At 56.2% G+C, this 55,251-nt stretch carries 58 protein-coding genes and 1 tRNA gene (2 of these 59 running past the window's edge); 26 read left to right on the top strand and 33 right to left on the bottom strand.

Going from position 1 to position 55,251, the window contains the following annotated elements; all coding sequences use genetic code 11:
* From groL to ACR0EV_RS21005, 3 genes are all read right to left on the bottom strand, one after another.
* Positions 1 to 39 carry the start of a chaperonin GroEL gene (gene groL / locus ACR0EV_RS21015; protein ID WP_171186411.1) on the bottom strand. It extends 1,602 nt beyond the left edge of the window, so only the first 39 of its 1,641 coding nucleotides appear in the window; the start codon lies at positions 37 to 39; its stop codon lies off the left edge, out of view.
* 55 nt (positions 40 to 94) lie between these two features.
* Complete coding sequence (gene groES / locus ACR0EV_RS21010; RefSeq protein WP_170352338.1) at positions 95 to 382, bottom strand: co-chaperone GroES; 288 nt, start codon at positions 380 to 382, stop codon at positions 95 to 97.
* Positions 383 to 534: 152 nt separating this feature from the next.
* Positions 535 to 1,209 carry a DUF2161 domain-containing phosphodiesterase gene (locus ACR0EV_RS21005; RefSeq protein ID WP_480801880.1) on the bottom strand — a complete coding sequence of 225 codons (675 nt, stop codon included), beginning with the start codon at positions 1,207 to 1,209 and terminating at the stop codon, positions 535 to 537.
* Between the two features lie 124 nt (positions 1,210 to 1,333).
* Here ACR0EV_RS21005 and ACR0EV_RS21000 point away from each other — a divergent pair, with 124 nt between their 5' ends.
* From ACR0EV_RS21000 to ACR0EV_RS20980, 5 genes are all read left to right on the top strand, one after another.
* Positions 1,334 to 2,314: a TraB/GumN family protein gene (locus ACR0EV_RS21000; protein WP_480801879.1), complete on the top strand. Its 981-nt coding sequence runs from the start codon at positions 1,334 to 1,336 to the stop codon at positions 2,312 to 2,314.
* A gap of 109 nt (positions 2,315 to 2,423) precedes the next feature.
* Positions 2,424 to 3,344 (top strand): manganese-dependent inorganic pyrophosphatase, encoded by a 921-nt coding sequence (locus ACR0EV_RS20995; protein ID WP_171091705.1) that lies wholly within the window; start codon positions 2,424 to 2,426, stop codon positions 3,342 to 3,344.
* A gap of 214 nt (positions 3,345 to 3,558) precedes the next feature.
* Positions 3,559 to 4,551, top strand: coding sequence for a DUF389 domain-containing protein (locus tag ACR0EV_RS20990; protein WP_480801878.1), 993 nt, complete (start codon positions 3,559 to 3,561; stop codon positions 4,549 to 4,551).
* Positions 4,552 to 4,652: 101 nt separating this feature from the next.
* A complete protein-coding gene (locus ACR0EV_RS20985; protein WP_480801877.1) occupies positions 4,653 to 5,528 on the top strand; it encodes a TIGR01459 family HAD-type hydrolase in 876 nt (291 codons plus the stop codon).
* A gap of 101 nt (positions 5,529 to 5,629) precedes the next feature.
* Positions 5,630 to 6,073 (top strand): MaoC family dehydratase, encoded by a 444-nt coding sequence (locus ACR0EV_RS20980; RefSeq protein WP_171091711.1) that lies wholly within the window; start codon positions 5,630 to 5,632, stop codon positions 6,071 to 6,073.
* Positions 6,074 to 6,141: 68 nt separating this feature from the next.
* Here the strand turns inward: ACR0EV_RS20980 and ACR0EV_RS20975 are convergent, their stop codons facing one another.
* Both ACR0EV_RS20975 and ACR0EV_RS20970 read right to left on the bottom strand, forming a co-directional pair.
* Positions 6,142 to 7,152 (bottom strand): methylenetetrahydrofolate reductase, encoded by a 1,011-nt coding sequence (locus tag ACR0EV_RS20975; RefSeq protein WP_480801876.1) that lies wholly within the window; start codon positions 7,150 to 7,152, stop codon positions 6,142 to 6,144.
* A complete protein-coding gene (locus tag ACR0EV_RS20970; protein WP_480801875.1) occupies positions 7,149 to 7,730 on the bottom strand; it encodes a methylenetetrahydrofolate reductase C-terminal domain-containing protein in 582 nt (193 codons plus the stop codon). The genes ACR0EV_RS20975 and ACR0EV_RS20970 overlap by 4 nt, the downstream gene beginning before the upstream one ends.
* Before the next feature lie 260 nt (positions 7,731 to 7,990).
* Between ACR0EV_RS20970 and ACR0EV_RS20965 the strand changes: the two genes are divergently transcribed.
* Genes ACR0EV_RS20965 through ACR0EV_RS20955 form a run of 3 tightly spaced genes read left to right on the top strand, consistent with a single transcriptional unit; the run spans position 7,991 to position 10,427 of the window.
* Complete coding sequence (locus tag ACR0EV_RS20965; RefSeq protein WP_480801874.1) at positions 7,991 to 8,923, top strand: bifunctional riboflavin kinase/FAD synthetase; 933 nt, start codon at positions 7,991 to 7,993, stop codon at positions 8,921 to 8,923.
* A complete protein-coding gene (locus tag ACR0EV_RS20960; protein WP_171186428.1) occupies positions 8,920 to 9,393 on the top strand; it encodes a YcgN family cysteine cluster protein in 474 nt (157 codons plus the stop codon). Before ACR0EV_RS20965 ends, ACR0EV_RS20960 begins: the two co-directional genes overlap by 4 nt.
* Positions 9,393 to 10,427, top strand: coding sequence for a threonine aldolase family protein (locus tag ACR0EV_RS20955; protein ID WP_480801873.1), 1,035 nt, complete (start codon positions 9,393 to 9,395; stop codon positions 10,425 to 10,427). The genes ACR0EV_RS20960 and ACR0EV_RS20955 overlap by 1 nt, the downstream gene beginning before the upstream one ends.
* Here the strand turns inward: ACR0EV_RS20955 and ACR0EV_RS20950 are convergent.
* Positions 10,414 to 11,238 carry an alpha/beta fold hydrolase gene (locus ACR0EV_RS20950; protein WP_480801872.1) on the bottom strand — a complete coding sequence of 275 codons (825 nt, stop codon included), beginning with the start codon at positions 11,236 to 11,238 and terminating at the stop codon, positions 10,414 to 10,416. The genes ACR0EV_RS20955 and ACR0EV_RS20950 overlap by 14 nt on opposite strands.
* Positions 11,235 to 11,837 (bottom strand): DsbA family protein, encoded by a 603-nt coding sequence (locus tag ACR0EV_RS20945; RefSeq protein ID WP_480801871.1) that lies wholly within the window; start codon positions 11,835 to 11,837, stop codon positions 11,235 to 11,237. The genes ACR0EV_RS20950 and ACR0EV_RS20945 overlap by 4 nt, the downstream gene beginning before the upstream one ends.
* Positions 11,838 to 11,944: 107 nt before the next feature.
* On the opposite strand from ACR0EV_RS20945, the gene ACR0EV_RS20940 reads away from it, so the two are divergent.
* Together ACR0EV_RS20940 and rpiB are read left to right on the top strand one after the other, a co-directional pair.
* Positions 11,945 to 12,964, top strand: coding sequence for a ribose-phosphate pyrophosphokinase (locus tag ACR0EV_RS20940; protein ID WP_480801870.1), 1,020 nt, complete (start codon positions 11,945 to 11,947; stop codon positions 12,962 to 12,964).
* A 112-nt stretch (positions 12,965 to 13,076) separates the two neighbouring features.
* Positions 13,077 to 13,526, top strand: coding sequence for a ribose 5-phosphate isomerase B (gene rpiB, locus ACR0EV_RS20935; protein WP_480801869.1), 450 nt, complete (start codon positions 13,077 to 13,079; stop codon positions 13,524 to 13,526).
* Positions 13,527 to 13,565: 39 nt separating this feature from the next.
* Here the strand turns inward: rpiB and ACR0EV_RS20930 are convergent, their stop codons facing one another.
* From ACR0EV_RS20930 to ACR0EV_RS20900, 7 genes are all read right to left on the bottom strand, one after another.
* Positions 13,566 to 13,916: an H-type lectin domain-containing protein gene (locus ACR0EV_RS20930; protein ID WP_171619845.1), complete on the bottom strand. Its 351-nt coding sequence runs from the start codon at positions 13,914 to 13,916 to the stop codon at positions 13,566 to 13,568.
* Between the two features lie 114 nt (positions 13,917 to 14,030).
* On the bottom strand, positions 14,031 to 14,441 hold the full coding sequence (locus ACR0EV_RS20925) for a F0F1 ATP synthase subunit epsilon (protein ID WP_480801868.1): 411 nt from the start codon (positions 14,439 to 14,441) through the stop codon (positions 14,031 to 14,033).
* A 12-nt stretch (positions 14,442 to 14,453) separates the two neighbouring features.
* The gene (gene atpD / locus ACR0EV_RS20920) at positions 14,454 to 15,878 is read right to left on the bottom strand and encodes a F0F1 ATP synthase subunit beta (protein WP_480801867.1); all 1,425 of its coding nucleotides are present in this window, start codon (positions 15,876 to 15,878) and stop codon (positions 14,454 to 14,456) included.
* Positions 15,879 to 15,896: 18 nt separating this feature from the next.
* On the bottom strand, positions 15,897 to 16,775 hold the full coding sequence (locus tag ACR0EV_RS20915; RefSeq protein WP_480801866.1) for a F0F1 ATP synthase subunit gamma: 879 nt from the start codon (positions 16,773 to 16,775) through the stop codon (positions 15,897 to 15,899).
* Between the two features lie 12 nt (positions 16,776 to 16,787).
* Positions 16,788 to 18,326 carry a F0F1 ATP synthase subunit alpha gene (gene atpA, locus ACR0EV_RS20910; protein WP_480801865.1) on the bottom strand — a complete coding sequence of 513 codons (1,539 nt, stop codon included), beginning with the start codon at positions 18,324 to 18,326 and terminating at the stop codon, positions 16,788 to 16,790.
* Positions 18,327 to 18,887: a F0F1 ATP synthase subunit delta gene (locus ACR0EV_RS20905; RefSeq protein WP_480801864.1), complete on the bottom strand. Its 561-nt coding sequence runs from the start codon at positions 18,885 to 18,887 to the stop codon at positions 18,327 to 18,329. It abuts the gene before it with no gap.
* 302 nt (positions 18,888 to 19,189) lie between these two features.
* Positions 19,190 to 19,924, bottom strand: coding sequence for a class I SAM-dependent methyltransferase (locus ACR0EV_RS20900; protein WP_480801863.1), 735 nt, complete (start codon positions 19,922 to 19,924; stop codon positions 19,190 to 19,192).
* A 61-nt stretch (positions 19,925 to 19,985) separates the two neighbouring features.
* Between ACR0EV_RS20900 and gloB the strand changes: the two genes are divergently transcribed.
* The 3 genes from gloB to ACR0EV_RS20885 all read left to right on the top strand — a co-directional run bounded on the left by gloB (position 19,986) and on the right by ACR0EV_RS20885 (position 24,278).
* Positions 19,986 to 20,753, top strand: a complete 768-nt coding sequence (gloB, locus tag ACR0EV_RS20895) for a hydroxyacylglutathione hydrolase (protein WP_480801862.1) — start codon at positions 19,986 to 19,988, stop codon at positions 20,751 to 20,753.
* Positions 20,754 to 20,927: 174 nt separating this feature from the next.
* On the top strand, positions 20,928 to 23,252 hold the full coding sequence (clpA, locus tag ACR0EV_RS20890) for an ATP-dependent Clp protease ATP-binding subunit ClpA (protein ID WP_480801861.1): 2,325 nt from the start codon (positions 20,928 to 20,930) through the stop codon (positions 23,250 to 23,252).
* Between the two features lie 138 nt (positions 23,253 to 23,390).
* On the top strand, positions 23,391 to 24,278 hold the full coding sequence (locus tag ACR0EV_RS20885) for a YHYH protein (RefSeq protein WP_480801860.1): 888 nt from the start codon (positions 23,391 to 23,393) through the stop codon (positions 24,276 to 24,278).
* Positions 24,279 to 24,296: 18 nt separating this feature from the next.
* On the opposite strand, the gene ACR0EV_RS20880 is transcribed toward ACR0EV_RS20885, so the two are convergent.
* From ACR0EV_RS20880 to ACR0EV_RS20865, 4 genes are all read right to left on the bottom strand, one after another.
* Positions 24,297 to 24,674, bottom strand: coding sequence for a BUD32 family EKC/KEOPS complex subunit (locus tag ACR0EV_RS20880; protein ID WP_480801859.1), 378 nt, complete (start codon positions 24,672 to 24,674; stop codon positions 24,297 to 24,299).
* A 392-nt stretch (positions 24,675 to 25,066) separates the two neighbouring features.
* Positions 25,067 to 26,809 carry a peptidoglycan -binding protein gene (locus ACR0EV_RS20875; RefSeq protein ID WP_480801858.1) on the bottom strand — a complete coding sequence of 581 codons (1,743 nt, stop codon included), beginning with the start codon at positions 26,807 to 26,809 and terminating at the stop codon, positions 25,067 to 25,069.
* Positions 26,810 to 26,812: 3 nt separating this feature from the next.
* Positions 26,813 to 27,991, bottom strand: a complete 1,179-nt coding sequence (locus tag ACR0EV_RS20870; protein ID WP_480801857.1) for a biopolymer transporter ExbB — start codon at positions 27,989 to 27,991, stop codon at positions 26,813 to 26,815.
* Between the two features lie 69 nt (positions 27,992 to 28,060).
* The gene (locus ACR0EV_RS20865) at positions 28,061 to 28,591 is read right to left on the bottom strand and encodes a gamma-glutamylcyclotransferase (protein ID WP_480801856.1); all 531 of its coding nucleotides are present in this window, start codon (positions 28,589 to 28,591) and stop codon (positions 28,061 to 28,063) included.
* A 67-nt stretch (positions 28,592 to 28,658) separates the two neighbouring features.
* Here ACR0EV_RS20865 and ACR0EV_RS20860 point away from each other — a divergent pair, with 67 nt between their 5' ends.
* Positions 28,659 to 29,660, top strand: coding sequence for a DUF2125 domain-containing protein (locus ACR0EV_RS20860; protein ID WP_480801855.1), 1,002 nt, complete (start codon positions 28,659 to 28,661; stop codon positions 29,658 to 29,660).
* Here ACR0EV_RS20860 and ACR0EV_RS20855 read toward each other — a convergent pair.
* The 4 genes from ACR0EV_RS20855 to ACR0EV_RS20840 all read right to left on the bottom strand — a co-directional run bounded on the left by ACR0EV_RS20855 (position 29,657) and on the right by ACR0EV_RS20840 (position 33,939).
* Positions 29,657 to 30,460 carry an extensin-like domain-containing protein gene (locus tag ACR0EV_RS20855; protein WP_480801854.1) on the bottom strand — a complete coding sequence of 268 codons (804 nt, stop codon included), beginning with the start codon at positions 30,458 to 30,460 and terminating at the stop codon, positions 29,657 to 29,659. The two genes, ACR0EV_RS20860 and ACR0EV_RS20855, sit on opposite strands and share 4 nt — an antisense overlap.
* Entirely contained in the window at positions 30,457 to 31,377 is a 921-nt protein-coding gene (locus tag ACR0EV_RS20850) for a prephenate/arogenate dehydrogenase family protein (RefSeq protein ID WP_480801853.1), read from the bottom strand. Before ACR0EV_RS20850 ends, ACR0EV_RS20855 begins: the two co-directional genes overlap by 4 nt.
* Positions 31,374 to 32,459: a histidinol-phosphate transaminase gene (hisC, locus tag ACR0EV_RS20845; protein WP_480801852.1), complete on the bottom strand. Its 1,086-nt coding sequence runs from the start codon at positions 32,457 to 32,459 to the stop codon at positions 31,374 to 31,376. Before hisC ends, ACR0EV_RS20850 begins: the two co-directional genes overlap by 4 nt.
* A 64-nt stretch (positions 32,460 to 32,523) precedes the next feature.
* A complete protein-coding gene (locus ACR0EV_RS20840) occupies positions 32,524 to 33,939 on the bottom strand; it encodes an aminotransferase class V-fold PLP-dependent enzyme (protein ID WP_480801851.1) in 1,416 nt (471 codons plus the stop codon).
* A 102-nt stretch (positions 33,940 to 34,041) separates the two neighbouring features.
* Here ACR0EV_RS20840 and ACR0EV_RS20835 point away from each other — a divergent pair, with 102 nt between their 5' ends.
* The gene (locus ACR0EV_RS20835) at positions 34,042 to 34,503 is read left to right on the top strand and encodes an Lrp/AsnC family transcriptional regulator (protein WP_480801850.1); all 462 of its coding nucleotides are present in this window, start codon (positions 34,042 to 34,044) and stop codon (positions 34,501 to 34,503) included.
* Positions 34,504 to 34,506: 3 nt separating this feature from the next.
* On the opposite strand, the gene ACR0EV_RS20830 is transcribed toward ACR0EV_RS20835, so the two are convergent.
* Positions 34,507 to 35,331 carry an SDR family oxidoreductase gene (locus ACR0EV_RS20830; RefSeq protein ID WP_480801849.1) on the bottom strand — a complete coding sequence of 275 codons (825 nt, stop codon included), beginning with the start codon at positions 35,329 to 35,331 and terminating at the stop codon, positions 34,507 to 34,509.
* Between the two features lie 165 nt (positions 35,332 to 35,496).
* Between ACR0EV_RS20830 and ACR0EV_RS20825 the strand changes: the two genes are divergently transcribed.
* Positions 35,497 to 36,381: an AraC family transcriptional regulator gene (locus ACR0EV_RS20825; protein ID WP_480801848.1), complete on the top strand. Its 885-nt coding sequence runs from the start codon at positions 35,497 to 35,499 to the stop codon at positions 36,379 to 36,381.
* Positions 36,382 to 36,431: 50 nt separating this feature from the next.
* On the opposite strand, the gene rpsD is transcribed toward ACR0EV_RS20825, so the two are convergent.
* Complete coding sequence (gene rpsD, locus ACR0EV_RS20820) at positions 36,432 to 37,052, bottom strand: 30S ribosomal protein S4 (RefSeq protein WP_171091779.1); 621 nt, start codon at positions 37,050 to 37,052, stop codon at positions 36,432 to 36,434.
* A gap of 243 nt (positions 37,053 to 37,295) precedes the next feature.
* Positions 37,296 to 37,760, bottom strand: a complete 465-nt coding sequence (locus ACR0EV_RS20815; RefSeq protein WP_480801847.1) for a hypothetical protein — start codon at positions 37,758 to 37,760, stop codon at positions 37,296 to 37,298.
* Positions 37,761 to 38,113: 353 nt separating this feature from the next.
* Here ACR0EV_RS20815 and ACR0EV_RS20810 point away from each other — a divergent pair, with 353 nt between their 5' ends.
* Positions 38,114 to 38,878 (top strand): DUF3299 domain-containing protein, encoded by a 765-nt coding sequence (locus ACR0EV_RS20810; RefSeq protein WP_480801846.1) that lies wholly within the window; start codon positions 38,114 to 38,116, stop codon positions 38,876 to 38,878.
* A 124-nt stretch (positions 38,879 to 39,002) separates the two neighbouring features.
* Here ACR0EV_RS20810 and ACR0EV_RS20805 read toward each other — a convergent pair whose 3' ends face one another.
* Positions 39,003 to 39,836, bottom strand: a complete 834-nt coding sequence (locus tag ACR0EV_RS20805; RefSeq protein ID WP_480801845.1) for an AraC family transcriptional regulator — start codon at positions 39,834 to 39,836, stop codon at positions 39,003 to 39,005.
* Between the two features lie 121 nt (positions 39,837 to 39,957).
* On the opposite strand from ACR0EV_RS20805, the gene ACR0EV_RS20800 reads away from it, so the two are divergent.
* A complete protein-coding gene (locus ACR0EV_RS20800) occupies positions 39,958 to 40,920 on the top strand; it encodes an acetyl-CoA carboxylase carboxyltransferase subunit alpha (protein ID WP_480801844.1) in 963 nt (320 codons plus the stop codon).
* 3 nt (positions 40,921 to 40,923) lie between these two features.
* On the opposite strand, the gene ACR0EV_RS20795 is transcribed toward ACR0EV_RS20800, so the two are convergent.
* The 3 genes from ACR0EV_RS20795 to ACR0EV_RS20785 form a co-directional block, all read right to left on the bottom strand.
* Positions 40,924 to 42,054: a lytic murein transglycosylase gene (locus ACR0EV_RS20795; protein ID WP_480801843.1), complete on the bottom strand. Its 1,131-nt coding sequence runs from the start codon at positions 42,052 to 42,054 to the stop codon at positions 40,924 to 40,926.
* A gap of 113 nt (positions 42,055 to 42,167) precedes the next feature.
* Positions 42,168 to 42,815 (bottom strand): GntR family transcriptional regulator, encoded by a 648-nt coding sequence (locus tag ACR0EV_RS20790; protein ID WP_480801842.1) that lies wholly within the window; start codon positions 42,813 to 42,815, stop codon positions 42,168 to 42,170.
* Between the two features lie 30 nt (positions 42,816 to 42,845).
* A complete protein-coding gene (locus ACR0EV_RS20785; RefSeq protein ID WP_480801841.1) occupies positions 42,846 to 43,541 on the bottom strand; it encodes a M48 family metallopeptidase in 696 nt (231 codons plus the stop codon).
* A gap of 100 nt (positions 43,542 to 43,641) precedes the next feature.
* Between ACR0EV_RS20785 and ACR0EV_RS20780 the strand changes: the two genes are divergently transcribed.
* A complete protein-coding gene (locus ACR0EV_RS20780) occupies positions 43,642 to 43,968 on the top strand; it encodes a TIGR02300 family protein (RefSeq protein ID WP_480801840.1) in 327 nt (108 codons plus the stop codon).
* 142 nt (positions 43,969 to 44,110) lie between these two features.
* Positions 44,111 to 44,186 (top strand) — tRNA-Ala (locus ACR0EV_RS20775).
* A 215-nt stretch (positions 44,187 to 44,401) separates the two neighbouring features.
* On the opposite strand, the gene ACR0EV_RS20770 is transcribed toward ACR0EV_RS20775, so the two are convergent.
* Complete coding sequence (locus ACR0EV_RS20770; RefSeq protein ID WP_480801839.1) at positions 44,402 to 45,736, bottom strand: tetratricopeptide repeat protein; 1,335 nt, start codon at positions 45,734 to 45,736, stop codon at positions 44,402 to 44,404.
* Positions 45,737 to 45,814: 78 nt separating this feature from the next.
* On the opposite strand from ACR0EV_RS20770, the gene ACR0EV_RS20765 reads away from it, so the two are divergent.
* The 4 genes from ACR0EV_RS20765 to ACR0EV_RS20750 all read left to right on the top strand — a co-directional run bounded on the left by ACR0EV_RS20765 (position 45,815) and on the right by ACR0EV_RS20750 (position 49,564).
* Positions 45,815 to 46,054, top strand: a complete 240-nt coding sequence (locus tag ACR0EV_RS20765; protein ID WP_480801838.1) for a hypothetical protein — start codon at positions 45,815 to 45,817, stop codon at positions 46,052 to 46,054.
* Between the two features lie 25 nt (positions 46,055 to 46,079).
* Positions 46,080 to 47,546 (top strand): guanitoxin biosynthesis MBL fold metallo-hydrolase GntH, encoded by a 1,467-nt coding sequence (gene gntH, locus ACR0EV_RS20760; protein WP_480801837.1) that lies wholly within the window; start codon positions 46,080 to 46,082, stop codon positions 47,544 to 47,546.
* A 14-nt stretch (positions 47,547 to 47,560) separates the two neighbouring features.
* A complete protein-coding gene (locus ACR0EV_RS20755; protein ID WP_480801836.1) occupies positions 47,561 to 48,541 on the top strand; it encodes a CobW family GTP-binding protein in 981 nt (326 codons plus the stop codon).
* A gap of 354 nt (positions 48,542 to 48,895) precedes the next feature.
* Positions 48,896 to 49,564 (top strand): hypothetical protein, encoded by a 669-nt coding sequence (locus tag ACR0EV_RS20750; RefSeq protein WP_480801835.1) that lies wholly within the window; start codon positions 48,896 to 48,898, stop codon positions 49,562 to 49,564.
* Positions 49,565 to 49,983: 419 nt separating this feature from the next.
* On the opposite strand, the gene ACR0EV_RS20745 is transcribed toward ACR0EV_RS20750, so the two are convergent.
* The 3 genes from ACR0EV_RS20745 to ACR0EV_RS20735 all read right to left on the bottom strand — a co-directional run bounded on the left by ACR0EV_RS20745 (position 49,984) and on the right by ACR0EV_RS20735 (position 54,011).
* Positions 49,984 to 51,372: a hypothetical protein gene (locus ACR0EV_RS20745; RefSeq protein ID WP_480801834.1), complete on the bottom strand. Its 1,389-nt coding sequence runs from the start codon at positions 51,370 to 51,372 to the stop codon at positions 49,984 to 49,986.
* Position 51,373: 1 nt separating this feature from the next.
* A complete protein-coding gene (locus ACR0EV_RS20740; protein ID WP_480801833.1) occupies positions 51,374 to 52,567 on the bottom strand; it encodes a M16 family metallopeptidase in 1,194 nt (397 codons plus the stop codon).
* A 514-nt stretch (positions 52,568 to 53,081) separates the two neighbouring features.
* Positions 53,082 to 54,011, bottom strand: a complete 930-nt coding sequence (locus ACR0EV_RS20735; protein ID WP_480801832.1) for a LysR family transcriptional regulator — start codon at positions 54,009 to 54,011, stop codon at positions 53,082 to 53,084.
* 105 nt (positions 54,012 to 54,116) lie between these two features.
* Here ACR0EV_RS20735 and ACR0EV_RS20730 point away from each other — a divergent pair, with 105 nt between their 5' ends.
* Together ACR0EV_RS20730 and ACR0EV_RS20725 are read left to right on the top strand one after the other, a co-directional pair.
* Positions 54,117 to 55,178, top strand: a complete 1,062-nt coding sequence (locus tag ACR0EV_RS20730; protein WP_480801831.1) for a maleylacetate reductase — start codon at positions 54,117 to 54,119, stop codon at positions 55,176 to 55,178.
* 25 nt (positions 55,179 to 55,203) lie between these two features.
* On the top strand, positions 55,204 to 55,251 hold the 5' end (the start) of the coding sequence (locus tag ACR0EV_RS20725) for an ABC transporter substrate-binding protein (RefSeq protein ID WP_480801830.1). Its footprint extends 1,227 nt past the window's final position; the window shows 48 of its 1,275 coding nt (coding positions 1-48); the start codon lies at positions 55,204 to 55,206; its stop codon lies beyond the right edge, outside the window.

The following is a 55,251-nucleotide window of genomic DNA, read 5'->3' as shown; positions in this document are numbered from 1 at the left end:
ACGGGCATCGGTGTCGAATTTGACGTCCTTTGCAGCCATGTCGTTTCTCCTTGAGAAATAAGTTTGTAATGAAGATCAGAGAAAGCGCGCGGGCTTACTCGATGATCCCCATGATGTCGCTTTCTTTCATCATCAGCAGCTCTTCGCCGTCGACCTGAACCTCGGTGCCCGACCATTTGCCGAACAGGATCTTGTCGCCAGCTTTGACCGCCATCGCGATCAGCTCGCCGCTGTCCTTGCGCGCACCTTCGCCGGTTGCGACGACTTCGCCTTCGCTGGGCTTTTCTTTTGCGCTGTCAGGAATGATCAGGCCGCCTGCGGTTTTCTCTTCGCTTTCGGTACGGCGAACCAGCACACGGTCATGAAGCGGTTTCAATGCCATCTTTGCAGCTCCTTGGGCTCAAAGTTGTTAATCCTCCCCTCGCCTTCCGACGGGGCGTTAGCACTCGGGGTATGTGAGTGATAACGACGCATAGCTAGGGAGTCTAAAACTCCGAGTCAACAAGTTGTGAGGGATTTTTTTCGCGGAAAGGATCAGTCCGTCTGTTCCCAGCTGTAGGCCCAGTGCTTCAGCCCTTCACTTCCCTGAGAGGTAAGGCCGTAGACGCCTTTTTCAACCTTCTCAAACCATCCGTAGTGGTTTTCACGCATAAGCCGGGTCGCAGCCGGAACGCCCACCGATTTGGCAACCTCTGCGCCCTTGGTTGCGCCCTGTTCGGCCAGAAAGGCCGCGCATTTCAGCGCGTCTTGCCGATAGGCGGTCACAATACCATGCCGAGTGGCGCCGCCCGCGTTCGGGTCCCCTTCCAGCCGGTCGAATTCACGCAGCAGCCGCGTGGCCTTGGCTTTGTTCTTTCGAGGCGCGTAGGGACCAGGATCGCACTGCACCTCGACCGTGCCATCAGCGCGCACAGTGATCAGGCCCAGGCCCAAACGTCGGCACAGCGCCAGATTGTCTTTAAGTGCGCGTCGCGCGCTTCGACCCGTTGGTTTGCTGACTGCAACATAGACCTGATCCGTCAATTTCAACCGTGTGATCGCCTGGTGGAACAGCGACAGCGTGAACCGCAGTTTTAATTCAACAATTACGGGTTCCTCACCCTCGCGAACAGCAACGACGTCAGCTGCCCGGACCTCGCCCTTCACGGTGTATCCCTGGCGCTCCAGCAGCGCTTTGATCGGGGGATAGAGGTCCTGCTCGCGGGTCATGGGTTTATGCTACGCAAACTGCGGTGGATTACCAGCCAGCAGATCGGAAAACGCGATCGAACTTGCAACATCCCATCCGCCGGTACACTGTTGCAGCAACTCTGATTTCAAAGGAAATTCAACAATGCGTCTGCTTCTTTTCTTTATCAGCCTTTTGTTGCCCGCCATAGCGCAGGCTGGCTGCGAAGGGCGTGACCTGAGAGGCGATTTGTCCCCTGCGGTCCAAGCCGAGATGCAGGACGCTCTGGCGGACATTTTGTATCCCGAAGGCAATCATTGGATCGCAACCAAAGACGACACTGTGCTGCATCTTGTGGGCACTATGCACCTGAACTACCCGCAGATGGACGCAATCGTCGAACGCCTGACTCCAACGATCACGCAAGCCGATGCGGTCTATTTCGAAATCCTTCAGGACGACATGAAAGCCTGGGAGCGGAAACTTGCAGCTGACCCAAGCCCTGTCCTGATCACATCTGGTCCCACACTAGTGGATCTGATTTCTGAAGAAGACTGGGCCACCCTTTCGGCAGAGATGGCCGATCGCGGCATTCCAAGCTGGATGGGCGCCAAGATGCGTCCATGGTTCTTGAGTATGACTCTGGCTTTACCGTCTTGCATCATAAAGGATCCCAACGGAACCAACGGATTGGACGCGCGTCTGACGAAGTTGGCAAAAGAGCAGGGTATCCCGCAATACTCGCTGGAAAGTATCGAAGACCTGATGGCGATGTTCGACGCATACTCGATCGAAGAACAGGCTCAATCACTCGCTCGGATGGCCGGAACCTTCCAAAACATCGAAGACCAGATCGCCACCATGGCGAGCTTGTATTTCGACGAAAAACACGCGGAGGTCTTTGTGTTGGGCCGAATTCTGGGACAAGAACTATCAGGTTTGACAGCAGAAGAATTTGAAGCCGAGTGGGCAGAGTTCGAACAGCAGTTGGTTATTGAACGAAACGCCAACTGGATGACGCATATTCTTGAGATCAAGGATCAGACTGCGGTCATTGCAGTAGGTGCGGGCCACTTTAGTGATGAACATGGTCTGTTGAACCAGTTAGAGCAGGCAGGATACAGCCTGACACGGGCGGAATTCTGAACCGCTGGGCAGTTTTCAGACCAACGGTCGCACATTGTCGACTGTGTCGTGACAACGGCGTTTGCTCGCCCTATAAGGCGCGCAAATTTCCAATCCGCAGGACGCTGACATGACAACGCTAGTATTTGGCCACAAATCCCCCGATACCGACTCCACCGGCTCGCCGATCCTGTGGTCGTGGTATCTGAACGAGATCAAAGGAGAGCAGACCGAGCCGGTCCTGCTGGGTGAGCCCAACACCGAAGCGGCCTTTATGCTTGAAAACTGGGACCTGCCCAAGCCACGCATCATCGAAGATCTGGCCGCGGACACCCCCGTTGTCATCGTCGACACCAACAACCCGGCGGAACTGCCAGCCAGTATCAACGACGCTGATATCCGCGCCATCATCGACCACCACAAGCTGGTCGGTGGACTGGAAACCAAAGGTCCGATCGACATCACCGTGCGCCCGCTGGCTTGCACCGCGACCATCATGGTCGACCTCATGGGCGACGACGCTGCCAAGATGCCCGACGCCATCAAGGGCGCGGCTCTGACCTGCATTCTGTCGGACACGCTGGAATTCCGCTCGCCCACCACCACAGCGCATGACCGTGCGGTCGCTGAAAAGCTGGCGGCCGAGCTTGAGCTGGACATCTCGGCCTATGCCGCCGACATGTTTGCCGCGAAATCAGACGTCTCGTCTTTTTCTGACGCCGAGCTGATCCGCATGGACAGCAAGGAATACGAGGTTGACGGCACCAAGTTCCGCGTCTCAGTTCTGGAAACAACAGCCCCCGGTGTTGTGCTGGATCGCAAAGCCAGCCTGGCAGCGTCGATGGTTGACGTGGCTGCTGAAGACGGTGTGGATCAGGTTCTTCTGTTCGTCGTCGACATTCTGAACGAAGAGGCCACGCTGCTGGTTCCGAACGATCTGGTCAAATCCGTTGCCGAGAAAAGCTTTGGTGCCGCCGTTGATGGCGATGCCGTTGTCCTGCCGGGCATCATGAGCCGTAAAAAGCAGATCATTCCAAACCTGAAGGTTTGATCGGCACTTGAATTCAAAGGAAAGGCGTCCAATCGGGCGCCTTTTTCTTTCTGTTCGGCCATTTGCGGAAACGGTATCGATTGTTAGTCTGTCTTTGGGTACGGAACTCAAATTAGGTCAGGCACACACCATCGTTATTCGCAGCCTCAGCACGACCAAGGGCATCCTTCGATTTGAAGGGACGGACAAAGCCGCGTATTGGCGACGCTTTGCGATGTTGCTTACTCTGTCAGTGGTAATTGCCACCATGGGGCTATTGCGCAACTCGGGCGCTGTTGTGATCGCGGCAATGCTTGTGGCACCCCTTATGACCCCGATCTTGGGTGTGGCTGCAGCAATGGTCATGGGGTGGCTGAAACGCGCGGTCGTTCTTGCCCTTACAGTTTGTTTTGCGGCAACAATCTGCGTTTTGATGGCGTGGTTCATGGTCTATGTCGCAGACGTCCCACGCGGTATTTTGATCCCTGATCAGGTCCTTGCGCGCACGGATCCCGGCACCGAAGACCTGATCGTCGCGCTCGCCGCTGGCGTTGCCGGGGCCTATGTTCAAATCAACAAATCCGAGCTGAGCCTTTTGCCCGGCGCAGCCATTGGCGTTTCTCTTGTACCGCCGCTCTCAGCAGCAGGTATTTTGTTGTATTTTGGCGAGCCTGCCGAGGCCTACGAGGCGGGGCTACTCTTCGCAACAAACCTTGGAGCAATCATTCTTTCGGCCTGCGCCGTTTATCTGGTCTATGCGGCACGGTCCGTGGTTTTCAGCAAGGGCAAGCGTAAACTGAATTTCACAGCAAGCGTGTTTGTCGCGCTGGCATTCCTGGTCGTCGTGGTGCTGCAACTTGGGAAATCCACCTACAATCGATATCTCGAAACGCGCACCGAGGCCCAGCTGGCCGAAGCCATCAGGGAATGGGCCGATCCTGTTTCAGTTGAAATCATTCGGGTAGATGTCAACGCCCAGCGCAAACGTGTGGAGGTCTGGTTGATCGTCGACCTGCCCGTTGAAGCTCAGTTCAAAGTTTCTTCCGTTGCAGGGTTGCTGCCGGAAAACCTGCGTGACCCCCCCCTTGTTGATGTATTGCAGGAGGAGCTTGGGCCCGGATATCTGGCCGTTATTCGGTACCAGACCCGAATTGGTGCACAGATCATTTTGGGAACTGAAAACGTCCAGCAGGCCCCGGATGTTTCGGACGTTACTGAAGACGATTAATAGATTCACCATTTCCCAGCGCAAAAGGGAATGCGGGATGGTGTTTGGGTCTCAGCTTTGCCATAGCTGTCGCAACCGCTAATTTACTTACAGAGGCCCCAATGACCCAGATCGTTTCCTCGCTTGCCGAGATCTCTGACCGCTACAAGGCGCTGTTTGTCGACCTTTGGGGCTGTGTCCACAACGGCATCACCGCATTCCCCGAAGCCGTTGCGGCATTGCAGGCCTATCGTGCGAAAGGCGGGGTTGTTGTACTTGTGACGAACTCACCAAAGCCTCGGGCGGGAGTGGCTGAGCAGTTGGTTCAATTCAACGTGCCCTCCGATGCCTATGACACCATTGCGACCAGCGGGGATTCCGCACGTTCTGCGATGTTCCGGGGCGCTGTCGGGCACAAGGTGTATTTCATGGGTGAATGGCAGCGAGATGCAGGCTTTTTCGAACCTTTGAAGCTTCTGCATCACCCCATTCACATCGAACGTGTGCCGCTTAAAGAGGCTGAAGGCATCGTTTGCTGTGGCCCGTTCGATCCGATGGCCGACCCGGATGTGAACCGACCCGACTTCCTCTATGCCAAGCAGATGGAAATGAAGCTGCTTTGCGCGAATCCCGACATTGTTGTCGACCGCGGAGAAGTCCGGGAGTGGTGCGCAGGAGCCTTGGCAAAGCTCTATACCGAAATGGGTGGTGAAAGCCTGTATTTCGGCAAACCGCATCCGCCGATTTATGATCTGGCCCGCCGCAGATTGCAGGAGCTGGGGCATGATATCCCGGACGGCGACATTCTGGTGATCGGCGACGGACCCCACACAGACATTCTGGGCGGCATGGGAGAGGGCATTGATTCCCTGTTTATTTCAGGCGGTCTGGCCGCAGCCGAGACAAAAACGTCGCACCACCCACACCATGAATCGCTAACCGATTATATCAAAAGGGAAAAGATCAACCCGACCTTTACAATCGGTCGCTTGCGGTAATCAGAAAAGACTTGATTTTCTGCAGTTGCGAAGTAATAAAGTTGCCAACCTTGGCCTAAAGATGGTTTTTTCTTTCACGGCCGATTTCGAGTGAGGGCAACATGTTGGACAATCTTCCACGCGGAACGATCTGTATTGAAGACATCGAAATGGGCATGTCCCGCTACCTGCGCAAAGTGGTGACGGACGAAGACATCGAGATGTTCGCTCAGGTTTCAACCGACCGTAATCCGGTGCATCTGGATGACGATTATGCCCGCGACACGATCTTTGAGGGCCGTATCGCCCACGGGATGCTGACAGCGGGTCTGATCTCGGCGGTGATCGGCGAACAACTGCCCGGCCATGGCACTGTTTACATGGGTCAGTCGCTTAAGTTTCTGGCACCTGTACGCCCAGGCGACATGGTTTACGCCGAAGTAAAGGTTGTCGACATCGATTTTTCCAAGCGCCGGGTCAAACTGGATTGCCATTGCTCGGTCGAAGGCAAGAAGGTTCTGATCGGAGAGGCTATGGTCCTGGCCCCGTCGCGCAAGTTCGACTGACCGGCAAGCCAACTCAAGCCAAAGAAAGGCACCCGTCGGGTGCCTTTTCATTTTGCAACGCACCAAATCTAATTTTCTGCACGAAGTCCTGAAGGAGGGCGCGAACGCCTGCGCCCTTTCAATGCACCGGATTCCAGAATGATTTCCGACACCACGTGTTCGCGTCTGTAGGCCATCACATGAACGCCCGAGACGCCGGCGATCTCACGTATCTGCTGAATCAGCTCGATACAGATTTTTTTGCCTTCTTCAGCAGGTTTTTCGGCCTTCTCCATCCGCTCAATTACCTGATCGGGGATATGAATTCCGGGCACATTGCTACGCATCCAACGCGCCGCGCGTGCCGAGGCAATGGGCCCCACGCCAGCGATTATGAAGACTTTCTTGTCCAGACCGACATCCTGCACCCGAGCCATGAATTTCTCAAAAAGCGGTATGTCGTAGATATAGTTGGTCTGAATATATTCTGCCCCTGCTTCTACCTTCTTTGCCAGACGATCAGGACGCCAGTCATAAGGCGGAATGCAAGGGTTCTCTGCCGCCCCTAAAAACAGCTGAGGGGGGCGTGTGATCTTGCGGCCTGACAGAAACTTTCCCTGATCACGCATGGTTCGGATTGTTCGCAGCAAGGTCAGGGAATCAAAGTCGAAAACCGGCTTTGCCCCCGGCTGATCTCCGACGCCAACGCCATCGCCGGTCAGGCACAGAACATTGCTCACGCCCAGCGCTGCAGCCCCAAGCACATCGCCCTGAATGGCGATGCGATTCCGGTCCCGGCAGGAAATCTGATAAACCGGAGAATAGCCGGCGCGCGTCAGCAATGCGCAAATTCCAATCGACGACATATGGCAATTCGCGCCCGAAGCATCGGTTGCGTTGATCGCATCTGCTACCTCTCCAAGCGGCTGCGCGGCCTGAAAAACATCCTCGGGATCAGCGCTGTCGGGTGGGTTCAACTCGGCCGTCACGGCAAACCGACCCGAGCGCAAGACCCTTTCCAACCGGCTGTGCGATACATACCCGTCGGGAACAGTAACATAGCCGATTGGCTCTACATCGCTGCGATGTGCGTCGTTCATTTCTTCAGATCCCGGTTCATTGCGTTTGGCGGCTCAGTAGCTAAAGGCGCAGAGGACGGTTCATTCTCGCGCGCTTCCGGGAAGGCTTCAGCAAGGGTTACACGCGCGGCATCGCGGGCCTCGCGTTCCTGCGCGGCAATCTCTCGGCTGACCCGCAACCAGGATGACGATCCCTTCAACGTGTGTTCCACTGGCGGCAAAACTTCCTTTATCTTTTCGCCCCCGTGCCGCATGCGGTTGGCTCCGTCCCAGGCCAAGACCCAGACACATTTCATGTCGGGCTTCACCTCGCAGAAATCGCCGGGACGCACACCGCCACACGGGCCATTTCGCAACTGCTTTGGGCAGTTCATCGGGCAGGACATGCCGGTCGAAGACAACACGCATTGCCCGCACATCTTGCAGTCGAACAGTAAGGTTTTGACGCCCTTTTCAACCAGCGCTATGGGGCGTTCGACGCGATTGTAGCCGATCTTTGCAAAAAGCGAATCCATTGCGACCATGCCGCGTTCGACACGCTTATAAATCCACTCGAATGTGCGGGCATGGCGAATCGCGAACAGTCGCAATCGATACATGGTCTGCCTCCTGTGCTGGGTTCCATTGAACCTGGCCGGGCCTGAACCGGGTCGCAGTACAGCCTGAGATCCGGATGTTCAGTCTACACACAGGATTTTTTTTGAATCAAGCAGTTGGCTTTGCGCTAAATACCATGCGGTTGATGCGTTGGTGCGGTTGTTCAGCCTTTTCGTTGGTTTCGGGTTCGTTCAGACGGAGGCGTGCGCAGAATTCAAACTGCCGCTTGAACTCATCGCAACGCAACGCTACGCAATCGCCTATGCACATCATCCGGGATTTCCAGTTTGTCGAGCCAGAAGATCGCGGCGCCAGCGTGGCGATCGGCAACTTTGACGGCGTTCATGTGGGGCATCAGTCGGTCATCGAAATGGCCCGCCAAGCAGCTCCTGACGCGCCGCTGGGTGTCATGACCTTTGAACCGCATCCGCGTGAATACTTTGCGCCGGATTCGCCTCCGTTCCGCCTGATGCGCGGCAATGCACGAGCGCACCGGCTGGAAAAACTGGGTGTAGAAAAACTCTACGAGCTGCCCTTCAATGCGGCGCTGGCCGGGCTCTCACCCGAAGAATTCGCGCGCATTGTTATTTGTGACGGACTGGGCCTTTCGCATGTGGTGGTGGGGGCTGATTTCTGCTTTGGCAAGGGCCGCAGCGGTTCAGCCGATGATCTGGTCCGATTTGGGAAAGAGATGGGATTTGGCGTGACGATTGCCCCACTGATGGAGCGGTCCGAGAACGTGGTCTCATCAACTGCGATCCGCACTGCGTTAAGCGAAGGCCGCCCGCGTGATGCAGCGGCGATGCTGGGCCATTGGCACAGGATTGAAGGCGAAGTTGTCGGCGGCGAACAGCGGGGGCGCGAGCTGGGGTTTCCCACCGCAAACATGTCCATCGAAGGTCTTCACCTACCGAAATTTGGTGTCTACGCCGTTCTGGTCGACGTACTGGATGGCCCGCATCAGGGCAGTTACCACGGTGCGGCCTCGATCGGGGTTCGCCCAATGTTTCAAGGCGAAGTGCCCAATCTCGAAACCTTCCTTTTCGACTTTTCGGGCGACCTTTACGGCGCAACCCTGTCTGTCGGCCTGATTGATTTCCTGCGCCCGGAACTTACCTTTGATGGGCTGGACGGGCTGATTGCCCAGATGGATGCCGATTGCGAAAAAGCCCGTGGCATTCTGGCCGCCTTATGAGCACGGATCCGATCGAACGCACCGGCCTGCCCGCCCGGTTCTGGGAACGCAAACCTTTGCGGAAGATGAACCAGCGCGAATGGGAGGCATTGTGTGATGGCTGCGGCAAGTGCTGCCTGAACAAGCTGGAAGACGAAGACACTGGCGAGGTTGCCCTGACCTGTGTCGCTTGTCGCCTGCTGGATGATGAAAGCTGCCGCTGCACGCAATACGACATACGGCACCAGTTTGTGCCCGAATGTATTGTGATGACCCCCGACAACATAGATGAACACGCCTATTGGCTGCCGCAAACCTGCGCTTATCGTCTGCTGTGGGAGGGCAAGCCCCTTTACGACTGGCATCCTTTGATATCTGGTACGCCAGACAGCGTGCACGCGGCAGGAATGTCGGTTCAGGGACGTACAGTGTCCGAGTTCGAAACCCCCATGGAAGAGTGGGAAGACTATATAATCGAGGAGCCATCCTGATGTATTTCGCCTCTGACAATTCCGGGCCGGTTCACCCTCAGGTCATGGCAAAACTGGCCGAGGCCAATCTGGGCTATCAGATGGCCTATGGTGCTGACGCGCTGATGAACGAGGTGCGTGACCGCATTCGCAGCATTTTTGAGGCACCGGGGGCCGCCGTGTATCTTGTGGCCACTGGGACTGCGGCAAACTCACTGGCTCTTGCAACGCTGTCGAACCCTTGGGAGACGGTCTTCTGCTCGCCGGTTGCCCATATCCACGAGGACGAGTGCAACGCACCCGAATTTTACACGGGCGCCAAACTGACCCTTGTGCCTGGCGGTGACAAGATGACACCCGAAGCATTGCGCGGATCGATCCTGGGTGAAGAAACACGCGGCGTGCATGGACCGCAACGCGGGCCTGTGTCGATTACTCAGGTCACCGAGCGCGGATCAGTCTATTCGTTGGAAGAACTGCAGGCTCTTTGCGGCGTGGCCAAGGATTACGACCTTCCCGTGCATCTGGATGGCGCGCGGTTCACCAATGCACTGGTCGCGTTGAATTGTTCCCCGGCTGAGATGACCTGGAAATCAGGCGTGGATGCCATCAGCTTTGGCGGCACGAAAAATGGCCTGATGGGGGTCGAAGCGGTTGTGTTTTTCGACGAAAGCAAGGCTTGGGAATTTGAACTGCGACGCAAACGCGGGGCGCACTTGTTCTCTAAACACCGCTACCTGTCAGCGCAGATGGCCGCCTATCTCGAAGATGATCTGTGGTTGAAACTGGCGCGTCAGGCCAATGCCAACTGTGCCCGTCTAGCCGACGGGTTGCGCGCCAAGGGCGCTGAATTCCTGCATGAACCACAAGCCAACATGGTCTTTGCCTCTTTCTCGCGCGCCAAGCACAAGCAGTTGCATGAGGCCGGAGCGATCTATCACCTCTGGGGGGATGAGCTAGAGGGTGAGGATGATGGTGAAAGCCTAGCGTGCAGATTGGTCTGCGACTGGTCGATCAGCCCGGCTGAGATCGATCAGTTTCTCAATCTTCTGTAGAACTGGATTGCCAGAGCGCCTGAAGCAGCGCCGCTGTTTCCTGAGGGTGCGAAATGGGCAGCATGTGCCCCGCGCCCGGAACCACCGCATGGCGCGCGTGCGGCAGGCGGCGCTCCAAACCCGCGCAGATGGCGGGGATTACGGGGTGGGTTTCTGATCCGCTCAGGATCAGGGTCGACATGGCGGCGCGTTCCAGCGTCTCGGCTTTGAGCAACCCGGCTTGATCGTCATAAAGCACCGGGTGCACGGCTGGAACGGCGTGTATCCCACGCACCATGTTGGCACGCGTCCGTTCGGGCAAGTCAGGCCATTTTGGGCTGATGCCAGTGCTCCACATCCGGTTGAACAGTCGCGCGGCCAGAGCATTGTCACCCGCTTTGAAGGCACTGTTTATCGGCCCAAGGTCTTGCTCATGCTGGTCGAAACGTTCCGGCGCATCTTGACCCGCGATGGCGAAGAACACGGGTTCGATCAATGTCAGACTTCGGACGCGTTCGGGATGCTCCAAGGCCAGTCTCAGTGCAATAATCGCCCCAAAAGAATGGCCAACGACGTCCATCTGCCCCGTCAGTTCAGCCGCAGCGTTATTGGTGACGTGATCAAAGAAGTTCCCCTGCCCGTCCCAATCCGGACTGCGCCCATGAGACAACATATCTGGCGCGACCAAAGAGACTTTGCCGTCCAACGCCTTGGCCAATCCCGACCACGCCCCGGAATGCGCAATGGTGCAATGGAGGGCAAGCACTCTTCGCGCGCCCTCTCCCAACCGCCTGACGAAGACGGGTTGCGGTGCGACAGCCGAAGCTGTCATCCCTTCGTCTCAGCCAGATGCTGATCCAGATCATCCAGACTATCCTGTCCCCAAAACCGATGCCCGTCCGGCGTGATGTAGAATGGTGCACCAAAGGCCCCTTGTTCCACGGCTTCTTCCAGATTGGCGGCGTAGGTTTCCGCACCTACCAGCAACCCGCTATTGGCCAATTCCGGATCAAACCCTGCATTTGCCAGGCAATCCCGGATCACGTCATCCTGAGCCACGTCTTTCTCTTCTGCCCAGCAGGCGCGCAGGATCAATTGGCAAAGCTTGCCTACATCCCCTGACCCGTCCTTGGTCGCAGCGATCACCGCATATGAAGACGGCGCCATATTGGTTGGCCAATGCGCGGGTTTCAGATTGAATTCCACCCCAAGACGTTTGGCTTGGCGCAGCAAGTCCTGTGCACGGTATTCTATGCGCGAGATATGACGGTCTTTTGGTGCTGTGCCACCGGTACGCGCGAACAGAGCCATGATGTCCAGCGGCTTGTAGTTGATGGTCGCACCATGTTTCGCCGCAACCTCTTCCAGCCGGTTTCCCGCCAGATAGGTATAGGGCGAAATTGTCGCAAAATAGTAGTCAATCTGGGTCATGTTCACTTTCTCCGCTGCGTTGCCTTTGCGGGACGTTAGACCCGTGCTAAGCGGTGTCAACATCACGAATCTGTCACATTGCCAAAGCTGCCCGGGGACCTCAGCCGATGCCGACACTCCACGAACCCAAGCTCATCGCTGGGAACGCCAATCTTCCGCTTGCCGAATCCATCGCTCGCCGCATGAGCCTGTATCGCGGCGTTGACCAGGGTCTGGTCGATGCGCGGGTCGAGCGGTTCAATGACGGTGAGATTTTTGTCGAAGTGTTCGAAAACGTCCGGGGCGAGGATATGTTCATCGTCCAGCCGACGTCGAACCCCGCCAATGACAACCTGATGGAACTGCTAATCATTGCCGACGCACTGCGCCGTTCGTCCGCGCAACGGATCACCGCTGTAATCCCTTATTTCGGCTACGCCCGCCAGGACCGCCGCACCAAAGCCCGCACACCGATCAGTGCCAAACTTGTGGCCAACATGCTGACCGGAGCCGGTATTGAACGCGTCCTGACCATGGATCTGCATGCGGCCCAGATTCAGGGGTTCTTTGATATTCCAGTGGACAACCTCTACGCCTCGCCGATCTTTGCACTGGACGTGAAAAACCAGTTCAAAAACAACATGGATGAGATCATGGTGGTATCGCCTGACGTGGGCGGTGTGGCCCGTGCGCGCGAGTTGGCGAAACGCATCAACGCCCCACTCTCGATCGTGGACAAGCGCCGCGAGAAAGCGGGTGAAGTGGCCGAAATGACAGTGATCGGTGACGTGAAAGACAAGATCTGCCTGATCGTGGACGACATGTGCGATACCGCCGGAACCCTTTGCAAGGCTGCGCAAGTGCTGTTGGATAACGGCGCAAAAGAGGTTCATTCCTACATCACCCACGGCGTCATGAGCGGCCCTGCGGTTGAACGCGTCACCAATTCAGTGATGAAATCGCTGGTTCTGACGGACACGATTCAACCGACCAAAGAAGTTGCCAAAGCCAAGAACATTCGCATCGTACCAACCGCGCCGATCTTCACCCAGGCGATTCTGAACATCTGGAACGGCACCAGCGTGTCATCGCTGTTTGAAGACAAGACACTGACACCAATCTACGAGTCCATGTACCAGATGGATTGAGTTCCAACGGGCGGCCAAATCAAGCCGCCCTTTTGCTTTTTTGAACACCGATCTGCTCTGCTAGTTATTTGTCGGCAAGCGAGTGGATCCGCGAAAGAGGGAATGACCTCAAATGTCCTCAAACAAACGCATTGTTCTGTCCAGTGACCACGCGGCGATTGATCTGCGGCAGGCCGTGGCAAAACACATCGCTCAACAGGGATGGGAGGTGGTCGATATCGGCCCTACAACTCCCGAAAGCACCCATTACCCTAAGCACGGCAAAGCCGCAGCTGAGGCCGTCACATCGGGCGATTGCGGTTTGGGCATCATCCTGTGCGGCACCGGTCAGGGCATCATGATGGCGGCAAACAAAGTGCCGGGCATCCGCTGCGGAGTTTGCTCCGACGCCTTCTCGGCCCGGATGATCCGCCAGCACAACGACGCCAACATGCTGTCACTCGGCGCACGCGTTGTGGGCGAAGGTCAGGCGCTGGACATCGTGGATGCCTTTCTGAGTGCCGAATTCGAAGGCGGCCGCCACGCGACGCGGGTGGATATGATCGAAGCGCAAGACAGCTGACGGCTGCGCTTCCTTAAAGCGTAATGGTCTGAACACGGGTCAGGAGATATTCCAGTCATCCGGATGCGCGACTTCGCCGATCGCGGTCCAGCTTGCCCGGATGCGGGCGATCCTTGTATCTGACCACGTACGAAATACCGCTTCAAACCCTTCGGTCGTGATATTTTCGGCCTGAACTTCTGCGCGCAGCGCCGAAGACGTGTCGACGTCCCACAGAGAAATTCCGATCTGAACAGTTGGTGGGGTGCGAAATGGTTCTTTGAACTGAATGGGCGTGCGACGTTCACGAGGTCCTTGCCCCGTCCACATCTCACCGCCTTCGGCAAATTCCGAAAACAGCACATCTTCGCCCTGATCAATGCCAATTGGATGGGTAAGGAACTTTTTCATTCTGTCATCATTATTCTTGAATTCCCGCAAGTTATCCCGGCAATTCGGCAAAAGCACGACAAAAAAACGGCCCCACAAATGTGAGGCCGTTCAAATCTTTGACTACAAAGCCGGTTACAGGCTCATATGCGTTCCAAGCGCTTCCATATCCGCCAGCAGCTTGGCCGCATCATCGACGATGGTCTGATCATCGCCGCCCTTGGCCGCCTCATGCGAGGCGCGGGCGTCTTCGATCAACTCATCCAGATGCGCGCGGGTCACTTCGGCCACCGGAATGGCCTTTTCGGCCAAAACCGAAAGGCTGTCGCCGTTGATCTGGGCAAACCCGCCGGTGACCAGGTATTCGCTGGACCCTTCGGGTGCCTCAACCTTCAGCAGACCGGGGCGCAGCGTGGTGATGGTGGGGGCATGATCGGGCATTGCCGTCATGTCCCCGTCCGCGCCGGGAATCTGGATCGCCGTCGCGCTGAGCGAAGCAAGGCTCCGCTCGGGGCTGACGAGGTCGAATTGCATCGTGTTTGCCATCAGGGATACTCCTTAGGCGGCTTCTGCTGCCATCTTCTCGGCTTTAGCGATCACTTCTTCGATGCCGCCAACCATCAGGAAGGCCGCTTCGGGCAGGTGATCGTATTCGCCAGCCACAACCGCCTTGAACGACGAGATGGTTACATCCAGAGGAACCTGAACGCCGGGCGAACCGGTGAAGACTTCGGCAACGTCGAACGGCTGCGACAGGAAGCGTTCGATCTTACGGGCACGGGCAACGGTCAGTTTGTCCTCTTCCGACAGTTCGTCCATGCCGAGGATGGCGATGATGTCCTGCAGCGACTTATAACGCTGAAGGATCTGCTGAACGTCGGTCGCAACCGCGTAGTGCTCTTCGCCAACAATGGCCGGGTCGAGCAGACGCGAGGTCGAATCGAGCGGGTCAACCGCGGGGTAGATACCCTTTTCCGAGATCGCACGGTTCAGAACGGTGGTCGCGTCCAAGTGAGCGAACGAGGTTGCTGGCGCAGGGTCGGTAAGGTCGTCCGCAGGCACGTAGATCGCCTGCACCGAGGTGATCGAGCCCGACTTGGTCGAGGTGATGCGTTCCTGCAGCGCGCCCATGTCGGTCGCCAGTGTCGGCTGGTAGCCCACCGCCGAGGGAATACGACCCAGCAGAGCCGAAACTTCGGAACCCGCCTGTGTGAAGCGGAAGATGTTGTCAACGAAGAACAGAACGTCGGTACCGGACTGGTCGCGGAACTGCTCGGCCAGCGTCAGACCGGTCAGAGCAACACGTGCACGCGCACCCGGAGGTTCGTTCATCTGACCGTAAACCAGGGCCACCTGCGATTCCGACAGGTTGTCCGGCTTGATCACGTTCGATTCGATCATCTCGTGGTACAGGTCGTTCCCTTCACGGGTCCGTTCACCAACACCCGCGAACACCGAGAAGCCCGAGTGCACTTTTGCGATGTTGTTGATCAATTCCATGATCAGAACGGTTTTACCAACGCCGGCGCCGCCGAACAGGCCGATCTTACCGCCTTTGGCGTAGGGGGCCAGCAGGTCAACAACCTTGATGCCGGTGACCAGAACTTCCGACTCGGTCGACTGTTCGTCGAAGGTCGGCGCGGGCTGGTGGATCGCGCGGGCCTCAGACGCTTCAACCGGGCCTTTTTCGTCGATCGGCTCACCCACAACGTTCAGGATGCGGCCCAGGGTGGCGTTCCCAACCGGAACCGAGATCGGTGCGCCAGTGTCTGTCACGGCTTCGCCACGGACCAGACCTTCGGTCGCGTCCATCGCGATGGTGCGGACGGTGTTTTCACCCAGGTGCTGAGCAACTTCCAACACCAGGCGTTTGCCGTTGTTGGTGGTTTCCAGCGCGTTCAGAATTTCAGGCAGCTGATCTTCGAAGTGCACGTCGACGACGGCCCCGATGATCTGTGTGACTTTGCCTTTTGCATTCGCCATGTTTCGTCTCCGGTTTTCTTACAGCGCTTCGGCGCCGGAAATAATTTCAATCAGCTCGTTGGTGATCACGGCCTGACGCGAGCGGTTGAACTGGATCGTCAGCTTATCGATCATCTCACCCGCGTTGCGTGTCGCGTTGTCCATCGCAGACATCCGGGCACCCTGTTCGGACGCTCCGTTTTCGAGCAAAGCCGAGAAGATCGCGGTCGCAACCCCCTTGGGCAGCAAGTCGGCCAGAATGGCTTCTTCGCTGGGCTCGTAATCGAACACGGCACCGCTGTCGTCACCTGCCGCTTCGTCCTCGAACGAGGCGGGGATGACCTGCTGTGCCGTCGGGATCTGGGTCACAACGTTGACGAACTTCGAATAGAAGATCGTGGCAACGTCGAACTCACCCCCGTCGAAGCGAGACAGGACGTCCTTGGCGATGTCTTGTGCGTTGGCGTAACCAATGCGTTTGACTTCGCTCAGGTCTACATGTCCAACAAACAGATCGCCCAAGTCACGCTTGAGCGCGTCGCGGCCTTTTTTACCGACGGTCAAAACTTTGACTGTCTTGCCTTTGCCGCGCAGCTCTTCCGCTTTGGCGCGGGCAAGCTTGGCGATGTTTGCGTTGAAGCCGCCACACAGGCCGCGTTCAGCTGTCATGACAACCAGCAGATGGACATCATCACTACCCGTACCACGGAGCAGCTTGGGGGCGCTGTCGCTGCCCCCGACCGAAGCTGCCAGCCCCGCCATCACGGCATTGAACCGCTCGGCATAGGGGCGCGAGGCTTCGGCAGATTCCTGGGCACGGCGCAGTTTTGCGGCCGCGACCATCTGCATGGCCTTGGTGATCTTGCGGGTCGATTTGACCGACTCGATCCTGTTTTTAAGGTCCTTCAGACTAGGCATCGGAACCTCCTATCAAGCGAAGGTCGCGGCGTATTCGTCGATCGCTGCCTTGATCTTGTCGGACGCGTCACCTTTGACTTTGGGATCTTCGTCGGTGATCCACTTCAGCAGGTCAGCGTGCTTACCGCGCAGATGCGCCAGCAGACCGGCCTCGTAGCGGCCAACATCCGAAACGTCGATTTTGTCGAGGTAGCCATTGGTGCCTGCGAAGATAACACAAACGATTTCCGCGTTGGTCAGCGGCGAGTACTGCGGCTGTTTCATCAGCTCGGTCAGACGCGCGCCACGGTTCAGCAGCTGCTGAGTTGCGGCGTCAAGGTCCGAACCAAACTGCGCAAACGCCGCCATTTCGCGGTACTGAGCCAGTTCCAGTTTCACCGGACCCGCAACAGACTTCATCGCGTCGGTCTGGGCCGACGAGCCCACACGCGAAACCGACAGGCCGGTGTTCACAGCAGGACGGATGCCCTGATAGAACAGTTCGGTTTCCAGGAAGATCTGACCATCGGTGATCGAGATCACGTTGGTCGGAATAAACGCCGAAACGTCACCACCCTGAGTTTCGATAACCGGCAGCGCGGTCAGCGAGCCTGCACCGAAATCTTCGTTCAGCTTCGCCGAACGCTCCAGCAGGCGGGAGTGGAGGTAGAAAACGTCACCAGGATAAGCTTCGCGGCCCGGCGGGCGGCGCAGCAGCAGAGACATCTGACGATAGGAAACGGCCTGCTTCGACAGATCGTCATAGATGATCAGAGCGTGGCGGCCGTTGTCACGGAAGTATTCAGCCATCGCGGTTGCGGCATAAGGCGCCAGGAACTGCATCGGCGCCGGGTCGGACGCGGTCGCGGCAACAACGATCGAATACTCAATCGCACCGGACTCTTCCAGCTTCTTCACCAGCTGCGCCACGGTCGAACGCTTTTGACCAACCGCAACGTAAACGCAGTACAGTTTCTTCGACTCGTCGTCGCCCGCTGCGTCGTTGTAGACCTTCTGGTTCAGGATGGTGTCCAGAGCCACAGCAGTTTTACCGGTCTGACGGTCACCAATGATCAGTTCCCGCTGGCCACGGCCAATCGGGATCATCGCGTCAACCGATTTCAGGCCGGTTGCCATCGGCTCGTGCACCGATTTACGCGGGATGATGCCAGGTGCTTTAACGTCAGCAACGCCACGCTTGGAGGCGTTGATCGGGCCTTTGCCGTCCAGCGGGTTGCCCAGACCGTCAACGACGCGGCCCAGCAGCTCGTCACCGATCGGAACGTCCACGATCGAGTTGGTGCGCTTAACAGTGTCACCTTCTTTGATGTCGCGGTCAGAACCAAAGATAACGACACCAACGTTGTCGCTTTCCAGGTTCAGCGCCATACCCATGATGCCACCGGGGAATTCGACCATTTCACCCGCTTGGACATTGTCCAGGCCGTATACACGGGCAATCCCGTCACCGACGCTCAGCACGCGGCCGATTTCGGCCACTTCGGCTTCCTGACCAAAATTCTTGATCTGGTCCTTCAGGATTGCAGAAATCTCTGCAGCTTGGATTCCCATTTATCCGACCTCTTTCATTGCATTCTGTAGGGAGTTCAGCTTCGAACGGATCGAACTATCGATCATCTTCGAGCCCACTTTAACGACAAGACCGCCGATGAGGCTTTCATCAACGGTCGCATTGATAGTCACGGTCTTGCCCACACGCTCGGACAGCGTCTTGGACAGTTTTTCCAGTTGTGTCTTAGTCAGCGCCTTCGCCGACGCGACATCGGCGGTCACTTCGCCACGCTCATCCGCTAGCATGTCGCGCAGAACTTGCACCAGCTGCGGCACAACAAACAGGCGGCGTTTCTGCGCCATCAGACCCAGCGTATTCCGCAGAATCGCGTTCAGACCCATTTTGTCTGCAACGGCAGTGATAGCGCCTTCTTGCTCGGCGCGGGAAACCAGCGGCGAGGCGATCAGGTCGCGCAACTCAGCACTGTCGCCCAGTGCTGCTGCAAGATCATTGATGCCGGATTCCAGACCTGCGAGGTCTTTGTTCTCTTTTGCGATCTCGAAGATCGCCGTGGCATAGCGCTCGGCAATGCCTGTGGAAATCGAAGCTGGTTCGGACACGTCCACCCTTCCGATATTTGAGGCCCCGAATTCGCGTGCGGCAGCTACCCGGGGGCGTGAAGAAACCCCGTCCATAAAGGGCGGGGATCAAAATCACCGGGGATGTAGCAGAGGTGTTCCAACCAAGCAATACGCTATAGCGGTAACATATTTATCCACAAATTGTTACTTTTCATGCACTTAGCTCAAGTGCGACCGTTTGGACCCGTTGGCTCAGTTGAAAAATGTTACGAATATGCAGGTTTTTGCGATTCCTGTGACTTTTTTCCCGCATTTTCGCCACGTAGGAAAGCTTGTGATTGTCACGCAGGCTTCAACAGGCCGTCCAGCGCTTTTATCGGCTTCTTAACTGCATCTTTGGTCACGCTTCCACTGGGTGGTCGTATGTGTTTGCTGACCTCAACCATAAGCACACCGCCTGCCATCACAGTGGGAATTCTTTGTCCGGTTTTTTCGATCAGACTTCCGGATTTCAGCCAAAAACGGCGGAACGAAGGTGGCCGGTACAACGCCGAGCAGTGCGCCTCGGGCAGAAAGTGATGCGCCTTAAGCTGGTTTTCCAGCTGCGTGGCCGTATAGGGGCGCCCATAACCAAACGGCGTTTTGTCAGTGCGCGACCATAGACCACCCCGGTTGGGAACGATGAACACGGCCCGACCGCCAGGTCCCAGAACACGCCAGCATTCATCCAGCAATTGGTTCGGCCTCTCTGACGTTTCCAGCCCATGCATCACAACCAGCTTGTCTACATGACCGGTTTCAATCGGCCAAAGCGTTTCCTCGGTCAGAACAGACACATTGGGCATCCCCGCAGGCCAAGGCATTACGCCCTGAGGGCCTGGCATCAGCCCGATGACGCGGCGCGCATCTGCCAGGTATGGGCGCAACAATGGCACAGCAAAGCCGAATCCGGCCACGGTCTGACCCTTGGCCTCGGGCCAAAGTTCAATCAGGCGCCCGCGAATGGCCGCCTGCGCTGCACGCCCCAGCGTGCTGCGGTAGTAAAAGTTCCTCAGATCCTGCACATCAAGATGCATTGCGGACATCCGGTCAATCGGCTTAGCTGGGCGCAGTCTAGCAATGAAAGGGCAAAAAGCCATGCCTCTTGAGATCGTTACAATCCCATGCCTGAGCGACAATTACGCCTTTCTGGCCCACGACGCTACGAGTGGCCAGACCGCCTTGATCGACGCGCCCGAGGCCGCGCCGATTTTAAAGGCGCTGGAGGCGCGGGGATGGACCTTATCCCACGTGCTGCTGACCCATCATCACTGGGATCACGTCGACGGGCTGGCAGGAATTCTGGAAAAACACCCCGCACAGGTCATCGGGGCCGCCGCTGATGCCCATCGCCTGCCGCCGCTTGATCTACAGGTGGCCGAAGGTGACAGCTTTGAAATCGGCGGGGAACCAGTTCAGGTTCTGGATGTGTCCGGTCACACAGTAGGGCATGTCGCATATTACATGCCCCAAAGCTCCGCAGTTTTCACTGCTGACAGCCTCATGGCGCTTGGCTGTGGGCGTCTGTTCGAAGGCACACCAGAACAGATGTGGGATTCTTTGAGCAAACTGGCCGCCTTGCCCGATGACACGCTGGTATGTTCGGGACACGAATATACACAATCCAACGCAAAATTCGCTATTACCGTCGATCCGGACAACCCTGAACTAAAGGCGCGCATTGCCGATATCGACCGGGCACGGGCCGCCGGAGAGGCCACGGTTCCGTCGATTCTGGCGCTTGAAAAGGCCACAAATCCGTTCCTGAGAGCTGAAGATCCGGCGATTCAGGCCCATCTGGGCATGACAGGCGCGAGGCCCGAGGCCGTTTTTGCAGAGATCCGGGGTAGAAAAGACCGGTTCTGATGCTTATTTCGCCCTCTTCACGGTCACGGTCACAACAAATGTGACTGTCAAGTGAAAGAAAACCCTTGAAGCCGGACGCCGATCAACCAAACTCTAATAGTATGAGGACATGGTTGGGATGGGGTTCCGGCCGATAGCCCGCCCCCTTCTGACCCAAGACAGAGGAGCACCCGCGTGCCTTCATTCTCGAGCACACTGGAACAAGCCATCCACGCGGCCTTGGCGGCTGCGAATGAACGGCGTCATGAATTTGCAACGCTGGAGCATTTGCTGCTGGCGCTTCTGGAAGAACCCGATGCGGTGCGCGTTATGAAAGCGTGCAGCGTCGATCTGGACGAGTTGCGCAGCACTCTGGTGGAATTCATTGACGAGGATCTTTCGAATCTGGTTACGGATATTGACGGGTCAGAGGCCGTTCCAACGGCTGCGTTCCAGCGCGTGATTCAACGCGCCGCGATACATGTACAAAGCTCGGGCCGGACCGAAGTGACCGGCGCCAACGTACTGGTCGCCATTTTCGCCGAACGCGAAAGCAATGCCGCATATTTCCTGCAGGAACAGGACATGACCCGCTACGACGCGGTCAATTTCATCGCCCATGGCGTGGCCAAGGACCCTGCTTATGGCGAAAGCCGCTCGGTTTCGGGCGCAGATCAGGTGGAAGAAGACGCTCAGACAACTTCTGGCGAAACCGAACAGAAGGAAAGCGCGCTTGGGAAATACTGCGTCGACCTGAACGCAAAATCTCGGGCGGGTGACGTTGATCCGTTGATCGGTCGCTCGGATGAGGTCGAACGCTGTATCCAGGTGCTTTGCCGTCGCCGCAAGAACAACCCGCTGCTGGTTGGCGATCCGGGTGTGGGTAAAACCGCCATCGCCGAAGGTCTGGCGCATAAGATCGTGGCAGGAGAGGCACCTGATGTCCTTGCCAACACCACGATCTACTCGCTGGACATGGGCGCGCTGTTGGCCGGAACCCGCTATCGCGGCGATTTCGAAGAACGGCTAAAGGCCGTTGTCACCGAGCTGGAAGATCATCCCGACGCGGTTCTGTTTATTGACGAGATTCACACCGTGATTGGCGCTGGTGCAACATCGGGCGGGGCGATGGATGCCTCGAACCTGCTGAAGCCTGCGCTTCAGGGCGGCAAGCTGCGCACAATGGGCTCGACCACTTACAAGGAATTCCGTCAACACTTCGAAAAAGACCGCGCGCTGAGTCGTCGCTTCCAGAAGATCGACGTGAACGAGCCTTCGGTGGAAGACAGCGTGAAAATCCTGCGGGGTCTGAAGCCCTATTTTGAAGAGCATCACGCGATCAAATACACCGCTGACGCAATCAAAACCGCAGTGGAATTGTCGGCGCGTTACATCAATGACCGCAAGCTGCCGGACAAGGCGATCGACGTGATCGATGAAGCCGGTGCCGCACAACATCTGCTGGCGGAAAGCAAGCGTCGCAAGACCATTGGCGTGAAAGAGATCGAGGCAGTTGTTGCCAAAATCGCCCGTATCCCGCCAAAGAACGTCACCAAAGACGATGCTGAAGTGTTGAAGGACCTCGAAGCTTCGCTGAAGCGCGTGGTGTTTGGTCAGGATCTGGCCATCGAGGCATTGTCCAGCGCAATCAAACTGGCCCGTGCTGGTCTGCGCGAACCTGAAAAGCCAATCGGCAACTACCTGTTCGCGGGTCCGACTGGTGTGGGTAAGACCGAGGTGGCGAAACAACTGGCGGATACGCTGGGTGTGGAACTGCTGCGCTTTGACATGTCGGAATACATGGAGAAACACGCAGTCAGCCGCTTGATCGGTGCCCCTCCGGGTTATGTCGGATTCGATCAGGGTGGTCTTCTGACCGACGGTGTCGACCAGCATCCACATTGTGTGCTGCTGCTTGATGAGATCGAGAAAGCACACCCGGATGTGTTCAACATCCTGTTGCAGGTCATGGACCACGGTGAACTGACCGATCACAACGGACGCACGGTGAACTTCCGCAACGTGGTGCTGATCATGACCTCGAACGCGGGCGCGCAGGAACAGGCCAAGGCAGCCATCGGTTTTGGTCGCGACCGTCGCGAAGGCGAAGACACGGCAGCGATCGAACGCATGTTCACGCCGGAATTCCGCAACCGTCTGGATGCCGTGATCTCGTTCGCGCCGCTGCCGAAAGAGGTCATCCTGCAAGTGGTCGAGAAGTTCGTCTTGCAGCTTGAAGCTCAACTGCTGGATCGTGGCGTGACCATTGATCTGACACCCAAAGCCGCCGAGTGGCTGGCTGACAAAGGGTACGATGACAAGATGGGTGCGCGTCCGCTGGGCCGTGTCATTCAGGAACACATCAAGAAACCTCTGGCCGAAGAGCTGCTGTTTGGCAAGCTGGCCAAGGGTGGTGTGGTGCGTGTCTCGGTCAAAAAGGGCGACCTGGATTTGGAGATTCTGGGACCGGATCAGCCGCGCATTCCAGGTGACAAGCCTCCGCTGCTAACGGCAGACTAACCCGAAAACAGAGTGCGTAAATTGAGCCCGGCGATCCAAATCGTCGGGCTTTTTCTGTTTAATCTCTAAAACTGCGACGGAAACGTGCTCTTGCCGCGTGTAACTGTCAATGACGTACACAAAAACAGGGTTTGATTTATGAGCAAGATTTCAGTTTTTTGGGGCACCGCATTTGCCTTGTCTGCCGTTGCGGCAGTTGCAACAGCACAACACAGGTTCCGTTATCACGACGAGACGGCAATTGAACCTCTAAGGCTGGTACCTGCAACTGTTGACCCAGGGGAAAGCATTGCCTCGGTGAAAGAGAAGGGCAGCAAGATCAAAGTAACGGGCAACGGAATTCCGGATCATCTGGTTGGTCAGTTTCCCAACAGGGGCAATCCGCACCAAATTGAAACGCAGAAGGTCGAGCTCAAGCTTCCCGCAAACCCTGCTTCCAATGGCACCTTAACGCCGCTGGGCATGGGTTGGAATTTTGGCGTCTCTCTCAATGGGGTCGTATTCGACCCGCTGGCTGCAGAGTTCTGGCATGGTGACCCGGGATCGGGGTGGTCCTACAATGCGTTGGGCGGTGCTATTGCGTTAGGTTTAGACGCAAATTACGCACATGTTCAGCCGAACGGAAAGTACCACTATCACGGCGTTCCGACCGGACTGATCGAACTGTTGGGGTGGTCACCGTCAGAACATTCACCCCTTATTGGATATGCCGCTGACGGTTTTCCGATCTATGCGATGACTGGAACAATTGACGGCAGAGTAACTGAAATGAAATCGTCCTATCGCCTGAAGTCCGGAAACAGACCCGGAGGCACCGAGCCGAACGGTCGATACGACGGCACTTTTAACGAAGACTATACCTATGTTCAGGGTCACGGCAATTTGGACCAATGCAACGGCGCTTTCACCGTATCAGCCGAGTATCCCAATGGAACCTATGCCTACTTCCTGACCGAAGATTATCCTGTGGTGCCTAGATGTTTCATGGGCACACCAGATCAGAGCTTTAAGTTTGGACGACAGTGACGCAATCTGTCACGTCCCTTACCGAACGCGCGGGCGACTGTTTCTCACTGGCACAGGATATGGCACCCGCAGTGCCTTCGGTTTTCTGCCCCGCGCCGCAAAGTAGGCAGACAAGACATTGTAGGCGTAGTGCAAGCCCAAACCGCCCTGCGCCAGAGATGACACCGTCGCAATTCCCAGATCGCGGGCTTTGCGAAGCCGACCGGCTTTGGTGGGCGTAAAATACTCAAAATCGATGAAGCGAATTTGACGTCCATCCCAGCACATATCCCGAAACGCCGGACGCCCATGAGACAGATCCATCGCATGCAGCCTTGCCAGCGCCTGTCCAGCAGCGCGACATGCTTTGAGTTTTTCCGAGAGGGTAACAGATTTGTCGGTGCAAAGCTTTGTCATGCTGGCTCCGGCGTCTTGGACAGCGAAGTACCCTTTGCCTTCAGCCACAATTCTGGGGACCGGTGCACCGTAGTTCCACAGAAACCGGTGAGAAGATCGGTCTCTGTCGAAGGCTCGTTCGGGTTTACCCTTTACAAGCCAGAGATGAGGCGCGAAGCGTTCGATACGTTTCAGCCAAAATCTGTTTCCTTGTGGGGTTTGGCACAAGGCTACGCGCTGATAAGGGGCTCGCAGGGCGTTACGGACCGCTAAGTGTACATCTGTCGCCTTGTTTGTCACGCACAACTCCAATTAACCTATGGTTTGATATAGGGTCCATGCGCCAATTTTCATCGGCCATAAGATGAAATCCCGTTAAGACAGGCCCGTCTAAGTCAAGGATTGGCAGCAGATTAGCGCTCGGTCAGTTTGAGTTCGATCCGGCGGTTCTGCGCGCGGGCTTCGGGTGTGTCAGCCGGATTGACCGGCTGAAACTCACCAAACCCATTGGCGGCCAGACGGTTTGGCGGTATGCCCAGCGCATCGACCATGTAACGGACGACCGACAGCGCTCGGCCCTGGCTGAGCTCCCAATTGTCACGGTACCGGCCACTTCCGGCAAGCGGGACGTTATCTGTGTGGCCATCAACGCGGATCACCCAGTTCAATCCGGTCGGAATCTCAGCCGCGACGCTACGCAGGATGTTGGCGACTTTCGCAACTTCCAGTTGCCCTTCTGCGGACAGCACGGCAGAACCCGTTGGGAACAAAACTTCGGACGAGAACACAAACCGGTCGCCTTCGATTCGCACACCTTCCTGATCTCCAAGGACATCCCGCAGACGACCGAAGAACTCTGAACGATAGCGTTGAAGGTCTTCCGCCTGCGCGGCCAGTTCTTCATTCTGACCGGCCAGCGCTTCGGCTTCGGCCTCAAGGCGCAGGCGTTCCGCTTCTTCCAACAGGCGGCGACGTCGTTCTTCAGATGCGGCACGGGCCAGCGCCGCGTTCAGATCCTGCCCCAAAGTTTGGATCTGAATCTCTGCGGCTTCGTTCCGCTCTTCAAAATCGTCCAGCAAGGCCTGCAAAGAACCCAACTGCCCGCGCAGCGCGGCGATTTGTTGGTTCAACAGGGCCGCCTCGCGTTGTGCCTCGGCCGAGATTTCTTTTTCATCAGACAATGTCGACTCGGCCAACGCCAGAAGAGCCTGACGTTGTTCAGCCAGTGTGCGTTGTTCGTCGGCATCAGCTTGCGCCTGCGTCTGGGCCTGTAACGCGGCTTCAAGCTGAGCCTTCAACGCATCCGGATCCAAATCGCCGAACCTGCGCTGCAACTCGGCCTGCGCGGCTTGAGCGGCGGCCAGCAGGGTCAGTGTGTCTTCGGCCTCTTGGCGTTGCGCTTCCAATGCCAGGGTCATGGCTGTCAGCTCAGCATCCGCGTCTTGCAGCCGATTTCGCAACGCCTCAGCGGCGGCGGCGGCGGCAAGGCGGGCGGCTTCCTCGTCGCTCAGTTGCTGTTCAAGCGCCGTGATTTCCGCAGCACGCTCCTCACCACTTTGCTCCAGATCTGCGACCAAAGCTTCCAGCGCTTCGCGACGCGCAGCAGCCAGCCGGGCGGCTTCGGTCTGCGCATCAATTTCTTCACGGCTTTGGGTCAGAGCGAGGTTCAATGCCTCTTGCTCGGACAGCAATTGCTCGCGCTGTGTCTCAAGCGCCGCGATATCACCCAGCGCTTTTTCCTGTTCAGCCAGCAAAGCCGCAACCTGTGCTTCGAAATTGGTGATCCGAGTTTGAGCTTGATCTAGGGCCGCGGCCTGACGGTCGCGTTCGGTGGTCAGCGATGCGATCAGCGATTGCGCCTGGGCCAAATCGTCCTCGGCCTGCGATAAGGTTGTGTTGAGCGCCCCGAGGCGGGCCTGCAAACGGCTGTTCTCACGCTCTTCCAAACCCAGAGCACCAGCAAGCGCCGCAACTTCGTCCGCCAATGTGGTCAGTTCGTCTTCCTGACCCGAGATGGTTTCGCGCAGAACAAATTGGATCACCATGAAGATGGTCAGGACAAAGGTCAGCACCATCAACAGCCCCGTCATCGCATCCACGAATCCGGGCCAGACCGAACCCTGGAACCGTTGACCGGTGCGGCGGGACAGCGCCATGGATTATTCTCCTTCCGGCGTGGTGCGTACTGCGCCGCGCGGCAGAGTCAGGGCCTTCACAAGAAGTTCGATGTCCTTGCGGAATTCGTTCATGCTTTCCTGTCGACCCGCTGAAATCTCTTCGAGAATCCGCAGCAATTGCACATCCATCGAACGCAGGCGCATCCGGCTTTCGGCATCGATGCCTTCACCAGCGCCGTGATCGCGCATGTGATCCAGCAAAGCATCTTGCCCAAGGGCCACACGTTCCAAAGCCGAGGTGACGCTTTCGCTGTTGGCTTGGCGATTGTTCATCTCACCAATCACATCGACCAGTTGCCCAAGCTTGGCGGAAACCTCCGCCCTCTCGCTTTCCTGAGCGGAAAACAGATCCTGCAACGCGTCCATCTGCTCGGACATGGCATCCAGAACAGGTGTCAGCACGGCGATCTCAGCCCCACCTTCTTCGCCACCGGCAAATCCAACGCGGGTGATCGATGACAACCATTCCTCAAGCTCGCGGTAAAATCGGTTTTGCCCGTGGCCCGCGAAGACCTCCAACAGACCAACGATCAGAGATCCGGCCAGACCAAGCAGAGATGATCCGAACGCCACGCCCATGCCCTGTAACTGTGCCTCAAGTCCGGTCATCAGTCGGTTGAAGACGGCCAGACCTTCTTCGCCCTCCTGCGGGTTCAGACTGCGTATGGTGTCGACAATGGCGGGAACGGTTGTCGCCAAACCAAAGAATGTGCCCAAAAGACCCAAATAGATCAGGACGTTGGTGATATAACGGGTGATCTCCCTCTCTTCCTCGACCCGCTCAGCCACGGAATCCAAAATCGAACGGGTTGAGGTAGAACTGATCTGCGACCGGGCACCCCTCTCGCGCAGAAGTGACGCCAAGGGGGCCAGCAGTTGCGGCGTGCGGGCGTCTTCACGAACAACACCACCGACAAAAGCTTCGATCCAGCGCACCGACCCGATCAACTGTGTCACCTGATAAAAACAGGCCAAGACGCCAATCATGAACACCAGTAAGATGAACCCGTTCAGATACGGGTTGGCGAAGAAAACCGGTAAAACGTAAGGCAGCGCCAGAAACACACCCAGCCCGGACAGGCCGATTGCCATCAACATCAACAAGATTTGTCGTGTTGGATGCGAGAAATGGGGTCTCGCGCCCTGATGTGCCTGCGCCATGCGCGTGGTTCCCGGTCTTTGCCTGCTCTGCGACGAATCTAGCGAAAATCCGCGGGTGACGCCAAGAGTTTATGCGGTGATGCTGCGCACCCGTTGCGCCAACCACTCAAGATCGGGGTCGCGCAGACCGATCTCGGCCAGGTGCTCGGCGGTATTGTACAGGTATTCATCGTTGGGACCGCGCCCACCGATAGCATGTGCGATGATCTGTGCCTGATCCTCTAGCTGCATCCCACCGCAATATTGTACATGATCAGCATCAATCACGTAGGTCACGGCGTTTACGATATCGCCGGTTTCCAGGTGCACATCCAGCATCCGCTCGACATAGGCTGAAGAAATCAACTCTCTTTCGCGCAGCTCGTGCAGGGTGCGATCTTCGTGGCCAGCCTCAACCGCCAGGGCCAGACCGGTGCAATTTGCGTTTGCCTGCTCGTCCAACGCCAACACCAGACCCGGTTTTTCCTCGGTCCCGCGATGGTGGATCGAACTCATGCAGAAGGATCGTGCAAACCCATGCAACGTCGCGCGTTCGCTGCGTGCCACTGGAAAGCCCGGATTCCACAGCAGCGATCCATATCCGAATACCCACATCGTCATTGCACTGGTCCTTGCCTGTTTCGGCCTATAAACATCAAATCCAAGGCAGGAAAAAGGGCCAATGCTCATGCGCCGTCTATTACGAGTGTTCATCTTTATCACCGTTCTGTGGAGCGCCTATTGGTTCATTGCCGGATATGGGCTGCGCAATGCCATCACCGGTTGGTTTGATCAGCAGCAAGAGCTGGGCTGGCAAGCGGACTTCTCGGACGTTGCCACGGCGGGCTATCCGACCCACCACATGACACAGTTGAACAATCCCGCCCTTGCAGATCCGGAAACGGGCACCGCCTGGAGCGCAGATTGGATTGAATTCGAAAGCCCTGCGATCTGGCCCGGACGTCAGATCCTGCGCTTTGCCGATACACCACAACGCCTGTCTTACTTTGACCAGACCTCAACGATCGAGGCAGATGCTCTGCAGGCGCACTTGCAATTGCGGCCAGGTGTAGCGCTGGTTTTGGAAAAAATGGCGCTGACCGCAGGACCTTGGTCTATCACCGAGAACGCGCAGGCGTTGGCCGCAGGTGGAACGCTAGAGCTGTTGATGGAACAAACTGCCGCGCCCGAGGCTTATAATATGGCTGTTCGCGTGGACGGCTTTACGCCCGGTGATGACCTGCGCAGCCTTATGGAATCCGCCACTTCGTTGCCGCAGTCCTTCGACACGCTGGAACTGGATATGGTGGCAACATTCGACAAACCCTGGGACCGGTCCGCGCTGGAACAGGGTCGTCCTCAGCCGGTCAGGATCGACCTTAAGCTCGCTGAGGCCAAGTGGGGTGGGCTCAGGTTGTTTGCGACCGGTGCGCTGGATGTGGATGCGCAAGGAATTCCAACCGGAGAGATCGCAGTCAAGGCGGAAAACTGGCGGGACATGATCGCCATGGCAAATGCGGCGGGTGCCCTGCCCGATCAGGCCGTCGATCCGGTTACGCGCGCGCTCAACTTTATGGCTGGGCTGGGTGGGAACCCGAATGCATTGGACTTGCGGCTAAACTTCCGCGACGGGTTTGTGGCGCTTGGGCCTTTGCCCTTGGGACCTGCCCCTCGCCTGATCCTGCGTTAGCGACAATAAGGTCCGCTTCGATAGCGGGCCGTGTCCAGATGGAAATGATCCCGGTGATAGCGATCTGAATTTGGGCCCAGAACGGTTCCAAATGGCCCGCACGCGCCACGCCAGATTTTCTTGAGTTGTTTCTGCGAGGGGTTCTTGCGCCAACCGTTCAGAACAGTCACCACCTCTCCATCTGCCATTTTGAACCCAGATATATCGATCGCGCGTCCCTTGCCATGTTCAGAGATCCGCGCGCCTTTTCGATTGTTACGCGTCCGACAGGCGTAGTGGGCAGCCACTTGCAGTTCGACCACAGGGCCACGACGCTTGAAGGTAGGTTTGACCGTTTTTTCGACCCATTTGTTCAGCGCAATCGCGGTGCCGCAGTCCATTGTCGATGGACGGCTGAGCACGACGCCCGAGACCGAGGTGATCTGTACCGCATCCTTGACGCCACAAGCTGAATTCTTACTGCCAACGCGACCCACGGGCTTGCCCTGAATGGCGATGTCACCGCAAACCGAGCTTTTGCGCAGTTTGCGCTTTTTGAACAGCACCTCTTGCTCCAGCCATTTGGGACGCATCAAGGGTCTGAGCGGCACGTCCGACGGGCGTATTGCGGCAGCTGTGACCTGCGGCGCGATCGGGCGAGGCACCGGCCGCACAGTGGGTTGCAAAGCGGCTGGCACAGCCGCCTGGTCCAACGCCGGACGCGTCAAAGGTACAAGGGATTGTTCCAGAGGCGCAGCCTGTGACGTCATAGCCGCAGCGGCCATAACCCCGATCAGAACGTGCCTCCAGCGCAATTTCATGAACCCGCTTTTCCTCGTCCGAAGTCCGGAGCATCCGTGTCCTGCCCCGCATCGATAATGCCGCGACGAATAGCACGGGTTCGGGTGAAGTAGTCAAACAAATGCTCTCCGTCGCCGGTCCGGATGGCCCGTTGCAGCGCGAACAGTTCTTCGGTGAAGCGGCCCAGGATTTCCAGCGTCGCATCCTTGTTGGACAGGAAAACATCCCGCCACATGGTCGGGTCGGATGCTGCAATGCGGGTGAAGTCCCGGAAACCGGCGGCCGAATACTTGATGACTTCACTGTCGGTTACGCGTCGCAGGTCGTCTGCCACGCCAACCATTGTATAGGCAATCAGGTGCGGCGCATGAGAGGTCACGGCCAGCACAAGATCATGGTGATCTGCGTCCATCTCATCGACATTTGACCCCATGCCTTCCCACAACGCACGCAGGCGGGCAATCGCCTCGGGATCCGAGTTCTCGACCGGGACCAGCAGACACCAGCGGTTGTCAAACAGTTCTGTAAAACCAGATTCCGGGCCGGAATGTTCGGTCCCTGCCAATGGGTGCGCCGGGATAAAATGCACGCCAGCGGGGATGTGCGGCTGCACAGCGTCGATCACATGGCGCTTGACCGAACCAACATCCGATACCGTTGCGCCGGGTTTCAATACAGGTGCTACTTCTTCTGCCACAGCCCCCATTGCGCCGACAGGAACACAGAGGACAACCAGATCGGCACCCTCAACGGCCTCTTGCGCGGTATCGCACACGCGGTCGCACAGCCCAATTTTACGTGCAGTGTCCCGCGTGGCCTCGGACCGGGCATAGCCCGTGACTTCACCGGCCAGCCCTGCCCGTTTGATCGCCCAGAACATGGACGAAGCAATCAGGCCCAGCCCGATCAGCGCAACGCGGTCGTAAATCTGGCTCATGCTGCGCCCTTCTTGAATGCAGTGATCGCCGCAACCACTCGGCGGCAGGCTTCTTCGTCGCCCACGGTGATCCGCAGGGCGTTCGGCAGGTTGTAGCCCGCAACCCGACGGACAATCAAACCTTGGGTTTTCAGGTAGTCGTCACAGGCTTCGGCCTCAGCCCTGTCAGCAAACCGTGCAAGGATGAAGTTTGTGCAGGACGGGTCCGAAGGCACACCGATCTTGGCGAGCTCCTCTGCCAACCACACACGCAGACGCGCGTTCTCTGACTGACAGAAGGACAGAAAGTCGACATCGTTCACTGCGGCTTCAGCCGCAGCCAACGCGGTGAGTGACAGGTTAAACGGCTGGCGCACGCGGTTCAGCACGTCGATGATCGATTGGTGCGCATAGCCCCAGCCAACCCGCATTCCGCCCAGCCCGTACACTTTTGAAAAAGTTCGGGTCATGATGACGTTTTCATGGGCATCGACCAGAGACACACCGCCGTCGAACCCATCCACAAACTCGGCATAGGCCCCGTCCAGAACCATCAGGCAAGTTTCAGGCAGACCCTTTGCAAGCCGTTCCAGATCGTCATTCGAGATCATGGTCGAGGTCGGATTACCCGGGTTGGTAACAAACACGAGCCGCGTCCGCCCTGTCACCGCCGACAGAATGGCATCCACATCCACCTTGCGGTCACGCTCGGCCACCATGACCGGCATCGCACCAGCCATACGGGCGATAATCGGGTACATCGAGAACCCGTGCTCGGTATAGACCACCTCATCCCCCGGCCCCGCATAGGCCTGAGCGATGAATTGCAGCACCTCGTCGCTGCCGACACCGCAGACGATACGCGCCGGATCCAGCCCATGGCGTGCACCGATGGCCGCGCGCAGGCTTGCATGATCCGTGCTTGGATAGCGATGCAAAGTTGCCGCGCTGTTGCGCACGGCCTCAATGGCCTTGGGGCTTGGCCCAAACGGGTTCTCGTTCGAGCTTAGCTTGATCACATGCTTCACCCCGGCCACATGCGACTGGCCGCCCTGATACAGCGCGATGTCCATAATACCGGGTTGTGGGGTGATCTTGGTCATGAGAGGCTCCGTTGAATGGGCCTCTCATACCTGTCTCAACGGGTTGAGAAAAGCGGCAATTCCATCATGCGGCTTTGAAGCGCGCGGTCGCCGGGTCGGCATCGTAGAAGGGCGCAAATTCCTCAGTCCGGTGGGACAGGTCATTAACGCTGTCGATGATGAACTGTACCGTTTCCTCGCTCATCAGATACGAGAAATTCAGCCGCACCCAGCCGGGTTTTTTCATCTCTTCCCCTGCAGACAGGGCCGCGTGCAATTCTTCCGAGGTCGCCCGATCAATGCCAAGCAAGCGATGCGCATAAGGTCCCGCGCAGGCGCAGCCACCACGGGCCTGAATACCATAAATGTCGCTGAGCATCCGGGTGAACAGCTGCTGATGCACCGGCTGTCCAGAGTTGTCACAGACAAGGAACGAGAAGATCGGCAAGCGATGCGGGTTCTCGATCCCAAGCAAAGTCAGGTGCGGGTTGTCCTGCCACCCCTCCAGAGCCATCTGGTTGAATTGAGCCTCGCGTCTCGCGATTTTTTCTGTGCCAACCACATCTTTGACGATGAAGGCCAATGCAGCGCGAATATCTCCGATTACGTTGGGTGTTCCCGCTTCCTCCCGAGTTGAAAGGTTCGCGCTGTAATCGTGACGCCAAGGCGAGACAAAACTGACGGTGCCGCCACCTGGCCAGCTTGGGCAGGTCCGCTGTACGGCAGTTTGGTTCACGACCAAAACACCTGACGCGCCCGGTCCTCCCGGGAATTTATGCGGTGAAACCACGATCGCATCTTTTCGTGCATCCGAAGGGCCCATGTCCATCGGCAGGTACGGCCCTCCACCAGCGTAATCCCAAACGGCCAGTGCACCATGCGCCTTGAGCAACCGGGTGACCGGATTAGGATCGGTTATGATGCCTGTCACGTTGGACGCCGCCGAGAATGACCCGATTAACAGATCGGCGTTTGCATGTGCCTTGAGAACAGATTCCAGCGCTTGCAGATCTACACCCCCGCCTTCGTCTTCGGGGATCTCGATCACCTGCGCCTTGCTCTCGCGCCAAGGCAGAATGTTTGAATGGTGTTCATACGGTCCGATTAAAACAACCGGTTGGTCAGCCTCTTCCACTCCCATCAAACTGACCAACCGGTTGAGCCCCGCCGTGGCACCGGACCCGGTGAAGATCACCGCGTCTTCTCCCCTCGCGCCAACAAGGCGGGCTATCTCATCGCGTGCCTCACGACGCAGACGTGTCATATAAGAACCGCAGTAGGAGGCCTCGGTATGGCTGTTCGCATAGAACGGCAACACGTGCTGCGCGACATAGTCTTCGACCTGCCGCAATGCACGGCCCGAAGCGACGTAATCCGCGTAAACAAGCGGTACGTCCCCATGCAGACCCGGGATCAGAACGTTTTCTCCGATCAGCCCATCGCGCAGGTTGGAATTGTGAGTGGTGGAACAAAGATCCGCACGAAATTTGGACAAGGTCATGGTATGGGCTCCTAACTGCCTAACCAATGTGATTTATCCGTACCGGGGAATCTTCACCTATCTTTGCGTAGATTTCGGAAATTTTGTGTCATATGATTAGATATGACTTCAAAATTAGATCAAATTGACACGCGCATTCTGAAAGAGCTGCAAAAGGACGCCACCCTGTCCCAACGGGAACTGGCGGATCGTGTTGGTCTTTCTCAAAACGCCTGCTGGCGGCGATTGAAGGCCCTGAATGAAAATGGCGTCCTGACTGGATCCACCGCCCGTATCGCACGCGAGAAACTAGGGCTGAGCCTTGTGGTCTTTGTCATGCTGCGCACGCGGCATCATTCGGCCGAATGGCTGCAGGCGTTTCGCAGCCATGTTCTGACCATCCCAGAAGTCGTGGATTTTCATCGCATCGGCGGAGATTACGATTACCAGTTGAAAGTCGTCACCGAAGATATGGCGTCTTATGACAAGGTCTACCAACGCCTGATCGAAAAGGTCGAACTGGACAGTGTGACCTCGTATTTCGCGATGGAAGCGATCGCCGAAGGGCGACCGCTGCCGATTTAAACCTCAGGCCAGCCCGAGCATTGTTTTCATTCCACCAATGAAGGTTGCATCGTCCAGCGCCTTGCGGTTGTCGAGATATTCGACCGCATCTTCGCCCGCGCGATACCGCAACGTGTCAGTCCCATCGGTCACCGCATCCCAGATCACGTTGGCCACGACGCTGGGCGGCGAGGTGCGCGATGCCATCTCTTCAGAACCCCAGGTGCCGAACAGAGCCTGAACTACGGGTTGATATTCCGTCATGCCTTCATCATTGACGAAATCAAACGAGCGACCACCGAAATCCGTTGCGATCAGCCCGGGCTCGACAATCTTGACCTTGATGCCCGCCGCAGCGAGTTCGTAGTGCAGCGACTCTGACAGACCTTCGACTGCGAACTTCGTGCCGTGATACAGCGCCCCAAGCGGGAAGGTAATCTGCCCGCCGATAGAAGAAATGTTCACAATGCAGCCAGACCTGTTGGCGCGCATATGCGGCAATACCGCTTTGGTTACGGCCAGCAGACCGATGACGTTGGTGTCGAACTGCCGGCGAATGCGATCCATCGGGAACGCCTCCAATGGCCCATAAGCTCCATACCCCGCATTGTTCAGCAGAACATCAATCTGGCCGAAGCGCGCAATCCCCTCTGCCACGGCCGTTGTGATCGAAGCTTCGTCGGTTACGTCCAGACGCGTGACCAGAACGTTTTCCAACTGCGACAACTCGGTTTCCTTTTCCGGGCTGCGCATTGTTGCAATGACGTTCCAACCTTGCTTCTGAAACAATTCTGCCGTGACTTTGCCGATACCCGACGACGCGCCGGTGATGAGGATGGTCTGTGCCATAGTCTTTCTCCGCAATGATAAGCCTGAGAGACAAATAGCTCTGCGCGCCGCGAAGTACCTGCCAGATCCTCCTCAAAATCTGCCTGTTTCTCCAAAGCTTCGGATTTTCCATGGTGCGAGCGCACCCCACGAACTATGCTGAGCATAACCAAAAGGCGCTACAGCATGACGTTTGATCTGATCACCGAAATTTGCAAAGCCGCAGACGGACAGCCAGAAAACGCACCGTTTTACGCGACCAATCTGGATGGGTTCGGCCTGCTACATGACGTCAGAACCAAACCCATTGAGGCGCAGGTGTACAATCCGATTGTTTGCCTAGTTCTACAAGGAAAGAAGGAAACACGCGTAGGACATCGTCTGGTCCAGTTCGGAGCAGGCGACTCGTTGATCGTCAGTCATTCCATCCCGGTATTGGCCGCTGTTACTGAAGCGAGCCGGCATAAACCATATGTCGGGCTTGTCTTCTCACTCGACTTATCGATCCTTCGCGGCTTGTACGATGAAGTCGGCTCTGCTCCTGTGGCACCCGAACCGGCACAAAGCCTTGCCGCATCCAAAGCCACGCCTGATCTTATCGATGCCATGACCCGCCTGTTTCGCGCCAGTCAGAATGCGATGGACACGCAGGTATTAGCGCCAATGATCAGCCGCGAAGTTCACTACCGACTACTGCAAGCTGATCATGGTGGAATGCTGCGGCAAATGTTGTGGCGCGACAGCGCCGCCAGCCGAATCGCACGTGTGATTGATGTTATTCGGGCAGGGTTTCGAACCCCACTGCCGGTATCTGACCTTGCGCAAACCGCAGGGATGAGCGTTTCAGCCTTCCACGCGCATTTCAAGTCGGTGACGGCCAAATCTCCGCTGCAATATCAAAAAGACCTCAAGTTGCTCGAAGCACGGCGGATTTTGTCGCACGGCGCGGCAAGCGTATCGCAAGCGGCCTTTGACGTGGGGTATGAAAGCCCGACCCAGTTCAGCCGAGAGTATTCCCGCAAATTCGGCGTTTCACCACGGCGGGATATCGGCACGCAGAACGCAGTATAAAAAAGGCCGCGCAGATTGCGCGGCCTTGTAAATCTGTTTTTCGGCAAAGATTAGTTCTTCGCGTAGAATTCGACGACCAGGTTTGGTTCCATCATCACCGGATAAGGCACATCGCTCAGGCCCGGTGCGCGCACGAAAGTCGCGGTCATCTTCGAGTGGTCGGCGTCGATGTAATCTGGAACATCACGCTCGGCCAGAGCAGCAGCTTCCAGAACGATGGCCAGTTGCTTGGACTTGTCGCGCACTTCGATCACGTCGCCTTCTTTGACGCGGTAGCTGGGGATGTTAACCCGCTTACCATTCACTTTGACGTGGCCGTGGTTCACGAACTGACGTGCGGCAAACACGGTCGGTACGAACTTGGCGCGGTAGACAACGGCGTCCAGGCGGCGTTCCAGCAGACCGATCAGGTTTTCACCGGTGTCGCCTTTGACACGCTCGGCTTCGGCATAAATGCGGCGGAATTGCTTCTCTGTCAGGTCGCCATAGTAGCCTTTCAGCTTCTGCTTGGCGCGCAGCTGCAGACCGAAGTCCGACAGTTTGCCCTTGCGGCGCTGACCGTGCTGACCGGGGCCGTATTCACGACGGTTGATCGGGGATTTCGGACGACCCCAGATGTTTTCGCCCATCCGGCGGTCGATTTTGTACTTGGCAGACGTGCGTTTGGTCACGGCTGATCTCCTTCGTTTAGGTCGAGGCCCTAACAGGCCACTATGAAGGGCGTTGTCCTCTTGAGGTTTCCCCCATGACAGGTATCCCCTTGCGGGGGCCACCAACACCAATGAAGCCGCGCTTATATCCGCAGAGGTCACAGAGTCAATAAGCGAAATCAGAAAGGGAAGTAGCTAAGGGCAAACGCATCGAAAAAGTGCGGCCAGTGACCCGGTCAGCGGAAAGCCGGATAGCGATTGGGCTTAGGTTTGCCGCGACGCGGCCTGATGCGGAAAGCTTACAACCGTCGAGTCATAAGTAGGCTGAGCAAATGCCGATGCAGCGAAGTCATTCACTTCACTGACCCAAAATGCCTGATCCCGTGGCGGACATCCGTCGGTAAAAACAAAGGTCGGGTCAATTTCGCCTTGTTGTACGACCAGATCCGCTCTGAAACGCTGTGCACCGTTGGTCAACACGACTGAGCCGCACACGTCTCCGGTAACATCACGAACAACGGCAAATCGATCCTTCGTCACTGATGTGATCGCACCTGCACTACCGGATCGCTCAATTGCCTGTTCGATGTCTTCGCTCAGAAACACGGCCTGACCGCGCCAGGACCAAGCCGCTCCAATGACCAAGAAAGCCCAAGGCGGCGACTCGAGCTCATCAAGCTCTGTCTGTTTCCATGAAATGGCTATTTGACCGTTTGTACCGGCTCTCATCTGCCCACTCGCACTTTTTACCACCCCAACACTTATTCCAACGCTTATCAGCACAAATTTCGGCGGAAAAGAGACGGAATTGCAGCATTCACGAGAATGTTGCATATGTGAATCACAACTCCGTGAGAAACATCCAAAGTTTTACTGCAGCTACAAAGGGTTCAAGACAATTCCCCTCCAAACACCGAGTTGCGAAAATGTTTCCTATAAATATCAGATTGATACTCTGAAGCTCGGCAAGTGTCCGAACCAAGCGCGAGCACGAAGTGACATCACAAAAACCGAAGCAGCCTACAAGACTGCGTTGGAATGGCTTAAGTCTTTTCTAACGATGATCGTTTTGGAGAAAGTGCATGCGGAGTTGGCTCAGGTGTGCAACCGTCGCCGCGCTGGCGCTGACTACGCAGGCATCGGTTGCGGCATCCGGACTTGCACTCGAATGGTCGGACCTTCCCGATCCTTCTGCGCAGGAATTTGACGACCCTTTTCGTGACCTCAGTGCCGAACAGCTGGATGATCTACAGTTTGCCGTGCGCCTACGGCTCAGGTTGCAACAAAATGCCGGCAGCGCCGAAGAACGAATTAAATGGCAAGAGTTGTTGAAAGAGACAGAAGCCGCACTGGCGCGTGATCAGATTGACGTCGACTGGATGCTGAACCAGCGCGAGACTGTTATCCAACGGCGTACGGTTGCAGGCACAGCCGGCAATCCATTGCATGATGGTCAAACCATCACTCTGGACGGTTTTGCGATTCCCGCGCCACCAGACGCGGATGGTCATCCTGTCGCTTATCTGGTGCCCGAGCCAGGAATGTGTAGCCACAGGCCCCCACCGCCGCCAAACCAGATGATCCGCGTGCTGCTGAACGGCGACTGGGCGCCGACTTTCTACCACGAACCGGTACGCCTGACCGGAATGCTGTCGATTGCACCCTCAGAAGAGCAGATGGTGGTCGTGGACGGCCTGATGCCGATGCACGCGACATTTCTGCTGGAGGTTGATCAGGCCAATCCATTGGCCTCACCAGAAGAAAATCTGGAATGGAATGAAATCCTGATGGATCGTATCCGCGCGGCAGATCATCGAAAGACCGGAGGCTTTGGGACAAGCGACTGATCAATCGGTACAAGCCTTAAGGAAACCCCTTTGCCCCGCTATTCTGTTTCGGAGCGAAATGCTTGCAAGTTAAATAAAGAGAAATCGACAGGGCCCCGGACGAACCCTGCCGACTCGTCACAGATTACTTCAAAGGTAAGCAGATTTCGGTCAGCAAATCCTCGGGCGCTGTTTCGCGCGGGTCGTTGAGGTAAATCTCGTAACAAGGTTGATCCGCGGGTTCTTCACCAGACTCCGGCAACCAATTGCCGAACAAGCTGTGATAGGCAGCGCCGATCCCTGAATATGGCCCTTTATAGGTCAGCACGGCCGTCTTACCGCCAGGAATCGAAAGCTCCTCCAGGCCTTCAGGTGTTTCATCACCCCGGAACTCAGCCCCTGCATAACTGCGTAGTTGATCTTCTGGCACGTCATCGGGGCTATCAAGGTACAACGCGAGTACTGGCCCAACCTGCGACCAAAGCTGGCGGGATTCGCACATAGCCCCAAATGCTTCAAAGCTTTTTCCGATCTCGGAATAGGCCCCTTTGTGCGGCAGCGCGACAACGCGGCGGGCGGGTTCAGTACGCGTGGTAACAGGATGCATCGGATATCCTCCGGTTTTGAAATCAGGATGAGCGGGCAGAAATTGGCCCGCCTTGCGAAAGGCAGCGGGACTGCTGCCATAAGCCTCGGAAAAGGCGCGCGCAAAAGAACTTGGATTAGGATAGCCCACGGACAACGCAATGTCCGAGATCGCCCGATCCGTACTCACCAGCCAAGTGGCCGCCCTGTGCAGGCGAACACGGCGCACCGCCTGCGCACAGGTCTCACCGGTCAGAGCGCGAAACACACGGTGCCAGTGAAACCGTGACATCGCCGCCACGTCAGCAAGCGCATCCAGCGACAGGTCCCCAGCGGGGTTGTCATGGATATACGCCAGTACGCGCAAAACGCGATCTTCATAGCTGGTGGGCATCCGTGTCGTTCCTTCTTGCTGCCAATCCGTAGTCGCATATCCCGAGCCCACAAATCTTGCTGAGTTGCATCCCGGCGAACGTCAGGTCATATAGCAAAGAACTTCCGCGTTGAGAGGCGTCATGACCCAGTATCTGGATTTCGAAAAACCGCTGGCCGAGATTGAAGGCAAAGCTGAAGAGCTGCGCGCGCTGGCCCGCGCAAACGAAGAAATGGACGTGGCCGAAGAAGCTGCCGCTCTGGACGCCAAAGCCTCCAAGCTGCTGGACGAGCTTTATGCCGATCTGACCCCCTGGCGGAAATGTCAGGTGGCGCGTCACCCGGAACGCCCGCATTGCAACGACTATGTGGATGCGCTGTTTACTGAATTCACCCCGTTGGCAGGTGATCGCAACTTCGCCGACGATCTGGCCGTGATTGGTGGTCTGGCGCGATTCAACGATCGGCCGGTGATGGTGATTGGGCACGAAAAAGGCTCGGACACCAAATCGCGGATTGAGCGTAATTTTGGCATGGCCCGGCCAGAAGGGTATCGCAAGGCCGTGCGCCTGATGGAAATGGCCGGGCGTTTTGGTCTGCCGGTCATTACTCTGATCGATACGGCTGGCGCCTACCCCGGCAAAGGGGCTGAGGAACGCGGCCAATCAGAAGCCATCGCACGTTCGACCGAGATGTGCCTGAAGATCGGCGTGCCTTTGGTCTCGGTCATCATTGGTGAAGGTGGGTCCGGCGGCGCTGTGGCATTTGCGACGGCAAACCGCGTCGCGATGTTGGAACACTCGGTCTATTCAGTGATCTCGCCCGAAGGCTGCGCATCGATCTTGTGGAAAGACGCTGAAAAGATGCGCGAAGCGGCCGAAGCGCTGCGTCTGACCGCGCAAGACCTTTATAAGCTGGGCGTGTGCGACCGGATCATCACTGAGCCTAAAGGCGGCGCGCATCGCGATCGCCCGGCAGCCGTTGAAGCCGTACGCTCGGCCATCACCGCCATGCTGCAAGAGCTGGACGGCAAAGATGCAGCGGCCCTGATTCAGGACCGCCGTCAGAAATTCCTGGATATCGGCTCAAAAGGGCTGGCGGCGTAACCTTCAGCCGCCCAATCGGCGCAGCAAACCAACCGAGGGTTCACCCGTGACAGGCAGGCCATTGGCGCTTTGATAGGCGCTGATGGCGGATGTGGTGTTCTTACCAATAACCCCATCTGCGCCTTTGGTGTCATACCCGGCGGATGTCAGACGGCGTTGCAGCTCTTTACGGTCCTCTAAAGTCAGACCATTTGCGTCCGGTCCGAACGAGGCCTGAAACGGCGCGCCACCTGCGATCCTGTCCGCCAGATGGCCCACACCAATCGCATAGCTGTCCGAGTTGTTATAGCGTTTGATCACCTGAAAATTGCGGAACACAGCAATGCGCGGCCCCGGCGTCTGAGGTTGCAATACGGCGACCGGCGCGCCGGACACTGTCCCGGCCTCTCCACCCCAAGGTTGGCCTCGCACCCAACCGGCCCGCGCCAGATACGACGCCGTAGAAGCCAGCGAATCCGTCGGATCTTCGGACCAGATATCGCGCCGACCGTCACCGGTGAAATCCACCGCGTAGGCAAGGTATGAGGTCGGAATGAACTGCGTATGTCCCATTGCCCCGGCCCAACTGCCGGTCATGTTGGCGGGTGTTGTGTCGCCCTCCTGCAGAATACGTAAGGCCGCCACCAATTGCTTTTCAAAAAACGCGCCGCGCCGCCCGTCATAAGCAAGGGTTGATGTCGCCGAAACGACAGGTACATCACCACGGCGCGCGCCATAGCGGCTTTCCAGCCCCCAGATGGCCACGACGATTTCCTTGTCCACGCCGTACTGCGCTTCGATCTGCGACAGGGTGCCGTTATACTGTCGAAGCATCTTTTGACCCGTTTCAATTCGCTCATCCGATGCAGCGATGGCTAGGTAATCCTCGAGCGAGCGCTTGAACTCGACCTGGTTGCGGTCACGTTCGATGACGTCGGGCAGATATCCAGCCCCACGGAATGCCTGATCAAGCGTGGTCTGTGAAATCCCTTGCGATGACGCTCGGGTCTTAAACCCGGCAACCCAGGAATCCCAGCCGGCGTTGGGAACCGCCCGCATTCGCGATGCAGGGGCGCTTGACGGAGCACTTCCGCCTGTACAGGCAGCCAATAGCGTTGATCCAAGGCAAATAGAAAAGGCACGGCGTGAAATCATGGTTGGGGTCTGCTCTTGTTTGTGATTTGGCACAAGCGTACCTCAGCAGAACCCTACAAGCCAGAAGTGTGACGCCCTGGATGAGCCGAGTTGTCATGTCGGCGGGAAGCCGCTCAGCTTACCAGCAAACGCAACCCTTGCGTCACGTCCGAGCGTACCGCCAGCCGCAAACCCGGCTCGTCCCCGGCTTTGAGCGCAGCAATGATCAGCTTGTGATAATGCGGGGGCTCGGTCCGCCGCAGACGCCCATACAGCGCCCGCATTGTTGGCCCCAATTGCAGCCAGACGGTTTCGGCAATGGCCAGCATCGCAGGCGCTTGTGCGCGAAGATATAAAGTGCGGTGAAACTCCAGATTCGACCGAATATAGCCAACCGCATCCCGCTTGGTCACCATTTCGGCAACGGTCATGTTGATGCTCTGCAACCTATCGATCAGTGCGATATGCGCGCGGGGCAAGGCCCGGCTGGCCAATTCGACCTCCAGCAAAGCGCGCAACGCCGCCAATTCTTCGATCCGGTCATTTGTCAGCTCAGGGGTCGACACACGACCCGAAGTTGACAGAAACAGCGCCCCTTCCGCGGCCAGACGGCGTACCGCCTCGCGCGCTGGCGTCATCGAGACGCCGAACTCCTTCCCAATGCCGCGCAAGGTCAGAGCCTGACCCGGTGCCATCTCGCCATGCATGATTCTGGACCGCAGAGCCCGGTACACCCGGTCATGTGTGGCAGTTTGGGTTTCGGAAGGGCGCGCGCTAATCATCCACTTATGTGATCACAAAATGGCGCAAGGTCAACTCGGCTCTGCATCGAACCTGTATCGATGCAACTCGGCCCCGTTGTCGCGCAACCAGCGACGAGGCTTCTGATACGGACCAAAGATCTTCTCGACCTGATCCCAAAACGCGCGCGAATGGTTCATTTCAGCCAGATGCGCCACTTCATGGGCCGCCACGTAATGCAACACCTCAGGCGGTGCCAGAATAAGGCGCCATGAGAACATCAACCCGCCGTGCGAGCTGCAGGATCCCCAGCGAGACCGCGTGTCGCGCAGGCTGAGCGTGGTATAAGAGCGCCCAAGCATCGCGGCATAGTCATCACATGCACCAGACAAACGGTCCCGCGCCAGTTCTTTGAGAAACCGGGCCAATCGCCGCGCCTCGGCACCTTCAGGAACCGCGATTTCACGTGCCTGAAGCAACACCCGACGACCAGTGGTTGGAACGATTCGCCGATCAACGCCTTCTATTGGGATTGTCTGCCCAAACTGAACCTGGGCGGCATCCGGCCGATCCTGCAAATGCTGCCGGATCCACTCTTCCTTGGTACGTGCAAAATTCAGGGCTTCGGTTTCTGGCACGCCAACCGGATACGTTAACGTAACCCGCCCATCCAGTTGGGAAATACGTAAACTGATACGCCGTGCCCGGGCCGATTTGCGCAGCCTCAATGGCACCGGCGGCGTCCCTGGCAATGCGTGCTCTCCCATATTGCGACCTCTCTTGCGCAAAGACTTTGACAGTGCCCTCTGCCTGTGGCAGGTGAGCTGAATCATTTAGACGACTCACCTGATATCAAGGGGATTTGACATGCCCAAGGAAGAATGGGGCGTAAAGCGCGTTTGCCCGACAACCGGTAAGCGGTTCTACGACCTGAACAAGGACCCGATCATCAGCCCCTACACTGGCGAGATCGTGGAGCTTGAAACATCCAAAAGCCGCATGATCGCGGCGGATGCAGAAGATGCAGCTTCGGTCAAAGCGCGCGAAAACGCGTCAGACACAGATCTGGTTCTGGACGATGACGATAATGTCGATGTCGAGCTGGATGACGATCTGCTGGACGACGATGATGACAATAACGATGACGTATCGTTGGACGACATCACCGACATGTCGTCGGACGAAGACAACTGATCAAGCAAAAGGCGACCCACGGGTCGCCTTTTCCATTTGACTTTATGCCTGAACGGAAAGTTGCCGTGATTTCCATTTTTGGACTTGCACTCGGCGCGTCTGTCTCATAAACGTCCGCTCACCGCGTCGACGGTACCATAATGGGGCCTTAGCTCAGTTGGGAGAGCGCTTGCATGGCATGCAAGAGGTCAGGGGTTCGACTCCCCTAGGCTCCACCACCTCACTTTTTGAGATTGATTTTCGTTAACACCTTTAATGTAAAAGTGGTTTTAGCGGTTTGGTAACCGTTTTCGTGGGAATAGCCAAGCGGCTCCGAAATCGCCAATCTACGCACTGTTAGCTTAACGGCTAATGCGCTGAAAGCAGTTTTTCCAAAGTCGTCCAGATCCGTAAATTCCGGCATCTTGCGTTGGCCACTATGCGACGCTTTTCATCAGTATCTGCTCAGAGAATCCAGTATCGCTTGCCGCGTTGTGTCATCGTTGTGGAAAATCCTGCCGGCGAGAAACTCAGATGGAAACTCCGGCCATGTCCTGCGCATTTCGATAACCAGTCGCCGTGCTTCCTTCGAATTTCCCAACTGGTCGTGCGCGACGGCTTGGAAAAGGAGAGAAGGAGCACTTACCGGCGCACCGGCGGCGGGCGCTCCTTGAAAAGCTTCGACAACCTTTTCGTAATTCCCGAGCATAAGCTGCGATACACCCCAGATATTTCGGGCACCAAAGCGGCCCGATCCTGACCTGAGTCTTGCTGGATTGCTAACCTCGGCAGCTAGTTCCGGCGCGTTGACCATGATGGCTGTGATGCCGACAAGATCCAGAATATGACCGTCCTGCGGGGCTAGTTCGACGGACATTCTTGCATATTTCAAAGCTTCGACCGGGTTGTTTCGTGTAGCCAATACCCAACCACTTGCACCGTTTGCCCAAGCATCTGACGGAGATAGATCAAGCGCCTTTCCCGACATCTCCGAAGCTTGGCTAAAAAGATCTTCTCTTTGTGCTTCGTCCGGGGACAGCATGGCCAAAGTCGCCAGGACCTGCGCTGATCCAGCGTAACCATCGGAGAGCGCCGGGTCGAGCTCGGTGGCATGCTGGAACATTCCCAGTGCTATTTGCTGACGCTTGACGTCAAAAACAGGAAAAAACATGCCTCTGGCCTGATCTGCAAGGTTAGCCGCCTGAAGTCTTGTCAAAGACTGCTCACCAAGTGCTGCTCTCTCAGCCCGTTCTATGGATTGAGTTTTGGGCAGTACCACCTCACTATCCTGAGCAAACCAAAAGCCAACTGCAGCAATCAATACAAGGCAACCCAATCCAGCTGTCAGCAGTTGCCGCAGACGCTGATTGGCTGCACGCGTATCGCTGCTTTGTACCCTTGAGTTGGCGCCCCCTGTCGCACTTTCCTGCGAAAACCGCGGCTTGTACCCACCCGGATCTACAAAAATCCGAACGCCCTCACCGTTCCATTGATCTTCGTAAAATTCCTGTAGCAGCCGACGCAACCGTCTGGCTTCAACGCGAACAAGATTTCGACCACCGGTGCCATCAATGCTGCGCCCGTAGACTTCAACCGCGATTGCTTTGCCACGGATCTGGGCGCCGCGACCCGCGAGAGTTTCTTCGACCACGTAAGTAAGAAACTGCTGGAGGCGAGGCGAAGCCTGAAATGAGACGCTGGAAATAACGCCCTGAAGTGCCTGTCGAACAAGCTCTGGCGATGGCTGTGCAACATCTTGATCTATCGGCAATTCATTAGCTTGGTTCAAAGCAAACTCACCCCCAACTCACGGTGACTCACTTGGCCTGTGCCGTCAACCACACTCATCTTGATGTGAGAATAGATAATGGGAATCGGTATTTATCCAGTGGCTTGGGAACTGTGCGACGAGCTTCCAGAACTTTCCGATGCGCTTTCAGGGCGTATCGAAACGGATGCGTTGCTCAGCGAGGCAATTGAAGACCTGAAGAAAGTGTCGGCGCTGTTGGATGACACATCGATCACAGCCTCTGAGCGCGCGGAATGGGCCCACATCAAATCTGAACTCGTGAATGAACTTCGCCGGATGGCGAAGCGCAACTTTTGAGACACTTTCAAATGAGGACTAATCCATGACCAAGGAAGATAATGGAAAAGACCTGGAGAACAAACAGGTTCAGGCGACAGACCAAATTGAAGACCCTTCGCGGCGAAGTGTTCTTAAGGGTTTAGCCACTGGAGCTGCAGCAACAGGGGCGGCTGGGTTTGCGGCAGGGAGTGCTGAGGCCCACGAAGGAGACGGCCCACTGGGGGACGCTCTGAAGAACCCGTACGGTGGGCGACCCGCAGGTGGTATCTCTTTGCCAGAGTATTTCCGCCCGACCAAATACATGACAGGCTCAAACGCGAATTATTTTCCACTGAGTGAGGAGTTGGGGCCAGATGAGATGCGCATCTCATTCTGTGGCTCGACACCCTATCCGCCGCGCGAAGATCAGGCGGGTACTTGTATCATGGTAGAGTTGGGAAATGGAAAACGGTTCTTCTTCGACTTTGGATCCGGTTGTGTTCGCAACATCATTGCCATGCAGGTGCCGGGGCAGCTGATCAACGACATCTTTATTTCTCACCTGCATGTCGACCACTATGCCGACATTCCTTACATATATCCTTTCCGGGCCTGGTCAGGAGGGTACACTCCACTTCGTATTCACGGCCCGTCCGGTCGGACACCCGAGCTTGGCACAGCTGGGATGGTCAAAGGCATGCAGCAGATGCTCAAATGGCACCTTGAAGCATTCGATGTGTTCCCAATTGGTGACGGCTACGAGATCGAGGTCAACGAGTTCGATTTCAGCCAAGAAGGCGGTATCGTTTATGACCAAGATGGTGTGACTGTTCGGTCCTGGCCGCGCAGCCACGCCAAGGACGGCGCAGTTGGGTATCGACTCGATTGGAATGGTCTAAGCTTTGTATGGACAGGCGATGGTCGACCAGACGAGCTTTCACGGAAATACGGTGAAGGCGTTGATGTGTTTGTAACCGAAATGTCGGGACAGGATATTGGTCAGTTGATGACCTACAAATACGGTATCCCACAGGATCTGTTCAATTACACAATCGATACGCATCACACCTCCCACTATGCCGTTGGGAAGCTCTTTGCTGACACAAGGCCGCGTTTGGGAATGGTGACGCATTATACTCAGGACGAGGATATCGACGCTGAAATGCTGGCTGGTATTCGCGCCCACTATGACGGTCTGTTCCAATGGGGTCTCGATGTAGCCGTTGTGAACGTGACCAAGGATGCGATCTGGTACAGGAAAGCTGCACTGCCCGGAAAATCCGGCACTGTCCCGCCATTTCGCGAACTGGCGGCGGCGGCCGAGGCCGGGCGTATTGAGCTTCCGGATGAAATCACATTGCCGAATCCGAGGCTCACTCGAGCAGATCAGCAAGACCAAAAGTACCGCGATATGGAGATCGATCCACGCGAATACTACCCAACTGACGTTTTCCGAGCACCCGGCGGGGACTGGCCGCAGGACTTTACCATCAAAGTTTCGGATGTAATCGGCCCGCGTGATGAAGACTGAGAGGAGATCGAACAATGATTGAATTCGGTTCGACCTCTGCGATCCCCGTAACGATCCTTACCGGCTTTCTAGGAGCCGGTAAGACAACACTTTTGAACCGCATCCTGACAGGCAATCACGGGTTGCGGGTTGCAGTTCTGGTGAATGACTTTGGATCAATAAACGTTGACGCTGACTTGGTGGTTGGCCTCGAAGAGGACGTGATGAGTTTGGCAAATGGCTGCGTGTGCTGCTCGATCCGAGATGACCTGATCGAAACAGTAGAGGCCGTTCTCGCCCGGCCTGAGAAACCGGAATACATCGTCCTAGAAGCAAGCGGCGTGTCGGACCCATCGTCAATCGCGATGACGTTTACGGATCAACGGTTCCGCGACATGATCCGCTTGGACAGCCTCATGTGTCTTGTCGACGCGGAACAACTATTCGCTGCGCCAGAACAAATGGAACTGAAGCTCCGTCAAATTGCGTTTTCGGACATGGTAATTCTGAACAAGGTTGATCTTGTCGACAGGGCCACAGTTCAGAAGGTGCACGATTGGCTGGGGTCTCGATTCCGCCGATATCGATTGGTCGAAGCTGTCAACGCGGACGTCCCGCTGAACATTCTACTCTCCGTTGGTCGCTTTGACGCAGAGCAACTTGAAACAGAAATACCCGATCATCATGAGCATGGCCCCGACTGCGGTTGCCACGACGCCAGTCATTCAGACAGCTTTTCTACAACCATGATGAAAGCTGAACGCCCGATAAGCTTATCTTCTCTCCGCAGCGCTATTCGAAATCTTCCTGGTGAGGTCTATCGTCTCAAGGGTTTTGTTTTCAGTGAAGAAGACCCCGACCATCGCATTCTTGTTCAGGTCGTCGGAAAGCGCATGGACATCGCACGGGATGAAGTTTGGGGAGACCGCAAACCAGAAACCAGGCTTGTAGCAATTGGTGCACCGGGCGCCCTTTCCGAGCGCACTCTTTCAGATATGCTATTGGAGATGGCATAGCGGCACGGACAGCCAAACTTGTTTGCATGTGTCCCCAAAATTCTAACGGGTAACAGCCCGCAAATCTGCGGCCCCCAAAACCAAGTAAGGAGAAACACCTTATTGCTGAGACGTTTTAGGAGATTGATTCAAGCAAGCGTATTACGCGCACCGGCCACTGCGATTGCAATATCGGGCACGGCGGCATATGCGCAGGACGTATCAAGCCGAGATCTTTTGGATACAACCCCAGAACTCGGATTGCCGAATTCAGCCGGAGGACAAGATGCCGAGTTGCTTTCTGCTTTCCACGGGCTCGAGGCGTTACCTCGAGTAGCCAATCTCATTTGCAGGGGTTCTAGGGGCAAAGACGGGATGCCTGTCATTCTTTCGACCGAGATAGATCTGGAAACTTTGCAGGCAGGTGACTTCAGAGTTGTAACAAAGTCAGGCCAGATCGGAACAATGCACTGCGCTTCAGTGTTGCCCGCGACCGATCCTGGTGAATTGCGCACCGTGCTTCTCATCGGGGATTTTGGGACCCTTCCCGAAGATCCTCCTGTCGAAGTCGAGGTTATTGGACACCTTCATTCCATCGACGGGACACTTGATTTTCGAGGTGCCACTGTAGCCGTGACTCCGTTGGAAGACGGGCCCTCAATGATCTTTGCCGAGGTTGTTGAGGATTGGACTTTGGTCGGAAACTTGGGACCACGTCGAACCAGAGGAAGCCTTTGTCCAAGTGACAACACCTTACAGGCCGTTCGGGTAACCTGGGCGGGTGGCGTTACGCTGGCCAACGGCAAGGATCCTGGCGATGTGGAACGTGATTTGTACAGTATAACCGTAGAGGCCGAAAATGGATCTCAGCGCATTGTGACACCCGCAGCGCTTGCAGATCTGGGCGACGGAGACAATAACCACATGCTCTGCCTCGATACAAAGGATCGACCTATATCAGTGTCTTTCCCGGCTGGTATTCTGACGGATCCAAATGACGATCTGAACCCTGCAACCAGCCTTTTTGTCGCAAATCCCAAGTAAGAAACTGCTTTGAACTTGCTGCGATGTGCTCTTAGCCGAAAACACTCGATCGGACCGACTGTAGGCATTTTATTGATGAACGCTAACAAATGGACCTAATCGCAGCCTTCCGATGCATGCACAGCCAAACGATCCTGTGAATAGGCGTGCTGTGGTACAATTCGCGATAAGCATCAACAGACTAACCCTTTTGCAATCCCGCGCGACTGCCTGACACAATCAGCAACCATCGATGGATCTGTTAACGGGCAAAGATAAGGCCATTTGAGGCGCTGCTCGGCGTCGATAGCATCTCGCTCAAAGTCGCCGTAACGATGACGATTATGCACCTATGACTGCTGTGCGCTGCAAAAGAGCCCGGCATGAACCAATGCTTGCCACATAAAGACCATCTTGCAACGACGACACTTGCTTTTCTTTCAAAGGTTTTCTGCATTCGAAAGCACATCAAGGCAAAATCTTAAGGGGGTGTTTTTTGGCAGCGAGCAATAACCTTTTGACCGCAAGATGTCCGATGGAGGGTTACCTCCACCGATCAGAATGAGCAGGAACTCTTCCAGTGGCGGTAGAAGCTCTTTCGAGTTTGCCGCCGATTCTTCCAACGAAAGAGTTTGAAACGCGCTGAATAGCGGTATTTCGATAGTGCCGTCAGTACCTTGGGGATATTCATGAAGGTATTGCCGCGTTCCCCATACAGGCTCTGTGAAAAAGTCGTGATAGTAAGCCCGGTCCAACTTACCGAACTGAATTTCCAAACCTTGTTGTTCTACCTTCCCGTTGCGAACACTCTGGTAAATCTCACTAATTTTCCCATAGACTTCGGGCCACTTCACCGCTTCAACCGTAGCGCTTAATGAGATAATCGCCTTTTTCTTTCCAATGACAACGAAGTCAGAGCGTGGATCGTAAGCCGCGCGCATTTCCTGTCGGATCATCCGAAACATCTCGGATCCTTGATTGGCCCCGATGTAGTCCACCAAAACATTTGTCCCAACCTGGTCAGCCACATTTGCAAATTCTTCAGCCTTAACAAAAAGGATCAACATCTCGGTAGAGTCGGGATCGGCGAAGTGAATGACACCTGTTGGAAGTGTGAACGCTTCTTTGTCTGTGCCAACTAATGCTTCAGCCCATTTTGCAATAGGCAATTCCCATTTTCCTTCCGGTTGACGAAGCTTTCTGATCAGTTGAAGGGTACGGCGCTCTACTTCTTGATCGCCAGATCTTAGGATTGCCTGAGCGGGTCGGCCAAAACGAAACTCGCCATTCCCAACCTCAGAGTCTTCTTTACCGGGTTCGTACTGCATAAAAGCCGCTACTTCGTTCAGAACATCGTCAGGTCTTCTGGTCCTCGTAGACTTGATAAGGCCGGAGTATTGCAGCTCTCTTGCATACCAGTCGTCCGAGTATTCCGGCTCAAGCAAAAGATTTTCGAGGTGGACGATGGTCTCTGGAAAGACTTCGTTCGGCGCAGAGACAGTTAGCATCAGGTTATTGCGACTTGTTTCGACGTAATGCCGGATCCCTTTCAACCGCTTGTACTCAGCAATTTTGTACGACGAACGGCTTGATGTTCCTCCCGACACGACACTCGAAAGACCAGCACGCAAGGCGGCCACACGGTCTATTTCCGGTCGATCAATCGGCCAAACCAGGGTGAGTTCTGAAATTCCGTTGGTCAGAGGCTGCAGATAAACGATCTTCGCCTCACCAGTCGTTGCAATCAGCTCTGCTTTGACCTGCTGAGCAGAAAGCAGGCCAAGAACCATCAAGACTGCTGAAATGAATCGGCCTTTAAATGTTCGCATGTTAATCTGCTTTCTCGGCCAAAACGACGGATGTGGCCGATGGCTTGATGACCTTTTCGGCAAATTCAATAACGTCCTGATCTGTTGTGTCGTTCAAAATGTCGACAAACACCGACGGTGTGACGGGTGGAAAACCATCCGAAGCCACATTCTTTAGAAAGGACAGAAACGCGATTGGTCGGCGGGCAGCATTCTGGGCTGCGACGATCTGTGTCTGGCGCGCTCGATTGATTTCATCTTTGGTGATCGGTTCGTTCAACAAATTTGCCAGAGTCTCTGTCAAATGGCTGTGCGCCTCATCCACGCTGAAGCCGGGCATCAGGTGCAAATCGATGGTAAGCTCCAAATCAGCATTCTTGGCAAAATACCAGTCTGCATCAATATCGAAAACGCGCTCGTCCTGATAGTACAGGGCCTTGTAAAGCCTTTCGTTCAAAATATCGCTGGTGATAAAAAATGCGCCCTGCATATCTATGCTGGTTGACCGATCCTCGAAGTCAACGAATTTTGCAAACTGGATTGCGTCGCGCGCCAGGTTGTCAGACCTAACGCGTTCTACAAATCTGAGCCCGGGATCCGGTTTGTGGTCTAACCAGGATTTCTGAGGAACCTCGGAGAGTTCCGTGTCTTCAAATATACGAGCAACGTGTTTCTCGGCGATTTCAGGTTCAATTTTCCCCGAAACGATTAACATTACATTGGACGGCACATAGTGTGTTTTGTGAAATTGATAGGCTTTCTCAAGGTTCAATTTTGGAAGGTCTTCAATGGTGTTATCCGCTCGGCCGCGCAGAGTGCCATAGAGGTTTTGAAGCGCGATTCTCCTGAGCCAGCGGAGCGGAGACTGTCTTTCGCGCAGCAGTGTTTCACGCTGAACGATATCAATTTCGCTTTCCGCAAACCCTTCCGGCAATGACGGCGTGTCCAGAACGGCACGAGACAGCCGCAACAACATTTCTATGTCAGAAGGAACGCCAGAGTTCGTATACACCGTCGCTACGTTATGCGTTGTCGCGTAAACGTCGCGCTCTCGTGGCTTCCTAAGTATTGTGGCGTCCGCTGAAAACGCGCTCAAATGCTCAGTTAGATGAGCTGTACCTGATGGCTCCGGGTCATCGTACACGCCAGACAAAACAATCAACTGAACGTCCACGCGATTGAAATCATCCCTCGGAACCACGTAGGCTGCGAACAACCCACCCTTCTCTGAAAGAGGGATGACGTTTTGCGCTTGAGCAGTTCCAGTAAATCCCAAGAAAATAAGCGAAAAAATCAGTAAGACCGCGCGCATCATAATCCTTTGAACTAAATCACTTAAGACAAAACGCGTCCCTTACCAGGTGCTCCCCGAACGAGACGATGATTTCCCGAATGCTTGCGGGATACCAACTGTTATTTCAAGCCGCCAATCGAAAACTCGTCGAATTACGTTCGGTTCGAGATCAAATATGCCCGGAACTAGTGCCTCGAATCTATTTGACCGACGGACCAACCAGTTGGCCGTGCTGTCATGGCATCATCGTCTAAGTGCGACACACAAGACAAAGTTCAAAGCTCTTGCATAGATCATGCTGGAAGGCACTGCATCAGTTGATCTTTTCTGACCCGTTGATCGCATACCCCAATGCCACAACTGTTGCGCAGGTACGTCGAAGATCCATAAATAACTGAAATATATATGGTTTTTCAAGACAAACCGATCAGATAGATCACACTGCACTACAGATCAATCGATCAAGCATTTCGAACTTCAGTTTGATAAACTCCAGTACTCGGTTTGACGAAGCCGACATTTTTCGGGCGCTAAGCGTAACGCATCCCAAGTGTCGGTCAGGATCACCAATTTTTATCGGCAGTGCTGTCAGAGTTTTTTGCCGTTGCATCATGAAGACCACCGAAAACGGCAGAACCGTCAGGGAATCCGAACCCGTTAGAACGTTCACAACTGCACTCAGCGAGCCTCCGGTGAAACTGATTTTGAGGTCTCGCACCCCAATGCCGTCCAGCGTGTTGCGCAAGTCACGAAACAGCGGGCTGTTTGCAGGTGGCGCAATCCAGGAATACTCGGTTATGTCCTCCAGCTTCACCTCTTTCTTGCGCGCCAACGGGTGCCCCGCGCGACAAGCTATGACGTTTCGCCCCGGCAAAATCTGGCGGAACTCATAGTCTTCGGATACGTCCGCGGGTCGCATGGGAAGGATAGCTACGTCCAAAGTCTCGGCTGACAACTTTGACAAAAGCTCGGTGGGGTACCCATAGGATTGGTCGATCCGAATATTGGGGTACTGGGCCTGAAACTCTGCAATCACGTTTGAGATAACGCCGTCCATGAAGATCGGTGTGCCCGCAACCCGAACCGCACCAGCAAGACCTTGACGGTGCTCGTCCACCAGTCGGCTCGCATGACGACCCGCGTTCAGAATTCTCTGTCCCTCCTGAGCCAAAGCGAGACCAAGCTCAGTGGGTTGCAATGGCCTTCGGGTGGGCAGGAACAATGGCTCCCCCACCCGGTCTTCTAACAACGAGACACTTCTGGACACGCTGGGCTGCGATTTCCCAAGTAAAGCAGCGCCTTCGGTTAAGCCTCCGGCCTCGACAATAGCCGCAAGAATTTCGAGATGTCTCGGATCAAGCTTCATAACGCAAAGTTATATTGAGTGTCGAAAATTCGATCAAGAGTGCAGTTTTGACCTGCTAGCGTTTGCCTCAGAACCGCAATCCAGCGCTTGTCAGGAACTCGTCCCATGGCTCTCAACACCACCAGCATCAATGGCCAGAAGGTCCGGTTCGGAGCAGGTTTGCGTGACGACATCTGCACAGAGCTATCGGTGCTGGGATCAAGCAAAGCACTGTTGCTGTCGACACCTCAGCAAGTCGATATGGCTATGGAACTTGCGACAACTGTCGGGGATCGTGCGGCGGGTGTCTTCACTCGGGCAACGATGCACACCCCGGTCGACGTAACTGAAGAAGCGATTGAACATGCGTTGTCTGTCAAAGCCGATAGCATTGTCTCTATCGGTGGAGGGTCGACGATTGGCTTAGGCAAGGCGATTGCCCTACGGACCGGCTTGCCACAGATTGCTATCCCGACCACATATGCCGGCAGCGAGGCTACTCCGATCCTGGGTCAGACTGAGGACGGTATCAAAACCACCCTGACAGACCCAAAGGTTTTGCCGCGGGTCATTCTGTACGATCCTGAACTGGTGGCATCACTACCACCCGCAATGACCGTAACCAGTGCTTTGAATGCGATGGCTCATGCCGCCGAGGCGCTCTATGCCAAAGACCGAACAGAGCAGACTACGGATTTGGCTATCGACGGCCTAAAGGCGTTTGCGGAAGGTCTGCCGACTGTTGTCGAAAACCCTGACGACCTCAAAGCCAGAGAAGAAACACAGCGCGGCGCTTGGGCCTGCGGTACGGTACTTGGTTTGGTCGGAATGGCGCTGCATCACAAGCTTTGCCATACGTTGGGCGGGTCCTTCAATTTGCCACATGCGGAAACCCACGCGATCGTTCTGCCGCATGCCATCGCCTACAATGCGGTGGGTGTGCCGGATTTGCTGGCACCCGTGACAGACGTTCTTGGCGGTTCTGAACCGGGCCAGGCGCTTTGGGATTTTGCCACGAGAATGGGCGCTCCAATGGCTTTGAAAGACCTTGGTCTTTCAGAAAGCGATCTGGATCGTGCCACCGAAATCGCACTCAAAAATCCGTATTGGAACCCGCAACCTGTCACTTCTGATGGGCTGCGGGCGCTGCTTCAAAATGCTTGGGCGGGAAATGCCCCAAGCGTTTGAGTTCACGGTGTCAAGGGAGGGACACATGATCACACGACGCAAATTGCTGCAATCCAGCGCCGCAACTGGCCTC

The sequence above is a fragment of the Ruegeria sp. CF8 genome, from assembly GCF_056537285.1.
The sequence above is the reverse complement of the archived record's forward strand: the minus strand, read 5'-3'. Positions and strand labels throughout refer to the sequence as shown.

Coding starts and splice junctions, on each gene's coding strand:
- groES (WP_170352338.1), bottom strand. CDS start 382: ATGGCATTGAAACCGCTTCATGACCGTGTGCTGGTTCGCCGTACCGAA.
- ACR0EV_RS21005 (WP_480801880.1), bottom strand. CDS start 1,209: ATGACCCGCGAGCAGGACCTCTATCCCCCGATCAAAGCGCTGCTGGAG.
- ACR0EV_RS21000 (WP_480801879.1), top strand. CDS start 1,334: ATGCGTCTGCTTCTTTTCTTTATCAGCCTTTTGTTGCCCGCCATAGCG.
- ACR0EV_RS20995 (WP_171091705.1), top strand. CDS start 2,424: ATGACAACGCTAGTATTTGGCCACAAATCCCCCGATACCGACTCCACC.
- ACR0EV_RS20990 (WP_480801878.1), top strand. CDS start 3,559: ATGTTGCTTACTCTGTCAGTGGTAATTGCCACCATGGGGCTATTGCGC.
- ACR0EV_RS20985 (WP_480801877.1), top strand. CDS start 4,653: ATGACCCAGATCGTTTCCTCGCTTGCCGAGATCTCTGACCGCTACAAG.
- ACR0EV_RS20980 (WP_171091711.1), top strand. CDS start 5,630: ATGTTGGACAATCTTCCACGCGGAACGATCTGTATTGAAGACATCGAA.
- ACR0EV_RS20975 (WP_480801876.1), bottom strand. CDS start 7,152: ATGAACGACGCACATCGCAGCGATGTAGAGCCAATCGGCTATGTTACT.
- ACR0EV_RS20970 (WP_480801875.1), bottom strand. CDS start 7,730: ATGTATCGATTGCGACTGTTCGCGATTCGCCATGCCCGCACATTCGAG.
- ACR0EV_RS20965 (WP_480801874.1), top strand. CDS start 7,991: ATGCACATCATCCGGGATTTCCAGTTTGTCGAGCCAGAAGATCGCGGC.
- ACR0EV_RS20960 (WP_171186428.1), top strand. CDS start 8,920: ATGAGCACGGATCCGATCGAACGCACCGGCCTGCCCGCCCGGTTCTGG.
- ACR0EV_RS20955 (WP_480801873.1), top strand. CDS start 9,393: ATGTATTTCGCCTCTGACAATTCCGGGCCGGTTCACCCTCAGGTCATG.
- ACR0EV_RS20950 (WP_480801872.1), bottom strand. CDS start 11,238: ATGACAGCTTCGGCTGTCGCACCGCAACCCGTCTTCGTCAGGCGGTTG.
- ACR0EV_RS20945 (WP_480801871.1), bottom strand. CDS start 11,837: ATGACCCAGATTGACTACTATTTTGCGACAATTTCGCCCTATACCTAT.
- ACR0EV_RS20940 (WP_480801870.1), top strand. CDS start 11,945: ATGCCGACACTCCACGAACCCAAGCTCATCGCTGGGAACGCCAATCTT.
- rpiB (WP_480801869.1), top strand. CDS start 13,077: ATGTCCTCAAACAAACGCATTGTTCTGTCCAGTGACCACGCGGCGATT.
- ACR0EV_RS20930 (WP_171619845.1), bottom strand. CDS start 13,916: ATGAAAAAGTTCCTTACCCATCCAATTGGCATTGATCAGGGCGAAGAT.
- ACR0EV_RS20925 (WP_480801868.1), bottom strand. CDS start 14,441: ATGGCAAACACGATGCAATTCGACCTCGTCAGCCCCGAGCGGAGCCTT.
- atpD (WP_480801867.1), bottom strand. CDS start 15,878: ATGGCGAATGCAAAAGGCAAAGTCACACAGATCATCGGGGCCGTCGTC.
- ACR0EV_RS20915 (WP_480801866.1), bottom strand. CDS start 16,775: ATGCCTAGTCTGAAGGACCTTAAAAACAGGATCGAGTCGGTCAAATCG.
- atpA (WP_480801865.1), bottom strand. CDS start 18,326: ATGGGAATCCAAGCTGCAGAGATTTCTGCAATCCTGAAGGACCAGATC.
- ACR0EV_RS20900 (WP_480801863.1), bottom strand. CDS start 19,924: ATGCATCTTGATGTGCAGGATCTGAGGAACTTTTACTACCGCAGCACG.
- gloB (WP_480801862.1), top strand. CDS start 19,986: ATGCCTCTTGAGATCGTTACAATCCCATGCCTGAGCGACAATTACGCC.
- ACR0EV_RS20885 (WP_480801860.1), top strand. CDS start 23,391: ATGAGCAAGATTTCAGTTTTTTGGGGCACCGCATTTGCCTTGTCTGCC.
- ACR0EV_RS20880 (WP_480801859.1), bottom strand. CDS start 24,674: ATGACAAAGCTTTGCACCGACAAATCTGTTACCCTCTCGGAAAAACTC.
- ACR0EV_RS20875 (WP_480801858.1), bottom strand. CDS start 26,809: ATGGCGCTGTCCCGCCGCACCGGTCAACGGTTCCAGGGTTCGGTCTGG.
- ACR0EV_RS20870 (WP_480801857.1), bottom strand. CDS start 27,991: ATGGCGCAGGCACATCAGGGCGCGAGACCCCATTTCTCGCATCCAACA.
- ACR0EV_RS20865 (WP_480801856.1), bottom strand. CDS start 28,591: ATGACGATGTGGGTATTCGGATATGGATCGCTGCTGTGGAATCCGGGC.
- ACR0EV_RS20860 (WP_480801855.1), top strand. CDS start 28,659: ATGCGCCGTCTATTACGAGTGTTCATCTTTATCACCGTTCTGTGGAGC.
- ACR0EV_RS20855 (WP_480801854.1), bottom strand. CDS start 30,460: ATGAAATTGCGCTGGAGGCACGTTCTGATCGGGGTTATGGCCGCTGCG.
- ACR0EV_RS20850 (WP_480801853.1), bottom strand. CDS start 31,377: ATGAGCCAGATTTACGACCGCGTTGCGCTGATCGGGCTGGGCCTGATT.
- hisC (WP_480801852.1), bottom strand. CDS start 32,459: ATGACCAAGATCACCCCACAACCCGGTATTATGGACATCGCGCTGTAT.
- ACR0EV_RS20840 (WP_480801851.1), bottom strand. CDS start 33,939: ATGACCTTGTCCAAATTTCGTGCGGATCTTTGTTCCACCACTCACAAT.
- ACR0EV_RS20835 (WP_480801850.1), top strand. CDS start 34,042: ATGACTTCAAAATTAGATCAAATTGACACGCGCATTCTGAAAGAGCTG.
- ACR0EV_RS20830 (WP_480801849.1), bottom strand. CDS start 35,331: ATGGCACAGACCATCCTCATCACCGGCGCGTCGTCGGGTATCGGCAAA.
- ACR0EV_RS20825 (WP_480801848.1), top strand. CDS start 35,497: ATGACGTTTGATCTGATCACCGAAATTTGCAAAGCCGCAGACGGACAG.
- ACR0EV_RS20815 (WP_480801847.1), bottom strand. CDS start 37,760: ATGAGAGCCGGTACAAACGGTCAAATAGCCATTTCATGGAAACAGACA.
- ACR0EV_RS20810 (WP_480801846.1), top strand. CDS start 38,114: ATGCGGAGTTGGCTCAGGTGTGCAACCGTCGCCGCGCTGGCGCTGACT.
- ACR0EV_RS20805 (WP_480801845.1), bottom strand. CDS start 39,836: ATGCCCACCAGCTATGAAGATCGCGTTTTGCGCGTACTGGCGTATATC.
- ACR0EV_RS20800 (WP_480801844.1), top strand. CDS start 39,958: ATGACCCAGTATCTGGATTTCGAAAAACCGCTGGCCGAGATTGAAGGC.
- ACR0EV_RS20795 (WP_480801843.1), bottom strand. CDS start 42,054: ATGATTTCACGCCGTGCCTTTTCTATTTGCCTTGGATCAACGCTATTG.
- ACR0EV_RS20790 (WP_480801842.1), bottom strand. CDS start 42,815: ATGATTAGCGCGCGCCCTTCCGAAACCCAAACTGCCACACATGACCGG.
- ACR0EV_RS20785 (WP_480801841.1), bottom strand. CDS start 43,541: ATGGGAGAGCACGCATTGCCAGGGACGCCGCCGGTGCCATTGAGGCTG.
- ACR0EV_RS20780 (WP_480801840.1), top strand. CDS start 43,642: ATGCCCAAGGAAGAATGGGGCGTAAAGCGCGTTTGCCCGACAACCGGT.
- ACR0EV_RS20765 (WP_480801838.1), top strand. CDS start 45,815: ATGGGAATCGGTATTTATCCAGTGGCTTGGGAACTGTGCGACGAGCTT.
- gntH (WP_480801837.1), top strand. CDS start 46,080: ATGACCAAGGAAGATAATGGAAAAGACCTGGAGAACAAACAGGTTCAG.
- ACR0EV_RS20755 (WP_480801836.1), top strand. CDS start 47,561: ATGATTGAATTCGGTTCGACCTCTGCGATCCCCGTAACGATCCTTACC.
- ACR0EV_RS20750 (WP_480801835.1), top strand. CDS start 48,896: ATGCCTGTCATTCTTTCGACCGAGATAGATCTGGAAACTTTGCAGGCA.
- ACR0EV_RS20745 (WP_480801834.1), bottom strand. CDS start 51,372: ATGCGAACATTTAAAGGCCGATTCATTTCAGCAGTCTTGATGGTTCTT.
- ACR0EV_RS20735 (WP_480801832.1), bottom strand. CDS start 54,011: ATGAAGCTTGATCCGAGACATCTCGAAATTCTTGCGGCTATTGTCGAG.
- ACR0EV_RS20730 (WP_480801831.1), top strand. CDS start 54,117: ATGGCTCTCAACACCACCAGCATCAATGGCCAGAAGGTCCGGTTCGGA.